This is a genomic window from Streptomyces sp. NPDC051822 (assembly GCF_044452745.1).
Lineage (GTDB): Bacteria > Actinomycetota > Actinomycetes > Streptomycetales > Streptomycetaceae > Streptomyces.
Genome location: NZ_JBITBZ010000001.1, coordinates 1,198,975 through 1,256,645, shown reverse-complemented (window position 1 = coordinate 1,256,645; position 57,671 = coordinate 1,198,975). Strand labels below are relative to the sequence as shown.

45 protein-coding genes, 1 tRNA gene and 1 other RNA gene (2 of these 47 only partly in view) are annotated in these 57,671 nt (G+C 72.2%); 36 read left to right on the top strand and 11 right to left on the bottom strand.

Going from position 1 to position 57,671, the window contains the following annotated elements:
- The 3 genes from ACIA8N_RS05660 to ACIA8N_RS05650 all read right to left on the bottom strand — a co-directional run.
- On the bottom strand, positions 1 to 560 hold the start of the coding sequence (locus ACIA8N_RS05660; protein ID WP_399415725.1) for a carbohydrate ABC transporter permease. Its footprint begins 799 nt before the window's first position; only the first 560 of its 1,359 coding nucleotides appear in the window; the start codon lies at positions 558 to 560; its stop codon lies beyond the left edge, outside the window.
- A gap of 9 nt (positions 561 to 569) precedes the next feature.
- The gene (locus ACIA8N_RS05655; protein WP_365777708.1) at positions 570 to 1,934 is read right to left on the bottom strand and encodes an ABC transporter substrate-binding protein; all 1,365 of its coding nucleotides are present in this window, start codon (positions 1,932 to 1,934) and stop codon (positions 570 to 572) included.
- A gap of 124 nt (positions 1,935 to 2,058) precedes the next feature.
- Complete coding sequence (locus ACIA8N_RS05650; RefSeq protein WP_365777710.1) at positions 2,059 to 6,252, bottom strand: FtsK/SpoIIIE domain-containing protein; 4,194 nt, start codon at positions 6,250 to 6,252, stop codon at positions 2,059 to 2,061.
- Between the two features lie 441 nt (positions 6,253 to 6,693).
- Here ACIA8N_RS05650 and ACIA8N_RS05645 point away from each other — a divergent pair, with 441 nt between their 5' ends.
- From ACIA8N_RS05645 to ACIA8N_RS05630, 4 genes are all read left to right on the top strand, one after another.
- Positions 6,694 to 8,424 (top strand): serine/threonine-protein kinase, encoded by a 1,731-nt coding sequence (locus ACIA8N_RS05645; protein ID WP_365777712.1) that lies wholly within the window; start codon positions 6,694 to 6,696, stop codon positions 8,422 to 8,424.
- Between the two features lie 118 nt (positions 8,425 to 8,542).
- Complete coding sequence (locus tag ACIA8N_RS05640; protein WP_365777714.1) at positions 8,543 to 9,784, top strand: serine/threonine-protein kinase; 1,242 nt, start codon at positions 8,543 to 8,545, stop codon at positions 9,782 to 9,784.
- 62 nt (positions 9,785 to 9,846) lie between these two features.
- On the top strand, positions 9,847 to 10,950 hold the full coding sequence (gene prfB / locus ACIA8N_RS05635; RefSeq protein ID WP_030556082.1) for a peptide chain release factor 2: 1,104 nt from the start codon (positions 9,847 to 9,849) through the stop codon (positions 10,948 to 10,950).
- 366 nt (positions 10,951 to 11,316) lie between these two features.
- The gene (locus ACIA8N_RS05630; RefSeq protein ID WP_365777716.1) at positions 11,317 to 12,075 is read left to right on the top strand and encodes an LPXTG cell wall anchor domain-containing protein; all 759 of its coding nucleotides are present in this window, start codon (positions 11,317 to 11,319) and stop codon (positions 12,073 to 12,075) included.
- A gap of 196 nt (positions 12,076 to 12,271) precedes the next feature.
- Here the strand turns inward: ACIA8N_RS05630 and ACIA8N_RS05625 are convergent, their stop codons facing one another.
- Complete coding sequence (locus ACIA8N_RS05625; protein WP_365777718.1) at positions 12,272 to 12,454, bottom strand: hypothetical protein; 183 nt, start codon at positions 12,452 to 12,454, stop codon at positions 12,272 to 12,274.
- Between the two features lie 235 nt (positions 12,455 to 12,689).
- Here ACIA8N_RS05625 and ftsE point away from each other — a divergent pair, with 235 nt between their 5' ends.
- The 6 genes from ftsE to ACIA8N_RS05595 all read left to right on the top strand — a co-directional run bounded on the left by ftsE (position 12,690) and on the right by ACIA8N_RS05595 (position 17,920).
- Positions 12,690 to 13,379 carry a cell division ATP-binding protein FtsE gene (gene ftsE, locus ACIA8N_RS05620; RefSeq protein WP_030223113.1) on the top strand — a complete coding sequence of 230 codons (690 nt, stop codon included), beginning with the start codon at positions 12,690 to 12,692 and terminating at the stop codon, positions 13,377 to 13,379.
- Between the two features lie 23 nt (positions 13,380 to 13,402).
- A complete protein-coding gene (gene ftsX / locus ACIA8N_RS05615) occupies positions 13,403 to 14,320 on the top strand; it encodes a permease-like cell division protein FtsX (RefSeq protein ID WP_365777720.1) in 918 nt (305 codons plus the stop codon).
- A gap of 77 nt (positions 14,321 to 14,397) precedes the next feature.
- Positions 14,398 to 15,585, top strand: a complete 1,188-nt coding sequence (locus tag ACIA8N_RS05610; RefSeq protein WP_365777722.1) for a S41 family peptidase — start codon at positions 14,398 to 14,400, stop codon at positions 15,583 to 15,585.
- Between the two features lie 18 nt (positions 15,586 to 15,603).
- A complete protein-coding gene (smpB, locus tag ACIA8N_RS05605) occupies positions 15,604 to 16,143 on the top strand; it encodes an SsrA-binding protein SmpB (protein ID WP_051874975.1) in 540 nt (179 codons plus the stop codon).
- Positions 16,144 to 16,257: 114 nt separating this feature from the next.
- Positions 16,258 to 16,651, top strand: a transfer-messenger RNA (tmRNA) gene (gene ssrA / locus ACIA8N_RS05600).
- Positions 16,652 to 16,843: 192 nt separating this feature from the next.
- A complete protein-coding gene (locus ACIA8N_RS05595; protein ID WP_365777725.1) occupies positions 16,844 to 17,920 on the top strand; it encodes a hypothetical protein in 1,077 nt (358 codons plus the stop codon).
- Between the two features lie 4 nt (positions 17,921 to 17,924).
- On the opposite strand, the gene ACIA8N_RS05590 is transcribed toward ACIA8N_RS05595, so the two are convergent.
- A complete protein-coding gene (locus tag ACIA8N_RS05590; protein ID WP_365777727.1) occupies positions 17,925 to 19,211 on the bottom strand; it encodes an MFS transporter in 1,287 nt (428 codons plus the stop codon).
- Positions 19,212 to 19,294: 83 nt separating this feature from the next.
- On the opposite strand from ACIA8N_RS05590, the gene ACIA8N_RS05585 reads away from it, so the two are divergent.
- The 7 genes from ACIA8N_RS05585 (at position 19,295) to ACIA8N_RS05555 (ending at position 28,637) form a co-directional block, all read left to right on the top strand.
- The gene (locus ACIA8N_RS05585; RefSeq protein ID WP_365777729.1) at positions 19,295 to 20,275 is read left to right on the top strand and encodes a LysR family transcriptional regulator; all 981 of its coding nucleotides are present in this window, start codon (positions 19,295 to 19,297) and stop codon (positions 20,273 to 20,275) included.
- Between the two features lie 322 nt (positions 20,276 to 20,597).
- Complete coding sequence (locus ACIA8N_RS05580; protein WP_365777731.1) at positions 20,598 to 21,956, top strand: nitrate/nitrite transporter; 1,359 nt, start codon at positions 20,598 to 20,600, stop codon at positions 21,954 to 21,956.
- Positions 21,957 to 22,040: 84 nt separating this feature from the next.
- Positions 22,041 to 23,177 (top strand): uroporphyrinogen-III synthase, encoded by a 1,137-nt coding sequence (locus ACIA8N_RS05575; protein ID WP_365777733.1) that lies wholly within the window; start codon positions 22,041 to 22,043, stop codon positions 23,175 to 23,177.
- 58 nt (positions 23,178 to 23,235) lie between these two features.
- The gene (locus ACIA8N_RS05570; RefSeq protein ID WP_365777735.1) at positions 23,236 to 23,790 is read left to right on the top strand and encodes a GNAT family protein; all 555 of its coding nucleotides are present in this window, start codon (positions 23,236 to 23,238) and stop codon (positions 23,788 to 23,790) included.
- A 63-nt stretch (positions 23,791 to 23,853) separates the two neighbouring features.
- On the top strand, positions 23,854 to 26,199 hold the full coding sequence (locus tag ACIA8N_RS05565) for a UvrD-helicase domain-containing protein (protein WP_365777737.1): 2,346 nt from the start codon (positions 23,854 to 23,856) through the stop codon (positions 26,197 to 26,199).
- Between the two features lie 403 nt (positions 26,200 to 26,602).
- Positions 26,603 to 28,033, top strand: a complete 1,431-nt coding sequence (locus tag ACIA8N_RS05560; protein WP_365777739.1) for an NAD-dependent malic enzyme — start codon at positions 26,603 to 26,605, stop codon at positions 28,031 to 28,033.
- 322 nt (positions 28,034 to 28,355) lie between these two features.
- Positions 28,356 to 28,637 carry an HU family DNA-binding protein gene (locus tag ACIA8N_RS05555; protein WP_015033921.1) on the top strand — a complete coding sequence of 94 codons (282 nt, stop codon included), beginning with the start codon at positions 28,356 to 28,358 and terminating at the stop codon, positions 28,635 to 28,637.
- A 197-nt stretch (positions 28,638 to 28,834) separates the two neighbouring features.
- On the opposite strand, the gene murA is transcribed toward ACIA8N_RS05555, so the two are convergent.
- A complete protein-coding gene (murA, locus tag ACIA8N_RS05550) occupies positions 28,835 to 30,181 on the bottom strand; it encodes a UDP-N-acetylglucosamine 1-carboxyvinyltransferase (protein WP_030223152.1) in 1,347 nt (448 codons plus the stop codon).
- Between the two features lie 291 nt (positions 30,182 to 30,472).
- Here murA and ACIA8N_RS05545 point away from each other — a divergent pair, with 291 nt between their 5' ends.
- From ACIA8N_RS05545 to mycP, 12 genes are all read left to right on the top strand, one after another.
- Complete coding sequence (locus ACIA8N_RS05545) at positions 30,473 to 31,033, top strand: YqgE/AlgH family protein (protein WP_365777742.1); 561 nt, start codon at positions 30,473 to 30,475, stop codon at positions 31,031 to 31,033.
- Between the two features lie 30 nt (positions 31,034 to 31,063).
- Entirely contained in the window at positions 31,064 to 31,360 is a 297-nt protein-coding gene (locus tag ACIA8N_RS05540) for a DUF3039 domain-containing protein (RefSeq protein ID WP_030223158.1), read from the top strand.
- Positions 31,361 to 31,616: 256 nt separating this feature from the next.
- Positions 31,617 to 32,909 (top strand): extracellular solute-binding protein, encoded by a 1,293-nt coding sequence (locus tag ACIA8N_RS05535; RefSeq protein WP_365777744.1) that lies wholly within the window; start codon positions 31,617 to 31,619, stop codon positions 32,907 to 32,909.
- 5 nt (positions 32,910 to 32,914) lie between these two features.
- A complete protein-coding gene (locus ACIA8N_RS05530) occupies positions 32,915 to 33,874 on the top strand; it encodes a sugar ABC transporter permease (RefSeq protein ID WP_365777746.1) in 960 nt (319 codons plus the stop codon).
- A gap of 2 nt (positions 33,875 to 33,876) precedes the next feature.
- Positions 33,877 to 34,764 carry a carbohydrate ABC transporter permease gene (locus tag ACIA8N_RS05525; protein WP_365778164.1) on the top strand — a complete coding sequence of 296 codons (888 nt, stop codon included), beginning with the start codon at positions 33,877 to 33,879 and terminating at the stop codon, positions 34,762 to 34,764.
- 4 nt (positions 34,765 to 34,768) lie between these two features.
- Positions 34,769 to 36,442 carry a beta-N-acetylhexosaminidase gene (locus ACIA8N_RS05520; RefSeq protein ID WP_365777748.1) on the top strand — a complete coding sequence of 558 codons (1,674 nt, stop codon included), beginning with the start codon at positions 34,769 to 34,771 and terminating at the stop codon, positions 36,440 to 36,442.
- A 225-nt stretch (positions 36,443 to 36,667) separates the two neighbouring features.
- A complete protein-coding gene (locus tag ACIA8N_RS05515) occupies positions 36,668 to 37,543 on the top strand; it encodes an FAD binding domain-containing protein (protein WP_365777750.1) in 876 nt (291 codons plus the stop codon).
- The gene (locus ACIA8N_RS05510; protein WP_365777752.1) at positions 37,540 to 39,147 is read left to right on the top strand and encodes a 2Fe-2S iron-sulfur cluster-binding protein; all 1,608 of its coding nucleotides are present in this window, start codon (positions 37,540 to 37,542) and stop codon (positions 39,145 to 39,147) included. Before ACIA8N_RS05515 ends, ACIA8N_RS05510 begins: the two co-directional genes overlap by 4 nt.
- On the top strand, positions 39,144 to 41,468 hold the full coding sequence (locus ACIA8N_RS05505) for a molybdopterin cofactor-binding domain-containing protein (RefSeq protein ID WP_365777754.1): 2,325 nt from the start codon (positions 39,144 to 39,146) through the stop codon (positions 41,466 to 41,468). Before ACIA8N_RS05510 ends, ACIA8N_RS05505 begins: the two co-directional genes overlap by 4 nt.
- 122 nt (positions 41,469 to 41,590) lie before the next feature.
- On the top strand, positions 41,591 to 42,067 hold the full coding sequence (locus ACIA8N_RS05500; protein ID WP_365777756.1) for a hypothetical protein: 477 nt from the start codon (positions 41,591 to 41,593) through the stop codon (positions 42,065 to 42,067).
- A 46-nt stretch (positions 42,068 to 42,113) separates the two neighbouring features.
- Positions 42,114 to 43,652: a hypothetical protein gene (locus ACIA8N_RS05495; RefSeq protein WP_365777758.1), complete on the top strand. Its 1,539-nt coding sequence runs from the start codon at positions 42,114 to 42,116 to the stop codon at positions 43,650 to 43,652.
- 83 nt (positions 43,653 to 43,735) lie between these two features.
- On the top strand, positions 43,736 to 44,929 hold the full coding sequence (mycP, locus tag ACIA8N_RS05490) for a type VII secretion-associated serine protease mycosin (protein ID WP_365778166.1): 1,194 nt from the start codon (positions 43,736 to 43,738) through the stop codon (positions 44,927 to 44,929).
- A gap of 57 nt (positions 44,930 to 44,986) precedes the next feature.
- On the opposite strand, the gene ACIA8N_RS05485 is transcribed toward mycP, so the two are convergent.
- The 3 genes from ACIA8N_RS05485 to ACIA8N_RS05475 all read right to left on the bottom strand — a co-directional run bounded on the left by ACIA8N_RS05485 (position 44,987) and on the right by ACIA8N_RS05475 (position 50,423).
- Positions 44,987 to 47,089 carry a protein kinase gene (locus ACIA8N_RS05485; protein WP_365777760.1) on the bottom strand — a complete coding sequence of 701 codons (2,103 nt, stop codon included), beginning with the start codon at positions 47,087 to 47,089 and terminating at the stop codon, positions 44,987 to 44,989.
- A 96-nt stretch (positions 47,090 to 47,185) separates the two neighbouring features.
- Positions 47,186 to 49,372, bottom strand: a complete 2,187-nt coding sequence (locus tag ACIA8N_RS05480; protein WP_365777762.1) for a protein kinase — start codon at positions 49,370 to 49,372, stop codon at positions 47,186 to 47,188.
- Between the two features lie 73 nt (positions 49,373 to 49,445).
- Positions 49,446 to 50,423 carry a serine/threonine protein kinase gene (locus ACIA8N_RS05475; protein WP_365777764.1) on the bottom strand — a complete coding sequence of 326 codons (978 nt, stop codon included), beginning with the start codon at positions 50,421 to 50,423 and terminating at the stop codon, positions 49,446 to 49,448.
- A 341-nt stretch (positions 50,424 to 50,764) separates the two neighbouring features.
- On the opposite strand from ACIA8N_RS05475, the gene ACIA8N_RS05470 reads away from it, so the two are divergent.
- The 3 genes from ACIA8N_RS05470 to ACIA8N_RS05460 are packed head-to-tail and all read left to right on the top strand — an operon-like array spanning position 50,765 to position 54,268.
- Positions 50,765 to 51,193 (top strand): hypothetical protein, encoded by a 429-nt coding sequence (locus ACIA8N_RS05470; protein WP_365777766.1) that lies wholly within the window; start codon positions 50,765 to 50,767, stop codon positions 51,191 to 51,193.
- 13 nt (positions 51,194 to 51,206) lie between these two features.
- Entirely contained in the window at positions 51,207 to 53,546 is a 2,340-nt protein-coding gene (locus ACIA8N_RS05465) for a hypothetical protein (RefSeq protein WP_365777768.1), read from the top strand.
- Positions 53,547 to 53,584: 38 nt separating this feature from the next.
- Positions 53,585 to 54,268, top strand: coding sequence for a hypothetical protein (locus ACIA8N_RS05460; protein WP_365777770.1), 684 nt, complete (start codon positions 53,585 to 53,587; stop codon positions 54,266 to 54,268).
- A gap of 16 nt (positions 54,269 to 54,284) precedes the next feature.
- Here ACIA8N_RS05460 and ACIA8N_RS05455 read toward each other — a convergent pair whose 3' ends face one another.
- Both ACIA8N_RS05455 and ACIA8N_RS05450 read right to left on the bottom strand, forming a co-directional pair.
- The gene (locus tag ACIA8N_RS05455) at positions 54,285 to 54,671 is read right to left on the bottom strand and encodes a hypothetical protein (RefSeq protein WP_365777772.1); all 387 of its coding nucleotides are present in this window, start codon (positions 54,669 to 54,671) and stop codon (positions 54,285 to 54,287) included.
- Positions 54,672 to 54,739: 68 nt separating this feature from the next.
- Positions 54,740 to 54,814, bottom strand: a tRNA-Cys gene (locus ACIA8N_RS05450).
- Positions 54,815 to 54,985: 171 nt separating this feature from the next.
- Here ACIA8N_RS05450 and ACIA8N_RS05445 point away from each other — a divergent pair.
- From ACIA8N_RS05445 to ACIA8N_RS05430, 4 genes are all read left to right on the top strand, one after another.
- Positions 54,986 to 56,479 (top strand): MFS transporter, encoded by a 1,494-nt coding sequence (locus ACIA8N_RS05445; protein ID WP_365777774.1) that lies wholly within the window; start codon positions 54,986 to 54,988, stop codon positions 56,477 to 56,479.
- 41 nt (positions 56,480 to 56,520) lie between these two features.
- Positions 56,521 to 56,721 carry a ribbon-helix-helix protein, CopG family gene (locus ACIA8N_RS05440; protein ID WP_030221768.1) on the top strand — a complete coding sequence of 67 codons (201 nt, stop codon included), beginning with the start codon at positions 56,521 to 56,523 and terminating at the stop codon, positions 56,719 to 56,721.
- Positions 56,718 to 57,110, top strand: a complete 393-nt coding sequence (locus ACIA8N_RS05435; RefSeq protein WP_365777776.1) for a type II toxin-antitoxin system death-on-curing family toxin — start codon at positions 56,718 to 56,720, stop codon at positions 57,108 to 57,110. The genes ACIA8N_RS05440 and ACIA8N_RS05435 overlap by 4 nt, the downstream gene beginning before the upstream one ends.
- 101 nt (positions 57,111 to 57,211) lie before the next feature.
- Positions 57,212 to 57,671, top strand: partial view of a DEAD/DEAH box helicase gene (locus ACIA8N_RS05430; protein WP_365778168.1) — the start only. It continues 1,334 nt past the right edge of the window; the window shows 460 of its 1,794 coding nt (coding positions 1-460); the start codon lies at positions 57,212 to 57,214; the stop codon falls past the right edge of the window.

Below are 57,671 nucleotides of genomic sequence, written 5' to 3'. Positions count from 1 at the left end.
CCGCCGCCGGCCGCCTTCAGCGGATGCACGGGCAGCGGCCGGGCCCGTGGGAAGCCGGAGGACTCGGCGAAGGTGTCGTGCACCCCCACCCAGACGGCGTTGGCGACCCCGCGGTCCGGGTCCTGCTCGTAGACGAGCCGGAAGATGATCCCGGCGGCGAGCATCGAGATCGCCATCGGCATGAAGACGACCAGCTTGAACGCCGTACCCCAGCGCACCCGTTCGGTGAGCACCGCGAAGACCAGACCGAGGGCGGTCGCCACGGCGGGAGCGAGAACCAGCCAGATCAGGTTGTTGCGGACGGCGGTGCGCAGGGAGTCGTCGGTGACGAGGGAGAGGTAGTTGTCCAGGCCGACGAAGGAGTCGCCGGAGCGGTCGAAGAGCGAGCGCTGGACGGAGTACCCGATCGGGTAGACCACGAGCGCGCCGAGCAGGAGCAGGGCGGGGAGCAGGAAGCCCGCGGCCACCGCCCTGCTTCTGCCGTTGTTCCTGTTCCTGTTCCGGCTGCTTCCGCTACTGCTACTGCTACTGCTCTTGCGGGTGGGGGCGGTGGTCGGCATGCCGGGACCTCAGCCCTTCGCCGCGGCCCGGTACGCCTTCTCCGCGTCCGCCTCGAGACGCGCCTGCGTGCCCGCGATGTCCTTCGGGTTCTTCAGGAAGTCCTGGAGCGCCTTCCACTCGCCCTTGCCCGGCGTCCCGCCGAACGACTGCGGCATCTGGTCCGACATGTCGAAGCGGAAGTCGTCACCGGCGCCGATGAGCGCCTTCGCGATCTCGCGCTGCACGTCGTTCGGGTACGCCGCCGGGTCCAGGTTCTTGTTGGGGGAGAGGAAGCCGCCCTCGGCCGCCCAGATCTTCGCCGCGTCCGGGGAGGCGAGGAAGGCGAGCAGTGCCTTCGCGCCCTTGGTGTCCTTGAGGGCAACGGCGGCGTCGCCCGCCGTCACCACGGGGCTGCTGCCCGAGCCGACGCTGGGGAAGGCGAAGACCTTCGCGTCCGTGCCGATCTTCGCCTCGGTCTGCGCGATGTTGACGGCGGCGAAGTCGCCCTCGAAGACCATCGCCCCCTTCGGCTGGTCGCCGCCGGTGAAGGTCTGCGTGACCGAGACCGGGTACTCCGTCTGCAGCGCCCCGCTCGTGCCGCCGGCGAGCAGCGCCGGCTTGCCGAACAGTTCGCCGAGCGTCGTCAGGGCAGCGGTGACCGAAGGGTCGGTCCACTTGATCGTGTGCTTCGCGAGCTGGTCGTACTTGGCCGGGCCTGCCTGCGAGAGGTAGATGTTCTCGAACCAGTCGGTGAGGGTCCAGCCGTCCGCGCCGCCCACCGAGACGGGGGTGACGCCGGAGGCCGAGATCGTCTCGGCCGTGGCCAGGAACTCCTTCCAGGTCTTCGGCTCGGTGGCGCCCGCGTTCTCGAAGACGGCGGAGTTGTACCAGACCAGGGACTTGTTGGCGGCCTTGAAGTAGACCCCGTACTGGGTGCCGTCGACCGCGCCGAGCTCCTGCCAGCCGCGCGAGTAGTTCGCCGCCAGCTGGGCCTCGGCCTCCGGGCCGACCGGCTTCAGCCACTTCTGGCCGGCGGCCTGCCGGATCGCGCCCACCTGCGGCAGCATCGCCACGTCCGGCGGCGAACCGCCCGCGATCTTCGTACCGAGGAAGTTCACGATCGGGTCCTGGGCCGGCACGAAGGTGACGGTCGCGCCGGTGCGCTTCTCGAACTCCTTCAGGACCTTGGTGAAGTTCTCCTGCTCGGGGCCCGTCCAGACAGCGGCGACCTCGATCTTCTCGCCCTTGAGGGGAAGCGCGCCGCCACTCGGCGCGGGATTCCCCTGCTCCTTCTCGTCTCCACCGCCGCCGCATGCCGCGAGGGCGAGTGCGGCGAGTGCGGCGAACGCCGTCATGGTCACCGCGGCCCTGCGTGGACGAAGAGTTGTACGCATCGCTGCCCCGTCTCTCCCGTGCGCTTCGCTGTCCCGTGCCGACAGGTCTACGCCGGGTGACGGGGGCCCCGCAATACCGCCTTCCGGGTCAAGAAGGCGATCGTTAGGGCCTCGTGACGTGCCGTCAGCCGTGTGTCGCGGGGGTGAGCGGGGGTACGGGGGTCGCCTCGACCGAGCGAGCCGCCCGGTCGAGCGCGCTCGCCAGGAGGGCCAGGTCCGTCGGTCCGTTGCCCAGCTCGCGGACCGGGCGGCGGGTGGGCGGGTCGCCCATCCGCTCCCACTCCAGCGGGACGACCGTCGGGCGGAGCGTCGCCGTCCGGGGGATCCGGCCGGTGACGCGGCCCGCCTGGAACGGGGTGACCCGGCCGTCCGGATGGCCGAGCCGCCCGCGCCCGGCCGCCGGTACGTCGGGCCCGGCGGTCACCGGGGGCGTGTCGAGCACGATCCGCAGCCGGGCCCCGTGGGCCAGCTCCGTGTCGGCGGTCCGGTCCGGGCGCGCGGAGGTCGCGACGAGGTGCACCCCGAGCCGCTCGCCGTTGCGCGCGACGGCCTCCAGGGCCCGTACGACGGACCCGGCGGCGGGCCGGCCGGAGGCGCCGAGCGCGGGCGCGACGAGGGCGTCGAAGTCGTCGACGAGGACGACGAGCCGGGGGAGGTGGGCGGGGTTGCCGGCCCGGACGGCGACCGGCTCGCCCACGACGGCCCGGTCGCCGACGGCGGGCCGGGGGATCCGGCCGGCGGTGTCGGCGCCCGGCGGGCGGCCGGTGCGGCCGGCCGCCTCGTCGGCCGTGGAGCGGGGGACACGGCCGCTCGGGCTGTCCGTGAGGTCTCCGTCGCCCGTGCGCAGGGTGCGGCTGCTGGGGCGGTCGTCCAGAGGGCCGCCGTCCCGCCGGGGCAGCCGCCCGCTGGGCGTGTCGCCCAGGAAGGCGTCACCGCCCGGACGCGTCCGCGCGCCGGCCCGCTCGTCGGGCGAACCGTCCACGGACCGGGGCACGCGTCCGCCGGGGTGGTGGGCGAGGTCGCCGTCACCCGTACGGAGGACCCGTCCGCTCGGGCGTCCGCCGACGTCGTCCCCCGGGTACCTGGTCCGCCCGCTGGCGCGCCCGCCGAGGTCGTCCGCTCCCGCGCGGGGCACGCGCCCGCCGGCGTGCTCGCCGAGGTCGCCGTCTCCCGTACGGAGCGTCCGGCTGCTGGGCCGCCCGCCGGGATCGTCCCCGGGGTACGCGGTCCGGTTGCTCGCCCTGCCGTCGAGGTCCCCGGGGTACGCCGTCCTGCCGCTCGGGCGTCCGCCGAGGTCGTCCGCCCCCGGGGTCCGGCCGCTCGGCCGGTGGTCGAGGTCCCCGGGGTACGCCGTCCTGCTGCTCGGGCGTCCGCCCAGGTCGTCGGCGCCGGGGTACGGGGTCCGGCCGCTCGGCCTGCCGTCGAGGTCTCCCGGGTACGGGGTCCTGCCGCTGGGCCGGCTGCCGAGGCTGTCGGCGGCGTCCGGGTACGGAGTGCGGCCGCTCGGGCGGCCGTCGAGCTCTCCGGAGTACGTGATCCGGCCACTTGGGCGGCCGCCCAGGTCCTCCGGCGGCGGGTACGGGTCGCCCGTGCGCCCGCTCCGGGTGCTCGGGAGGGCCCCGATCGTGCCGTCGCCCGTGCGCAGGGTCCGGCCGCTCGTGCGGCCGTCGAGATCGCCCGCTTCCTGGATCCGGACGGTCGCGCGAGCGCCCTGCGGCACGGACTCCGCCGCGCTCGGCGCGCGCTGGCCGATCATCCGGTCGGCGGCGGAGGGCGCCGTGCGGGGGCCCCGGCGGTCGGCGAAGTGACCGTCGCCGAGCAACTCGGCCCGGCGCTTCAGCTCCGCGCCGAGGGCCTGCGCGAACTCCCGCATCCGCACCGGGTCCGAGGCGACCAGGTGCTCGGTGACGTGCGGCAGTTCCGTACAGACCGCGAGTCCCTCGCCGCGCTCGCCGCCCGCCCCGTCCACCAGGAGCAGCCCGAGCCGGTCCGGGCGCCCGCCGGCCGCGAGCGAGGCGGCGATCGAGCGGAGCAGCTCCGTCCGTCCGCTTCCCGCCGGGCCCTCGATGAGCAGGTGCGGGCCCTCCCGGGTCAGGTCCACGGCCAGCGGGCCGCGCGGACCGGCGCCCAGGACGGCCGTGCCGTCACCGGCGGAGGCCCAGCGGGCCATCAGCGAGGCGGGGGTGGCCCGGGCGAGCCCGAGCTCGTCGAGGAGCCGTACCGCCGGGGGCAGCGCCGCGGCCCGGCCGTGCGGCTGCGCCGCCGTGTCCGTACGCAGCGGTGCCAGCGCGCGGCCGAACCGCTCGGCCCAGGCGACGGAGACCGCGTCGACCACGCCGACGGTGCCGTGGCCCGCGACCCGTCCGCCGGAGGTCCGCAGCAGCCGCAGCGCCGTCGCCACGTCGCCGCTGAGGAGCACGGCGGCCCCGCACTCGCGGAACGCGAAGGACGCGGCACACGCCGTCTCGTACGTGGCGGCCACCGGGGAGACCGGGGAGGCCGAGGGCGCCTCGGCGAGGCACAGGAGATGGATGCCGGCCGCCGCCCCGGCCCCGGCCAGGCGTGCCACCGTCTCGCGCAGCGCCGCCGAACCGGGGTCGCCGTCCACGACCACGACCGTCGTCGTCCCTTCGTGGTGGGCCGCGGCCTCGGCGACGGACGCGCGGTCGGCGCTGGGCCAGCCGGGACCGAGCGGACCGTCGTCGAGCCGCCGGGTCAGCTCCGCCGTACGGGCGTGGGCCTGCTCGCGGTCGTACGCCAGGAGCAGCCGGCAGTCCTGGCCGTGGGCGGGCCGGACGTGCGGGAGCCAGCCGAGCCAGCCCCAGGCGCGCCGCCGCTCGTCGAGCGAGCGGTTCCGGTCGGCGCTGATCAGCACGATCTCCAGATCGGCGGGGGAGTGCAGCGCGGCGAGCTGCGCGACCACCGACCGGGCGAGACCGGCGAGCCGGTCGGCGGGGCCCGCGAGGCCGAGGGAACCGGCCTCCCGCAGGTCCACGGTGACCGGGACGCCGGACAGTTCGGCGCGGTCCGTCGTGCCGAGCCGCACCACCAGGGCTTCGGGGTGGTCCTGACCGCGCTCCCAGAGCCGGGGTCCGGGGCCGAGGGCGGTGAGCAGGACGGTGGCCGGGTCGGGCCAGGTGTCGGCCGCCGGTACGGGCGCGGGGGCGCCGTCCCGCGCGTCGGCGGCGGTCCGGCGGCCGGCGTGGGTGTCCGGGGCCGTACGGGCGTCGGCGGCGGGTTCCGGCAGCTCCTCGCGTCCGCCGGCCAGGCGCCGGGCCCACGCGCCGAGTCCGCGCTTGCCCGCCGCACGGGCGGACGCGGCCTGAGGTGCCGGGGCGGCCGGGCCGTCGCCGGGGGCCTGGCGCGACGGGCGGGTCCTGCTGTGGGCCTCGCCACCGCTGTCGGATCCCTCGTACCCGCCGGGGTGGTCCCCCGCGCGCGCGTGGCCCGGGGATCCGGCGCCGTACGGGCCGTCGTACGTGTCCTGGACCGCGCCGTCGAACAGGACGCCGCCCGCGCCGCCGTGGGTGGTGTCGTCCGCGGGGCCCCGGGGAGCCGTGCCGGGCACGCCCGCGTGGACCGTCCTCGCGCTCCGGTCGGTCCGCTCGGTGGGGGCCGAAGCGTCGTGACCGTCCCGGCCGTCACCGTCCCGGCCGTTCGTCCCGACCGTGACCCGGAGGTGGCCCTCGCCGTCCGGTGCCGGGGTCCTCGCGCCCGTACCGCTGAGATCGTCGCCGGGGCCGGTCAGACGCAGGGCCGACTCGCCGAGACGCAGCAGCGCGCCCGGGCGGAACCGGACCGGGCGGTCGCCGACCGGTACGCCGTCGAGGGTCGTGCCGTTCGTCGAGCCGCGGTCGGCGACCGTGACCCGGCCGTCCTCGCCCACGGTCACCACGCAGTGCGCGCGGGAGACGTCCGGGTCGTCGAGCGGTACGTCGGCGTCGACGGAACGGCCGATTCTGATCGGTCCGCCGTGCAGCAGGTGCACCCCTCCGGCGTCCGGACCCGCCACCACGTGCAGCCGGGCGGCGGCCGTCTCGCCGGCGCGGTCGTCGGGGCCGGGGACCTGCAGGGAGAGCACCGCGCCGTCGACGAGCGGGGGTTCGCCGAGCACGCAGCGGCGGGTGTCGAGCCGCTCCGCGCCCGCGTAGAGCACGGTCGTGCCGGAGGCCGAGGTGTCGGGGCCCGTGACGGCGGCGGCGAGATTCGAGGCCACGGCGGCGAGCGCCGTCCCGGGCGGGGCCGTGACGAGCACGTCGCAGGTGCGCCCGGCGCCGTGGCCGGCGTACGGCGCGAGGACGGTCAGCCGGATCTGCATCGCCGTCAGCGGTCCCTTCTGCGCGAGATGCCGGCAGGGGAACCGCCCGTGTCGCCCCCCACCCGCACGGACGCGTCGCCCGGTACAGGTCGGCACGGCGCGGGGGCTCCCGACCCCACCGATGCGACGTGCTGGAGGCATCCTCGCACCTGCCACCGACAACCCGCCCCCGGGTCGGCCGGAAGTGATCTTGAATGGTCGGCTGTGGACGCAAAAGTGCCCGGTTGAGCATGCCTTCGGAACATGCGCGGCAACCGTCGCGGCCTCGGAAGCGTCTCCTTTCGGACAGAACCGGCATCGGAACCGGCCTGTGGACGACCGGTCTGTACCCCGATCGGCGGCACTAAAGTGGGTCGGACACCCGGACGGGTCACAACAGAGGACAGGGGCCCCGGGAATCCCGGACCACCCCAGGACCACGATCAGCAGGGAGCGCGTGACGTGCGGCCTATCGGCAGCAAGTACCTGCTCGAGGAGCCGCTCGGCCGCGGCGCCACGGGCACCGTCTGGCGAGCCCGCCAGCGGGAGACGGCGGGCGCCGAGGCGGCCGTCGCCGGGCAGCCCGGCGAGACCGTGGCGATCAAGGTCCTCAAGGAGGAGCTGGCCAACGACGCGGACATCGTGATGCGCTTCCTGCGCGAGCGGTCCGTGCTGCTCAGGCTCACCCACCCGAACATCGTGCGGACCCGCGACCTGGTGGTCGAGGGCGATGTCCTCGCGCTCGTCATGGATCTCGTCGAGGGTCCCGATCTGCACCGGTACATCAGGGAGAGCGGCCCGCTCACCCCGGTCGCCGCCGCCCTCCTGACCGCCCAGATCGCCGACGCGCTCGCCGCGAGCCACGCCGACGGCGTCGTCCACCGCGACCTGAAGCCGGCCAACGTGCTGCTCGCCGAGCAGGGCGGCCAGATGCACCCGATGCTCACCGACTTCGGCATCGCGCGCCTCGCGGACTCGCCCGGCCTGACCCGCACCCACGAGTTCGTCGGCACGCCCGCGTACGTGGCTCCGGAATCCGCCGAGGGGCGCCCGCAGACCTCCGCCGTCGACATCTACGGCGCCGGCATCCTGCTCTACGAGCTGGTCACCGGACGCCCGCCGTTCGCGGGCGGCACCGCCCTGGAGGTCCTGCACCGGCACCTCAGCGAGGAGCCGCGCCGCCCGTCGACCGTGCCGGGACCCCTGTGGACCGTCATAGAGCGCTGCCTCAGCAAGGACCCGGACCGGCGGCCGAGCGCCGTGAACCTCGCCCGCGGCCTTCGAGCGGTCGCCGCCGGCATCGGCGTGCACGCCACCCCCGCCCAGATCGAGGCGGCGGACGGCGTCGGCGCGCTCCTCGCCCCTGACCCGGCGCCCGCCCCGGTCCCCGAGACCCCGGGAGCCGCGGACCCGACCCAGGTGCTGCCCAGCGGCGCCGGGACGCCGCCGCGGTACGACCCCGCGGGCGCGACCAGCGTCATGCCGACCAGCGGCCCCTCGGGCGCCGCCGACCCGACGGCCGTCATGCCGCCCGTACCGCCGCAGCCGCCGCAGGGCGCACAGGGCTCACAGTCGGAGGAGCCGCACCCCTGGCAGAACCAGCTCCGCGCGGCCCGCGACCGCAACGAGCAGACGCAGGTGCAGTACCTGGACCCCAGCGAGGACCCGCTGCGCCGCCGCCCGCAGCGGCAGCCCCAGCAGCCCCAGCAGCCCCCGCAGGGCCGACAGCAGGGTGCCCCGGGCGCGTACGGGCAGCAGCAGCCGCCGCAGCCGTACCAGCAGCAGCGCCCGGCCCCGCAGCGCCCGGCCCCCCAGCCGTATCCGCCGCAGCACCAGCAGCCCCAGCAGTACGCGCCGCCGCCCGCCCCGCAGCAGTACGCCCCGCCCCAGCAGCAGTACCAGCCGCCGCAGCCGCCGCCCCAGGCCCCGGCGCCGCGCCCGCCGCGTCAGCGCAGCGCCAACCCGGTGCGGATCCCCGGCCTCGGCTGCCTCAAGGGCTGCCTCGTCATGATCATCCTGTTCGTGGTCGCGGGCTGGCTCGTCTGGGAGCTGACCCCGCTCCAGGACTGGATCGCCGAGGGCAAGAGCTACTGGGAGGCCATCGGCGACGGCATCTCGACGGTGACCGACTGGATCTCCACGATCGGCGAGGCCACCGACACCGGTGGTACTACCGGCGGTACAGGGCAGTAATACCGAGTAATACTGCCGATTTATCGACTTCCGAGGGGTGATTTCCGCTCGGAAGTGACGTCCGGCGGCTGCGGACGCGTAACTTTGCACGCGAACCGCAGCCGCTGAGGGAGCAGTCTTGGCACGGAACATCGGCAGCCGCTACACCACCCACCAGATCCTGGGACGGGGCAGTGCCGGAACGGTGTGGCTCGGCGAGGGGCCCGAGGGTCCCGTCGCCGTCAAACTGCTGCGCGAGGACCTGGCCTCCGACCAGGAACTCGTCGGCCGCTTCGTCCAGGAGCGCACCGCCCTGCTCGGCCTCGACCACCCCCGGGTCGTCAAGGTCCGCGACCTCGTCGTCGACGGCAACGACCTGGCCCTCGTCATGGACCTCGTCCGCGGCACCGACCTGCGCACCCGCCTGGACCGGGAGCGGCGGCTCGCCCCCGAGGCCGCCGTCGCGATCATCGCCGACGTCGCCGACGCCCTGGCCGCCGCGCACGCCGCCGGAGTCGTCCACCGGGACGTCAAGCCCGAGAACATCCTGCTCGACATGGAGGGCCCGCTCGGCCCCGGTGGCGCCCACCCGGCCCTGCTCACCGACTTCGGTGTCGCCAAGCTGATCGACACCCCCGGCCGTACCAAGGCCACCCGGATCATCGGCACCCCCGACTACCTCGCCCCCGAGATCGTCGAGGGCCTCCCGCCGCGCGCCGCCGTCGACATCTACGCCCTCGCGACGGTCCTGTACGAGCTGCTCGCCGGCTTCACGCCGTTCGGCGGCGGCCACCCCGGCGCCGTCCTGCGCCGCCACGTCACCGAGACCGTCGTCCCCCTCCCCGGCATCCCCGAGGAGCTGTGGCAGCTGCTCGTGCAGTGCCTGGCGAAGGCCCCGGCCTCCCGACTCCGCGCCTCCGAGCTGGCCGCCCGCCTCAAGGACGTCCTGCCGCTGCTCAAGGGCATCCCGCCGCTCGACGTGGACGAGCTGGACTCGGACCAGGGCTCGGCTGCGGACCCGGAGCCGGAGGCGTACGCCACCGGTACGGGCACGGGGGAGCCGGCACCGCGCCGGGCCGCCGTCCCGCTCGTCCCGGGTGCCTCGCCCGACTCCAACCGCGACACCCACACCTCCATGCGGGTCCCGGCCCCCGACGAGCTCTCCGGCGGCCCGCTCGGCACCGCGAGAGCCCCGAGACCCGCGGGCGCACGCCGCCCCGGCTCGGCCCGCCACAAGGCGGGCGCGGTCCGCAAGCGCCGGATCACCCTCACCGTCGCGGCGGTCGTCGTCGCGGGGGCGCTCGGCGCCGGCGGCTACCTCGCGGCCTCGGGTGACGCGGACGCCCCGCCGCAGGACTCGAAGCAGTCCTCGCTGCCGTAACGGCCGGAGGGCCGTCGTGGCCAAAGGTTCGGCTCCTTGCCCGGAGCCGTTACGCTGGACGCGTGGCAGTCGTCGATGTATCCGAAGAGCTGAAGTCCCTCTCCTCGACCATGGGGTCGATCGAGGCCGTCCTGGACCTCGAGAAGCTGAGGGCCGACATCGCCGTGCTCGAAGAGCAGGCCGCGGCCCCGTCCCTGTGGGACGACCCGGAGGCGGCGCAGAAGATCACGAGCAAGCTTTCGCACCTCCAGGCCGAGGTCCGCAAGACCGAGACCCTGCGCGGCCGCATCGACGACCTCGCGGTGCTCTTCGAGCTCGCCGAGGAGATGGACGACCCGGACACCCTCGCCGAGGCCGAGACGGAGCTCGTCTCCGTCCGCAAGGCCCTCGACGAGATGGAGGTCCGCACCCTCCTCTCCGGCGAGTACGACGAGCGCGAGGCGCTGGTCAACATCCGCGCGGAGGCGGGCGGCGTCGACGCCTCCGACTTCGCCGAGCGGCTCCAGCGCATGTACCTGCGCTGGGCGGAGCGCCACGGCTACTCCACCGAGATCTACGAGACCTCGTACGCGGAGGAGGCCGGCATCAAGTCGACCACCTTCGTGGTGAAGGCGCCGTACGCCTACGGCACGCTCTCCGTCGAGCAGGGCACCCACCGCCTGGTCCGCATCTCGCCCTTCGACAACCAGGGCCGCCGCCAGACCTCCTTCGCCGGTGTCGAGATCCTGCCGGTCGTCGAGTCCTCCGACCACGTCGAGATCGACGAGGGCGAGCTGCGCATCGACGTCTACCGCGCGTCGGGCCCCGGCGGCCAGGGCGTCAACACGACCGACTCGGCCGTGCGCATCACGCACCTGCCGACCGGCATCGTCGTCTCCTGCCAGAACGAGCGCTCCCAGATCCAGAACAAGGCGAGCGCCATGAACGTCCTCCAGGCCAAGCTCCTTGAGCGTCAGCGCCAGGAGGAGCGGGCCAGGATGGACGCCCTGAAGGACAGCGGCAGCTCCTGGGGCAACCAGATGCGCTCGTACGTCCTGCACCCGTACCAGATGGTCAAGGACCTCCGTACGGAGTTCGAGGTCGGCAACCCGCAGGCCGTTCTCGACGGTGAGATCGACGGTTTCCTGGAGGCCGGCATCCGCTGGCGCAAGCAGCAGGACAAGTAGCCTCCGCACAGCGAGCGTTCGGGCCCCGCACCTTCCGGTGCGGGGCCCGTCGTCGTCCGGCGGATTCGCTGACGCAAGCGGAAACACGGTGTGCGGGGCGCTTTGTCGACAAGGGAACTGGTGCCGGGGGGCCCGGAGTTCTGGGTTTACGTCACAGTTGCATCCCCGCATGTGGGGCACTCCGTGATCTTTCGGGCATCGCACGCGCAACGACCTTGACGCTGCATCGGAAACTCGGAAGGGTGGCGTACTGGCATGCGCATTTCCGGGGCGTGTGTGAACGGGGGCCGGTCCGCAGTGAGCCGCTTCTGTCGCTGCCCCGAGCGCTGCCCCATGACGAGATGAGCTACTGGGGGTAGCAGCCAGATGACCAAGCAGATGCGAGTCCGTATCGCGCGCATCGCCGCCGGTGCGGTGATCGCCGCCGGCGCGTCGCTCACCGCGGCGGGTGCGGCGCAGGCCGTGGGCGCCTTCGGCGAGCCGACCGCGGATCCCACGTGCATTCCGGGGAGCCCCGGATGTGAGATCACGCCTCCGCCGGTGACGACCCCGCCGGTGGAGACGACCCCGCCGGTCGAGACGACTCCGCCGGTGGAGACGACCCCGCCGGTCGAGACCACGCCGCCGGTGGAGACGACCCCGCCGGTCGAGACGACCCCGCCGGTGGAGACCACGCCTCCGGTCGAGACGACCCCGCCGGTCGAGACGACCCCGCCGGTGGAGACCACGCCGCCCGGCGGTGGCGAGACCACCACCCCGGGCGGTGGCGAGACCACCAACCCCGGCAACGGGAACGGGAATGGCAACGGGAACGGAAACGGCAACCCCGGTTCCACCGACTCCCCCGTGACCCCGGACGAGGGCGGCAACGACTCCGGCGACCCGGGCACCTGCACCGTCGACCTCGACGGCGCCGAGTGCGTGGACGGCGGCAACAGCAACACCGACACCAACAACGCCGGCTCGCAGCCCGTGCAGCAGGGTCAGGCGAAGGAGGAGCTCGCCGAGACCGGTGCGGCCGAGACCTCGTTCCTGGTCATCGGTGCCGCGACGATGATCGCCGGTGGCATCGGCTTCCGCATGCTGCCGCGTCTCGTCGCCGGTGGCGGTCGCGCGGCCGTCTGACGGACCCGCGTGAGCGCGTGAGCGCGTACGTGCGTGAATAAGGGGAAGGGCCGGGGAGAGTGATCTCCCCGGCCCTTCCTCGTACGTCCGGCTCGTGTGGCGTCCGCGTGACACCCGGAGACGCCGGGGCGATCCGAAAGGGCGGCTCCAGGGGGTGTCTTGCCGATCATGCCAGGCTTGCGGCGTCTGGTGCCCCCTAGGCCGTGCGGACCACCGCGAGCAACGCGATCATGGCCAGCAGGGCGACCGCCAGCGTCAGCAGCATCGCGGGCGACGGACCCTGTGGGGTCAGGCGCTCCCGGTTCGCGCGGCAGACGGGGCAGCGGCCCTCGGCGACCGGGGCCGCGCAGTTGGCGCACACCAGTCGGTCATAGGTCATGCGCTCTCCTCCTCCCGCACTGGGGGCTACACCTGGACAACGTCCGGAGGGATCCGGGCGTTCCCCCTACCACTGTGCCAGCTCCCCGGCGTTTCGGCGCGCCCCATCGGATCGTCCCGCCCCCGTGCGCGGGGGCGAAAAGGATAAACGTCGCAAGCCAGGACCGCGACTGCGCGGGCCTTCCCCGTTCGCGTAAGGTCACGCACACCTACTCCCGGCCGACCGTGGTGCATCCGTGATCCGATTCGACAACGTCTCCAAGTCCTATCCGAAGCAGAACCGCCCCGCGCTCCGGGATGTCTCCCTGGAGATCGAGAAGGGGGAGTTCGTCTTCCTCGTCGGTTCCTCCGGCTCCGGAAAGTCGACTTTCCTGCGGCTGCTCCTTCGTGAGGAGCGCGCCAGTCAAGGCCAGGTGCACGTCCTCGGCAAGGACCTCGCCCGCCTGTCCAACTGGAAGGTGCCGCACATGCGGCGTCAACTCGGCACCGTCTTCCAGGACTTCCGCCTGCTGCCCAACAAGACCGTCGCCGAGAACGTGGCCTTCGCCCAGGAGGTCATCGGCAAGCCGCGCGGCGAGATCCGCAAGGCCGTGCCGCAGGTGCTCGACCTGGTCGGGCTCGGCGGCAAGGAGGACCGGATGCCCGGCGAGCTCTCCGGTGGTGAGCAGCAGCGCGTCGCCATCGCCCGCGCCTTCGTGAACCGCCCGATGCTGCTGATCGCCGACGAGCCCACCGGCAACCTCGACCCGCAGACCTCGGTCGGCATCATGAAGCTGCTCGACCGCATCAACAGGACAGGGACCACCGTCGTCATGGCGACCCACGACCAGAACATCGTCGACCAGATGCGCAAGCGCGTCATAGAGCTCGAGAAGGGTCGCCTCGTCCGCGACCAGGCGCGCGGCGTCTACGGATACCAGCACTGAGCAGGTAGGGGACAGAACACACCATGCGCGCTCAGTTCGTGCTCTCGGAGATCGGCATCGGTCTCCGGCGCAACCTCACGATGACCTTCGCCGTCGTCATCTCCGTGGCCCTCTCGCTCGCCCTCTTCGGCGGTGCCCTGCTCATGCGCGAGCAGGTCAGCACGATGAAGGACTTCTGGTACGACAAGGTCAACGTCTCCCTCTTCCTCTGCAACAGGGCCGACGCGGCCGACGGGGTCAAGTGCCCCAAGGGCGCGGTCACGGCAGAGCAGAAGGAGCAGATCAAGGCCGATCTGCGGAAGATGGACATCGTCGAGACCGTCTACTACGAGTCGACCGACGAGGCGTTCAAGCGGTACAAGGAGGAGTACGGCGAGACCGCCATCGCCTCCGTCATCACGCCGGACCAGATGCAGGAGTCGTTCCGGGTCAAGCTCAAGGACCCGGAGAAGTACAAGGTGATCGCCACGGCGTTCGCCGGCCGCGACGGGATCGAGTCCGTCCAGGACCAGCGGGACACCCTGGAGGACCTGTTCGACCTCATGAACGGCATGAACATCGCCGCTCTGTGCGTCATGGGCCTGATGCTCGTCATCGCGTTGATGCTGATCGTCAACACGGTCCGCGTATCCGCGTTCAGCCGCCGGAGAGAGACAGGCATCATGCGGCTCGTCGGCGCGTCGAGCTTCTACATCCAGATGCCGTTCATCATGGAGGCCGCCTTCGCCGGGCTCCTGGGCGGGGCCGTCGCCTGTGTGCTGCTGCTCGTCGGCCGGTACTTCCTGATCGACAACGGCATCGCGCTCGCGGAGAAGATGCAGCTCGTCAACTTCATCGGCTGGGACGCCGTCCTCGCCAAGCTGCCGCTCGTGATCGCCATCGGTCTCCTCATGCCCGCGGTGGCCGCTTTCATCGCGCTGCGCAAGTACCTGAAGGTGTGAGAGACACCTCTGTCGGTGGATGGCGTCGTACGGTCAAAGCCCGTGCGGCGCCATCGCCTTGTCTTAGAGTGGGCGCCATGCCGGCCGGCACCGACCACCTCTGTATCCGGCCCCGCGGAGTAGTCCGTGGGGCCGTTCTGACGTTGGTCTTCGCCGGAGTCCTCGCCACCGCCGCCGCCACCGGCTCGCTGCCCCGGCAGGAGTCCGCCGACGGGCCCGCGGGGGCGTCCACGCGCGCGGGGCAGCGGTCCCCGGCCGGCGCACCCGTCGACAGCGCCGCTCTCAACCGCGCCGCTGCCGCTGCCATGGCCGACGGGAAGTCGGGCAAGCAGGCGGCGGAGGAGTTCGTCAGCCGCAGCGGCGACCGCTGGGGCGCGGTGTACGACAAGAAGGAGTACGCCGAGTTCGAGCAGTCCCTCGACGGGGCCTACACCGGCGTCGGGCTCTCCGCGGGCCGGGCCGGCGGGGACCGCGTCCGGGTGACCCGCGTGCAGCCGGGCGGCCCCGCCGAGCGGGCCGGGCTCAGGGCCGGCGACCGGCTCGTCTCGGTCGACGGACGACCGGTCGACGGCCTCGCGGTCTCCCAGGTCGTCGCCCTGCTGCGCGGCGACGGCGTACCGGGCTCCGCCGTCTCCCTCCGGGTCGAGCGCGGGCGCGCCGCCTGGACGCGGACCCTGCACCGGGCCCGGCTGGCCACGGATCCGGTCACCGTCCGCCGCCTGGACGACGGAACCCTGCTCATCCGGGTCGCCGCCTTCACCAAGGGCGCCGGTACGCGCGTGCGTGACGCGGTACGGGCCGCCCCGGACGGCGCCGGAGTCCTCCTGGACCTGCGGGGCAACGCGGGCGGCCTGGTCGCGGAGGCCGCCGTGGCCGCCTCCGCCTTCCTCGACGGCGGTCTGGTCGCCACGTACGACGTGGAGGGCGAGCAGCGGGCCGTGTACGCGGAAGGGGGCGGCGACACCGGCCGGCCCCTGGTGGCGCTGATCGACGGGGGCACGATGAGCGCGGCCGAGCTGCTCACCGGCGCCCTCCAGGACCGGGGCCGGGCGGTCACGGTGGGTTCGCGCACCTTCGGCAAGGGCGCGGTCCAGATGCCGAGCACCCTGCCGGACGGTTCGGTCGCCGAGCTGACCGTCGGCCACTACCGCACCCCGGCCGGACACGCGGTGGACGGCCGCGGCATCACTCCGGACCTGACGGCGGGGGAACGGGCCGAGGAACGGGCGAAGACGGTATTGAGTGGCCTCGGAGGGGGCTCGTAGTGCGAAAATGACCGCACTATGGCAAAGGGACTCGTGAACGTGCAGGGCAAGCCTGCGAAGAAGACGACGGACAAGGCGCCTGAGCGCAAGCTCATCGCGCAGAACAAGAAGGCGCGCCACGACTACCACATCGTCGACACCTACGAGTGCGGTGTGGTCCTCATGGGCACCGAGGTGAAGTCGCTGCGGATGGGCCGGGCCTCGCTGGTCGACGGCTTCGTGCAGATCGACAACCACGAGGCGTGGCTGCACAACATCCATGTGCCCGAGTACATGCAGGGCAGCTGGACCAATCACTCGGCGAAGCGGAAGCGGAAGCTGCTGCTGCACCGGGAGGAGATCGACAAGCTGGAGTCGAAGTCCCAGGAGACGGGTCACACGATCGTGCCCCTCGCGCTGTACTTCCTGAACGGCCGGGTCAAGGTCGAGATCGCGCTCGCCAAGGGCAAGAAGGAGTTCGACAAGCGGCAGACCCTCCGCGAGAAGCAGGACACCCGCGAGACCAACCGGGCCATCGCGGCGGCCAAGCGCAGGCAGCGGGCGGCCAAGATCGCCTAGGGCCCGTCCTGGCGGCGCGGGCCGCGGCCAATACGCTGGCACCAGTGCCCGTCGGTCACGTACGATGGGCCGTGCACGCCTCGCAAGGGGGGGTGCACGTTGATAAAAAAACATGGGGATGATCGGTTTCGACAGCGGATACCGATGCAGAGGAAGCGTGCCGAGGAAGCGGCAATGATCTCGTAAACCATATGTCGCAACCAATAATCGCCAACTCCAAGAGCGATAACTCCCGCTTCGCCCTCGCTGCCTAATTTCTAGGTAACGACAAGAAGCCTCTGTGAGGAGCGTCAGCCCGGGGATGGTCCCGACCCGGATCCTGGCGTCATTTAGGGATCTAAACCTCTCACCCCGGTCACGGGGGTAAGAGGGAAATCAAACAGTGACTGAGCCCGTCGGAGACTTGTCCGCGTGATCTCCGGGGCCGAGAAACTCGTAGCGGACTGCGCACGGAGAAGCTCTGTTTCCGTACCGTTGGACGCGGGTTCGATTCCCGCCATCTCCACCGAGAGTCCGAAGGGCATGGCCCGCTCGGACACCTCACCCCATGTGGGCCGAGGCCCGGCAGTCGTCACGACGACCGCCGGGCCTTTGTCATGCCTGGCCTCCGCGCACCTCCGCACGCCCTCTTGTCGGCTTGGTCTGGACCTGCCACTCTGCCGTGGCCGCCCCCCACGCAACGGCACTCCCGGAGGTACGTATGCGCCACAGACCTCTCTCGGTCCTGCTCATGCTCTTCGCCCTCCTCGTCCCCGTCGCCACCCCGGCGTCCGCCGCCGCACCCGTGCAGGTCTACGGGGCGTGGCACTGCGGAGACGACTACTGCACCTGGGGCACGGTCCGCGACGTCGCCGAGTTCGACGCCAAGAACCACTGGCTGATCGACCGCGGTGACGGACGCCCCTCCGTCAACCTCGTGGTGCTCAGCTTCGTCGAGCCGCTGAAACTGCTGCGCCGTACCACCGACGCCACCACCGCCGACGGCGTCCCCGTCGGGATGAACCGCGAGATCGTCGAGTACTTCACCTCGCGCGGAATCCGCGTGATGCTGTCCATCGGCGGGATCACGTACACCGACGAATGGGACGCGGCCCTCGCGGAGAACGCCACCCAGCTGGGTCTGCGCGCCGCCGCCGTCGCCACGGACCTCGGCGTCGGCATCGAGATCGACTACGAGCAGAACACCGCCCCGAACCTCACCGGGCTCCAGGCCTTCATCGACGCCTACCGCTCCGTGCACCCCTACGACGCCTCCGGTACGCGGCCGGCCGCCCGGCTCACCATCGACACCGCCGCCGGCGACCGCTGGCTCATCGACATCAACCGCAAGGCCACTGCCGACTGGCTGCGCACCGACAAGCCCGTCCTCGACTACGCCAACGCGATGGTGACGGCCCGGCCCACCTCAGCGAGCTCGCACATCGCGAACTGGCAGGAGCACATCGACGGCAAGTCGCAGTTCGCGCCGCCGGTCGCCCCGCTCGCGCCCGCGAAGTTCACGGCCGGGCTCTACCTCGCGTACGGGCGCAGCCCGTTGCCCGAGTGCACCGACTTCGCGAACTCGCTGCAGAAGGCGACGGGGGACTGGGTGCGGAACGCGGCCCCGAACGGGGCGGGGACCACGTCCGGCCTGCTCGGCTACATGTTCTGGGCCGCGGAGAAGCCGTCCACCCGGGGCCTCGGGACGCAGGAGCCCGACGGCTGCGCGGGCGGAGCCGGGGCCGGTGCCACCGCGTACGGGGTGCAGGTGCCGATGCCGCCGCTGCGACAGAGCTGATCCGTCAGGCCGGAGCGCGGCGGCCGACCCCGGTCGCCGCGCAGAGCGTCAGGGCCAGGGTCGCCGCGGCGGCCGGGGCGAGGAAGCCGAAGGCGGGGAAGGGGGCGTGGTCGGCGGCCCAGCCGCCGGTGGCCGAGCCCGCCGCGATGCCGCCGAGGAGTGCGGTCACGGCGAGCGTCATGCCCTCGTTGAGCTGCGACGGGGGCGTCAGGCGCTGGACCAGGGCCATGCCCGTCACCAGCGTCGGAGCCGTCGCCATGCCCGCCACCAGGAGTCCGCCGGCGAGGGCGAGCAGCGAGCCGGTCGAGGCGGCGAGCAGCGGCAGCGTCATGAGGACGGCCATCGCGGCCAGGCAGGTGCGGAGCCGGGCGGTGCGCCGGGCCCGGCCGTAGAGGAGGCCCGCCGCGCAGGAGCCCGCGGCCTGGAGGGCGAGGACGGGTCCCGCGACGGGGCCATCCACGTACGCGAGGGTCACCACCTCCATCGAGCCGAAGACCGCTCCGGTGGCGAGGAAGACCGCCATGAGGGCGCCCATGCCGGGGACCCGCAGCGGGGAGCCGGCGGTGGTGCGCGGTGCGATCGGCGGTTCGGTGGAGCGCTGGGCGGCGAAGACCAGGACCCCGCCGAGGAAGAGGACGGCGGCCGTGAGCGTGCCCGCCTCGGGGAAGAGGGCCGAGCAGAGGACCGCGGCGACGACGGGGCCGAGCATGAAGCAGAGCTCGTCGGCGGCCTGCTCGAAGGAGTTGGCGGTGTGCAGGGCGTCCTGGTCGCCCTTCAGGAGGTGCGCCCAGCGGGCCCGGGACATGCCGCCCGTGTTCGGGGCGGTGGCGGTGAGGGCCGTCGTGGCGAACAGGGCCCAGAGGGGTGCCCGCTGGTGCACGCAGAGCAGCAGGACCAGATGGCCGAGGACGGCGTAGGCGGTGGCGGGGACCGCGATCCGCGCCTGGCCGTACCGGTCGACGAGCCGGGCGATCCAGGGGGCCGTGAGGGCCCCTGCGGCCATGCCGGTGGCGGTGACCGCGCCCGCCAGCGCGTAGGAGTCGTACGCCGCCGCGATCATGATCACGGCGCTGACGCCGAACATGCCCATGGGCAGCCGGGCGATCAGGTTGCCCGCGGTGAACGCGCGCGTGCCGGGGAGGGTGAAGAGGCGCAGGTACGGGTTGCGCGGGGCGGCTTTCGGCCGGTCGTGGTCGTGATGGGGGAAGGGGGAGAGGGGGGCAGGCCGGTTGCGGTAGCGGGGGGCGACGGCCGGGCCGGCGGGGGTCAGGGTGAGGTCCGGTGGCGGCATGGCTCAAGGTTCGGGGGAGCGGGCCCGAGGGGTCCAACACCTGTTCGGTGACCATTCACGCGCCTGTGTTGTTGAATGGGCCGGTGGTCGCCCCCTCCTCCTCCCCCTCGTCCCCGTACGACGCCGATCCCCGGCTGCTGCGCGCCTTCACCGCCGTCGCCGAGGAACTCCACTTCACCCGCGCCGCAGCCCGCCTCTACGTCGCCCAGCAGGCCCTCAGCCGCGACATCCGGCGCCTGGAGCGCGAACTGGGCGCCGAGCTCTTCGTACGGACCACCCGGCAGGTGTCCCTCAGCCCGGACGGCGAGCGCCTCCTCCCGTACGCGCGGCGGGTGCTCGCCGCCCACGACGAGCTGACCGAGGCGTTCCGCGCCGCGCCCCGGCCCCTCCTCGTCGACCTCAACACCGCCGGCCTCGCACAGGAGCGCGTCCTGCGCCGGGCCCGTGAACTCGCTCCCGAACAGGAGCTGATGGCCCGCTACGAGAGCGGGCTCACCGGAGCCGTGCGGCACATCCTCGCCGGACGGCTCGACACCTCCTTCGGCCGGTACGGAGGGCTCGACGCCGGGCTGCGGGCGCGGCTCGGCTCCCAGTTCGTGCGGTACGAGCGGATGGCCGTGATACTCCCCGAGGACCACCCGCTCGCCGGTCTGCCCGAGGTGCCGCTCGCCGGTCTCGCGGGGGAGCGGATCTACGCGGGCGCGGGCAACGAACGCACGCTGGAGTGGACGGACCTCGCCGCCCGGCTCTTCGCCGGACGCGGCATCGAGGTGGCCCCGCCCGCGCCGCTGGCGATCGGCCACGAGGAGTTCCGCCGCATCATGGCCAAGCACCGCAACCCGGTCCTCGCCGTCGTCGACTTCCCGCCCATGCCGGGCTGCGTCCTGCGGCCGCTCGTCGACCCCGTACCCCTGTCACCGGTGAGCCTGGTGTGGCGCAAGGGCCTGCGCCATCCGGGCCTCGACGCCCTGCGGGCGGCCGCCGCCGAGCTGGGGGCGGAGGAGGGGTGGCTGGAACGCCCCGCCGGCTCCTGGCTGCCGCAGGACGAGCCGGGACTGGCCTGAAGGGCACTTGACGGGTGCCTACAAGGACCGGCGAGTGAGCCGAAGGGGCGCGGCCGGGGGGAACAGGGCCGAGCGCGCGGAGCCTCCCGAGGAACGAGGGAGGCGAGCACGGTCGGCCCTGTGAGCCCGGCTTGAGCGCCCCGGAGGCGAACCGAGCCCAAAAAAGGGGGGAGCGCTCACAGTGGGGGTGTGCGCCGGGTGAGAGCAAGGTTCCGTTCCCGTCACCTCGCGGCACCGGCCTGAAACGAGGCCTCCCTAGCGTCTGTGGCAGGTGGACCGGGGCTGTGGACGCCCCAGGACCCGACACCCGCGGAGGTACGACATGGGCGGCGGCCGGTGGATCGAACAGTGGGAGCCGGAGGACGAGACCTTCTGGCGCGAGAAGGGGGAGCGGATCGCCCGGAGGAATCTGCTCTTCTCCGTGCTCTCCGAGCACATCGGCTTCTCGATCTGGAGCCTGTGGTCGGTGATGGTGCTCTTCATGGGGCCCCAGTACGGCGTCGACCCGGCCGGGAAGTTCTTCCTGATCGCGACCGCGACCTTCGTCGGCGCGCTGATCCGGATCCCGTACACCTTCGCCGTCGCGCGCTTCGGCGGCCGTAACTGGACGGTCTTCAGCGCCCTGATGCTCCTGCTGCCGACCGGCCTCGCCTTCGCGGTCATGGAGCCCGGCACTTCCTATACGACCTTCGTGGTGGTGGCCGCGCTCACCGGTGTCGGCGGCGGCAACTTCGCCTCCTCGATGACCAACATCAACGCCTTCTTCCCGCTGCGGAAGAAGGGCTGGGCGCTCGGCCTGAACGCGGGCGGCGGCAACATCGGCGTCCCCGTGGTCCAGCTCATCGGCCTCCTGGTCATCGGTACCGCCGGAGCCATGCACCCGAGGATCGTGCTCGGCGTCTACCTTCCCCTGATCGTGGTCGCAGCCGTGTGCTCCCTGCTCTTCATGGACAACCTCGCCCCCGTCAAGAACGACACCGGGGCCGCGAAGGAGGCCGTGCGGGACCGCCACACCTGGATCATGGCCTTCCTGTACATCGGCTGCTTCGGCTCGTTCATCGGCTACAGCTTCGCCTTCGGCCTCGTGCTCCAGACGCAGTTCGGACGCACGCCGCTCCAGGCCGCCTCCCTCACCTTCATCGGTCCGCTGCTCGGCTCGCTGATCCGGCCCATCGGCGGTTCCCTCGCCGACCGGCACGGCGGCGCCCGCATCACCCTGTGGACCTTCGTCGCGATGGCCGCCGCGACGGGCGTGGTGATCTACGCCTCCGTCGTCGAGTCGCTCGCCGTCTTCCTCGTCGGCTTCATCGCCCTCTTCGCCCTCAGCGGCCTCGGCAACGGCTCGACGTTCAAGATGATCCCGGCGATCTTCCTGGCCCAGGGGCACCGCAAGGGGCTCGCGGGAGACGCCGCGGAGGCCTACGGCCGGCGCCTCTCCGGGGCCGCCATGGGCCTCATCGGAGCGGTCGGCGCGCTCGGCGGACTCGGCATCAACCTCGCCTTCCGCCAGTCCTTCCAGACCGCGGGCACGGGCACGGCGGCCTTCGTCGCCTTCCTCGCCTTCTACGGGGCCTGCATCGTCGTCACCTGGGCGGTATACCTTCGGCGCCCCGTCGCCGTCCCCGCGACCGCCGAGGCCGTCACCTCGTCGGAGCCCCGGCCCGGCTACGCGAAGGTGTGATCCCCGGTGCCCGGCGCGGACCGTAACGACCAGGAAATACGGGCGAACCGAGTCTGTCACGCGTCCCCGTCAGGCTCTGGCCCCATGGACGAGCAAGAACACGGCCCCCTCGCCGGCTTCACCGTCGGCGTCACCGCGGCGCGGCGCGCGGACGAACTCATCGCGCTGCTGCGCCGGCGTGGCGCGGCCGTCGTCCACGGCCCCGCCCTGCGGATCGTGCCCCTGGCGGACGACACCGAACTCCTCGCCGCCACCAAGGAACTCATCGGCCACGCCCCGGACGTCGTCGTCGCCACCACGGCGATCGGCTTCCGGGGCTGGGTCGAGGCGGCCGACGGGTGGGGGTACGGCGAGGAGCTCCTCGCCGTCCTGCGGGACGTCGAACTCCTCGCCCGCGGGCCCAAGGTCAAGGGAGCCGTACGGGCCGCCGGACTCACCGAGTCCTGGTCGCCCAGCTCGGAGTCCATGGCCGAGGTCCTCGACCGGCTCCTCGCCGAGGGCGTCGACGGCCGCCGGATCGCGCTCCAGCTGCACGGGGAGCCGCTGCCCGGCTTCGTGGAGGCGCTCACCGCCGGCGGCGCCCAGGTCGTCGGCGTCCCCGTCTACCGCTGGATGCCGCCGGAGGACGTCGGGCCCCTCGACCGGCTCCTCGACGCGGTCGTCTGCCGCGCCCTGGACGCCGTCACCTTCACCAGTGCCCCGGCCGCGGCCTCGCTGTTCTCACGGGCCGAGGAGAGGGGCGTACGGGCCGACCTCGTGGCCGCGCTGCGGCACGACGTGCTCGCGGTGTGCGTGGGGCCCGTGACGGCCCTGCCGCTCCAGGCGGAGGGCATCGACACGTACCAGCCGGAACGCTTCCGGCTCGGCCCGCTCGTCCAGGTGCTCTGCAAGGAGCTGCCCGCCCGCACCCAGGTCCTGCCGGTGGCCGGCCACCGGGTGGAGGTCCGGGGCCACGCCGTCCTCGTCGACGGCGTCCTGCGGCCCGTCCCGCCCGCGGGGATGGCCCTCCTCGGGCTCCTCGCCCGCCGCCCCGGCTGGGTGGTGTCCCGGGCCGACCTGCTGCGGGCGCTGCCGGGCGCGGGCCGGGACGAACACGCGGTGGAGACGGCGATGGCCCGCCTCCGGGCGGCCCTCGGCACCCCGAAGCTGATCCAGACGGTGGTGAAGCGGGGGTACCGGCTGGCGCTCGACCCGTCGGCGGACGAGAAGTACGACGGGTGACGGAACGCGGGAGTACGACGGCTGACGGCGCGTGGAAGCGCGCCGGTACCGTACGCGGATGACCAGTGAAGGACTCCGCATCCGCCCCGCCGTGCCGGAGGACGCGCACGCGCTCGCCGTCGCCCTGCTGAGGAACCGGGCTCACATGAAGCCGTGGGAGCCCTACCGGCCCGAGCGGTACTACACCGCGGAGGCGCAGGCCGAGCGGCTCGCCGACGGCGGGGTGCGGTGGTTCGCCGTCGAGGGGGACGCCGTCGTGGGGGCCGTCATCCTCTCCGGGATCGTCCTCGGGCCCTTCCGCAGCGCCTCCCTCGGCTACTGGGTCGACCGGGACCACACCGGCCGCGGTCTCGCCACCGCGCTCACCGCGGAGGCCTGCCGGGGCGCCCGCGAGGAACTGGGCTTGCACCGCCTTGAGGCGGGCACCGTCCTGGACCACCACGTGTCCCAACGGGTCCTGGAGAAGAGCGGGTTCAGCCGCATCGGGACCGCCCCCCGCTACCTCCACATCGACGGCGAATGGCGCGACCACCACCTCTTCCAGCGCCTCCTGCACGACGACCCGCCGCCCGGCGTTCCGACCGGTACTCCCTCGAACGGCGATCTCGCCTGACACGGCCCCTTCCGGTGGCGTACGCTCGACGGCTGCCCAGTGCACGTCAGAAGGGGGCCTTAGGTGGCCGCGCAGGAAGCCGTGGACACGGTCAGAGACCGTGAGATCGGTGTCGAGCAGGAACATCTGGATCACGTCTACCGCCGGCTGGAGGAGAAGATCCACGAGGCGGAGTTCCTGATGAACGACGCCGCCCAGCGGGGCCAGGTCGGCACGCCCGGCGCCCTCGCCGAGCGCGACGCCCAGGTCTTCCGTGCCGGCATCCACCTCAACCGGCTCAACAACGAGTTCGAGGACTTCCTCTTCGGCCGGATCGATCTCCTTTACGGAAAGGACGGGAAGAAGGGGCCCGACGGCGCCTACACCTCGATCGAGCCCGCCGAGGACGCCGTACGCCCCGACAACACGGCCGACATCGGAGAGACCCTCCACATCGGCCGGATCGGAGTCCTCGACTCCGACTACGCGCCGCTGGTCATCGACTGGCGCGCGCCCGCCGCCGCGCCCTTCTACCGGTCGACCCCGGTCGACCCCGGCCGGGTCGTGCGCCGTCGCGTCATCCGCTCCAAGGGCCGCCAGGTCCTCGGCGTCGAGGACGACCTGATGCGCCCGGAGCTGCGGGCCACCCTCGACGGGCGCGAGCTGCCGGTGATCGGCGACGGCGCCCTGATGGCCGCCCTCGGCCAGGCCCGCAGCCACACCATGCGGGACATCGTCTCCTCCATCCAGGCGGAGCAGGACATGGTCATCCGCGCGCCCGCCGCCTCCGTGACGTACGTGGAGGGCGGCCCCGGCACCGGCAAGACGGCCGTGGCCCTGCACCGGGCCGCGTACCTGCTCTACCAGGACCGGCGGCGGTACGCGGGCGGCATCCTGATCGTCTCGCCGACCCCGCTCCTCGTCTCGTACACCGAGGGCGTGCTGCCCTCGCTCGGCGAGGAGGGCCAGGTCGCCATCCGGGCCGTCGGCAACCTCGTCGACGGCGTCGAGGCCACCGCGTACGACGATCCGGCCGTCGCCCGGATCAAGGGCTCCTCCCGGATGCTCCACGTGCTGCGCAAGGCGGCCCGTGGCGCCCTGGAGACCCCGGCGCCCAGGAACAGCCAGCCCGAGCTGGGAGACGACGACGAGGCCCCCGTGCCCGCGGGCACGCCCACGCGCCTGCGTGTCGTCGCCTTCGGGCGCCGCCTGGAGCTGGAGGCGGACGAGCTGCGGCGCATCCGCCACAACGTCCTCGGCGGCACCGCGCCCGTCAACCTGCTCAGGCCGCGTGCCCGCCGGCTGCTCCTCGACGCGCTGTACTCGAAGTCGGGCGCCGTCGGACGGCACAGCGACCCGGAGCTCGCCGCCGAGCTGCGCTCCTCCTTCGACGAGGACGTCTCCACCGAGGACTCCTTCCTCGGCTTCCTCGACGCCTGGTGGCCCGAGCTCACCCCGCGCCGGGTCCTCGACGCGATGGCCGACGAGCGGCGGCTCGGCCGCTGGGCCCGCCGCATCCTCAACCCGGGCGAGGTGCGGCGGCTCGCCCGCTCCCTGCGGCGCAAGGAGCTGTCGGTCCACGACGTGGCCCTCCTCGACGAGCTGAACACCCTCGTCGGGGCCCCGGCGCGGCCGAGGAAGCGGCGGGAGTACGACCCGCTGGACCAGCTCACGGGCCTGGAAGAGCTCATGCCCGTACGGGAGGAGACCCAGCGCGAGCGGGCCGAGCGGCTCGCCGCCGAGCGCACCGAGTACGCGCACGTGATCGTCGACGAGGCCCAGGACCTGACGCCCATGCAGTGGCGGATGGTCGGGCGGCGCGGCCGGCACGCCACCTGGACGGTGGTGGGCGACCCCGCGCAGTCCTCCTGGTCCGATCCGGACGAGGCCGCCGAGGCCCGTGACGAGGCCCTCGGCTCCCGGCCGCGGCGCCGCTTCGAGCTCACCGTGAACTACCGGAACCCGGCGGAGATCGCCGAGCTCGCCGCCAAGGTGCTCGCCCTCGCCATGCCGGGCAAGGAGTCGCCGCGCGCGGTCCGCTCGACGGGCGTCGAGCCCCGCTTCGTGGCCGTACCCGAGAAGGCCGCCGACACCGGCCTGGCCGAAACCGTACGGTCCGAGGCGCGGCTGCTCCTGGAGCGGGTGGAGGGGACGGTCGGTGTCGTCGTCGCCATGAACCGGCGGACGGAGGCGGCCCGCTGGCTCGCCGACCTGGGCGACCGGGTGGTGGCGCTCGGCTCTTTGGAGGCGAAGGGCCTGGAGTACGACGCCACGGTGGTCGTCTCGCCCGCGGAGATCGCGGACGAGTCCCCGGCCGGTCTGCGGGTGCTCTACGTGGCCCTGACCCGGGCGACGCAGCAGCTCACGGTGGTCTCGGCGGCCGGCGACCTGCCGGACGGGGCGGGGGTGCCCGACCTGCTGCGGGACTGAGCCGGCACGAGGCGCCCGAAGGCTGATTTCCGGTCAACCTGTGGCGCTGGAATCACCAAGCAGGGTGGTTTGTTAGCCTTGTCGTGGCACCGGCTCGATCCAAGCCCCCGGGCCCAACCTTCGTCCCTCTGAGGGACCACTTGCCGCGAGGCGAGCATGGCGGGTCGGTGCCACTCAGACGTTCTGTTGTGTGTAGCTACGAAGTCGAGGCTCCTGTCACCCCTGGTGGCGGGGGCCTCTTCTGTTTCCCGGGCCCTTCTCGTATGGTGGAAACTACTTTCCGAAAACAAAATGACCGCATTACCTGCTACCGGCAGGTAGGTGCGACCATCGGAGGGCGCCGCCGGGCAACCAGCCGGGGCGGCGTAGCAACGAAGCTCAGGGAAAGCAGAGGAACTCGGCCATGGCAACGGCGCCCAGCGTCTCGTATTCGATGACGGTCCGGCTGGAGGTTCCCGCGAGCGGAACCGCGGTCTCCCAGCTCACCACGGCGGTGGAGTCCCACGGCGGATCCGTCACCGGCCTCGACGTGACCGCCTCCGGCCACGAGAAGCTCCGCATCGACGTCACCATCGCCGCGACCTCCACCGCGCACGCCGACGAGATCGTCGAGCAGCTGCGCACCATCGAGGGCGTCACCCTCGGCAAGGTCTCCGACCGTACGTTCCTGATGCACCTCGGCGGCAAGATCGAGATGGCGTCCAAGCACCCCATCCGCAACCGTGACGACCTCTCGATGATCTACACCCCGGGCGTCGCCCGCGTGTGCATGGCCATCGCGGAGAACCCCGAGGACGCGCGCCGCCTCACCATCAAGCGCAACTCCGTCGCGGTCGTCACCGACGGCTCCGCCGTCCTCGGCCTCGGCAACATCGGCCCGATGGCCGCCCTGCCCGTCATGGAGGGCAAGGCCGCCCTCTTCAAGCGCTTCGCCGGCATCGACGCCTGGCCGATCTGCCTCGACACCCAGGACACCGACGAGATCGTCGCGATCGTCAAGGCCATCGCTCCCGGCTTCGCGGGCATCAACCTGGAGGACATCTCCGCGCCGCGCTGCTTCGAGATCGAGGCCCGGCTGCGCGAGGCCCTCGACATCCCGGTCTTCCACGACGACCAGCACGGCACCGCGATCGTCGTCCTCGCCGCCCTCACCAACGCGCTGCGCGTGGTGAACAAGGGCATCGGCGACGTGCGCGTCGTCATGTCCGGGGCCGGCGCGGCCGGTACGGCCATCCTCAAGCTCCTGATCGCGGCGGGCGTCAAGCACGCCGTCGTCGCCGACATCAAGGGTGTCGTCCACGCGGGCCGCGAGGACCTCGTGGAGGCCCCGGCCGACTCGCCGCTGCGCTGGATCGCCGACAACACCAACCCGGAGGGCGTCACCGGCACCCTCAAGGAGGCCGTCGTCGGCGCGGACGTCTTCATCGGCGTCTCGGCCCCGAACCTCCTCGGCGCGCAGGACGTCGCCGCCATGGCGGAGGACGCCATCGTCTTCGCGCTCGCGAACCCCGACCCTGAGGTCGACCCGGCCGCCGCCCGGCAGACCGCCGCGGTCGTCGCCACCGGCCGTTCCGACTTCCCGAACCAGATCAACAACGTGCTGGTCTTCCCGGGTGTCTTCCGCGGTCTGCTCGACGCCCAGTCCCGTACGGTCAACACCGAGATGATGCTCGCCGCGGCGACCGCACTCGCCGACGTGGTCACCGACGACGAGCTGAACGCGAACTACATCATCCCGTCGGTCTTCAACGACAAGGTCGCCGGCGCGGTCGCCGGAGCGGTGCGCAACGCGGCGAAGGCGGCGGGCGCGGGCTCGGCGGCGACCGGGCGCTGACGGCGCGTCGCGATTCGCGGAGCCGTAAACCCGCCTTTAGGGTGGCTTTTCGGCTCCGCGTGGTTTTCGTGGAGTCGACAGGAGTCGACAGAACGTCACCACCACGGGGCTCCGGCGCTTTTCGTGTGACCCGAGGGGGTGCCGGATTGGCGTTCCCGCCGCTGGTGGGGGCAGGATGCGTGTTTGGGCGCGAGGGTCTGTCATTAGACCCGGGTCCGGGGACTGTCCGAAGGCCCTGGCAGCATCGGCTTCGCTGTACCCAATCACGCGGCTTCCGCCGCGTGGCACGCCTCACAGGCAAGAAGAACACGGGAGTAACAACATGAACCGCAGTGAGCTGGTGGCCGCCCTGGCCGACCGCGCCGAGGTGACCCGCAAGGACGCCGACGCCGTGCTGGCCGCTCTCGCCGAGACCGTCGGTGAGGTCGTCGCCAAGGGCGACGAGAAGGTCACCATCCCCGGCTTCCTGACCTTCGAGCGCACCCACCGTGCCGCTCGCACCGCTCGTAACCCGCAGACCGGCGACCCGATCGACATCCCGGCCGGCTACAGCGTGAAGGTCTCCGCGGGCTCGAAGCTCAAGGAAGCCGCCAAGGGCAAGTAGTGACACATGCCGAGGCGATCAGGGCAGCCGGAGCACGTAAGGCGGCCCGCCAAGGCACGTAAGGCAGCCTAGAGGCGCAGAAAGGGCGGCCACCCTGTCAGGGGGTGGCCGCCCTTTCGTATGGGCCTGTACGGGCCCCTGTGGGCCCGTGACGCCTTACGGACAGCGTTACGGGCCCACGGGGAGCCCGTGACGCCTCACACCAGCGCGCTGCCCGGCAGCTCGACCTTGGCGCCGAGCTCGATGAGCTTCTCCATGAAGTTCTCGTAGCCGCGGTTGATCAGCTCGATGCCGTGCACCCGGGAGGTGCCCTGGGCCGCGAGCGCCGCGATCAGGTACGAGAAGCCGCCGCGCAGGTCGGGGATGACCAGATCGGCGCCCTGGAGCCGGGTCGGGCCCGACACGACCGCGGAGTGCAGGAAGTTGCGCTGGCCGAAGCGGCAGTCCGAGCCGCCCAGGCACTCGCGGTACAGCTGGATGTGCGCACCCATCTGGTTGAGCGCGGAGGTGAAACCGAGCCGCGACTCGTACACCGTCTCGTGCACGATCGACAGGCCGGAGGCCTGCGTCAGGGCCACGACCAGGGGCTGCTGCCAGTCCGTCTGGAAGCCGGGGTGCACGTCCGTCTCCAGGTGGATCGCGTTGAGCGAGCCGCCCGGGTGCCAGAAGCGGATGCCCTCGTCGTCGATCTCGAAGGCGCCACCCACCTTCCGGTACGTGTTGAGGAAGGTCATCATCGAGCGCTGCTGGGCGCCGCGCACGTAGATGTTGCCCTCGGTGGCGAGCGCCGCCGACGCCCAGGAGGCCGCCTCCAGGCGGTCCGGGAGCGCCCGGTGGGTGTAGCCGTCGAGACGGTCGACACCGGTGATCCGGATGGTCCGGTCGGTGTCCATGGAGATGATCGCGCCCATTTTCTGCAGGACGCAGATCAGGTCCTCGATCTCGGGCTCCACGGCGGCGTTCGACAGCTCGGTGACGCCCTCGGCGAGCACGGCCGTGAGCAGCACCTGCTCGGTCGAGCCGACCGAGGGGTACGGCAGCCGGATCTTGCAACCGCGAAGGCGCTGCGGGGCCTCCAGGTACTGCCCGTCGTCCCGCTTCTCGATGGTGGCGCCGAACTGGCGCAGCACGTCGAAGTGGAAGTCGATGGGCCGGCCGCCGATGTCGCAGCCGCCGAGGCCCGGGATGAAGGCGTGGCCGAGGCGGTGCAGCAGCGGGCCGCAGAAGAGGATCGGGATGCGCGACGAGCCGGCGTGGGCGTCGATGTCGGCGACGTTCGCGGACTCGACGTGCGTCGGGTCGAGGACGAGTTCGCCGGGCTCCTCGCCCGGACGGACCGTCACCCCGTGCAGCTGGAGCAGTCCGCGCACCACGCGGACGTCACGGATGTCGGGCACATTGCGCAGGCGGCTCGGGCCGCTGCCGAGCAGGGCGGCGACCATCGCCTTGGGCACGAGGTTCTTCGCGCCGCGAACGCGGATCTCGCCCTCCAGCGGGGTGCCGCCATGGACGAGCAGTACATCGTGACTGTCTGTGCCGGTCATGAATCTCGCGTTCCGGAGTGGGGTCGGTCGGGTGGCCAGTGAAAAGGGTAAGGGGCCATGAGACCTCTCTTGAATGCCTCACGGGGCCTGTCAGATGTAATGAATTCGGCACAACACCCTCTGTTCCCGTGATCTTGCGGAGCGTCACCGTCCGCTTCCTTCGGCGATGGGCCGCCAGGGGCCCCGCCCCCTCCCGTCTGAACTGCGGCTCCGGACCGCGACGGGCCCCGCCTTCCCCGTATCCCGCCCGACAACCCCCGCGAACGCCGAAGATGCGAGATCATGTGTCGCATGACCGAGGTGTCCTCGCTCACAGGACGGCTGCTCGTCGCCACCCCCGCGCTCGCGGACCCGAATTTCGACCGCGCGGTGGTGCTCCTCCTCGACCACGACGACGAGGGCTCGCTCGGCGTGGTCCTCAACCGGCCGACCCCGGTCACCGTCGGCGACATCCTCGCGCCTTGGGCCGAACTCGCCGGCGAACCCGGCGTCGTTTTCCAGGGCGGCCCCGTCTCGCTCGACGCGGCCCTCGGCATCGCCGTCATCCCCGGCGACGAGGGCCCGCTCGGCTGGCGCCGGGTGTACGGGGCGATCGGCCTGGTCGACCTGGAGGCCCCGCCCGAGCTGCTCGGCCCGGCCCTCGGCTCGCTGCGGATCTTCGCCGGGTACGCGGGCTGGGGCCCCGGCCAGCTGGAGACCGAGCTCGGCGACGGCGCCTGGTACGTGGTCGAATCGGAGCCGGGCGACGTGTCCTCGCCGAGGCCCGAGGCCCTCTGGCGGCAGGTCCTCAGGCGGCAGCGCGGCGACCTCGCGATGATCGCGACCTACCCCGACGACCCGTCCCTCAACTGAGGCCTCAGGCTTTCAGTACCCTTGGCGGTTATGAGCACTCTCGAGCCCGAGCGCGGGGCAGGTACGGGGACCCTCGTCGAGCCGACGCCGCAGGTGTCCCACGGTGACGGCGACCACGAGCGCTACGCCCATTACGTCCAGAAGGACAAGATCATGGCGAGCGCCCTGGACGGCACGCCCGTCGTGGCGCTGTGCGGAAAGGTCTGGGTGCCGGGGCGCGACCCCAAGAAGTACCCGGTCTGTCCGATGTGCAAGGAGATCTACGAATCCATGGGCGCCGGCGGTGGCGACAAGGACAAGGGCGGTAAGGGCGGCAAGGACAAGTAGTCCGGTGATCCGGCCCTGACGTCGGGGACGGCCCCCGTCGTACGTACTTCGGTGCGTGCGGCGGGGGCCGTTCCGCGTTCCGGGGCACTGAGGTGCGCGCGGCCGTTGCGGAGGGTGCTTCCGGCGGTCACGGAGTGGTTGAGGTGGTCGAGACCTCTTGTCCGGCCGCCGGAAGCCCGCCTAACCTCACGCGTGTTGTGCAGAACGAAACGCGCGTTGCGCATGTTGCAACACATGCTCGGAGGGGAACCGTCTCATGAAGCTTTCCGCCCGCCTCACCGCACTCCTGCTCGCCGCGCTCACCGCCACCGCCTGCGCGCCCCAGACCTCCGGCGGGCAGGCCACGACCGACGAGAAGAGCGGCACCCTGCGCGTCTGGCTCTTCCAGGAGGTGAGCAACAAGCCCAAGGAACAGGTCGTCGCGCAGGCCGTCGCCGCCTTCGAGAAGAGCCACCCGGGTGCCAGGGCCGAGGTCGAGTACATACCTGTCGAGACCCGCGCCCAGCGCGTCAAGGCCGCCTTCAACGACCCCGCCTCCGCCCCCGACCTCATCGAGTACGGCAACACCGACACCGCCGGCTACGTCAAGGACGGCGGACTCGCCGACATCAGCGCCGAGTTCGCTGCCTGGGCCGACGCCAAGGACACCGACCCCACCGCGAAGCAGTCCGTCACCGTCGCCGGGAAGGTCTACGGCGCCCCGCTCTTCGTCGGCGTCCGCGCCCTCTACTACCGCACCGACGTCTTCCGGGAACTCGGCCTCACCGCGCCCAGAACGCAGGCCGAACTCGTCACCACCGCCAAGAAGATCCGCAAGGCGAAGCCCGAGCTCTACGGCATCGCCGTCGGCGGCGCCTACACCTACGGCGCCATGCCCTTCGTCTGGGCGGCCGGCGGCGAACTCGCCACCGCGCACGGCGACACGTACAAGGCCGCCGTCAACAGCGAGGCCGCCCGGACGGGCATCGCCACGTACACCTCGCTCTTCGGCGACGACAACTGCCCCGCCGCCAAGTGCGCCCAGATGGGCGGCAACGCCACCGTCACCGCCTTCGCCGCGGGCAAGGCCGGCATGGCCATCGGCGGCGACTTCAGCCACGCCGCCGTCGAGGCGGGCGCCGTGAAGGGCAAGTACGCCGTCGTGCCGCTGCCCGGCACCGCCCCCGGCTCCATCGCCCCCGCCTTCGCGGGCGGCAACAACATCGGCGTACTCAAGAGCACCTCCCACCGCACCCTCGCCGTCGACCTCCTCAAGTCCCTGACCGGCAAGGAGACCCAGGGCAGGCTCTTCGACGCGATGGGCTTCCTGCCCACGTACACCGACGTCCGCGCCGCGGCGGCCCGGCGGCAGCCCTTCGTGAAGCCCTTCATCGACACCCTCGGCGCGGGCACCAGGTTCGTCCCCGCGTCCCCCGGCTGGGGCGCCATCGACGCCTCCCTCGTCCTGCCCACGATGTTCCAGGAGGTTGTCAGCGGCCGTAAGGACGTCAAGGCGGCGGCCGACGACGCCGCGAAGAAGATGGACGCGGCGTTCGCCGCCGCGGGCTGACGAGGATGACGACGACCAGCCGTACGAGCACGGCAGGCACGGCGAGCGGTGCGGGCCGGGCGACGAACCGATCGGGCCTGGCCCGTGGGCGTGGCTCCGGGTGGACGCCCTGGCTCTACCTCCTGCCCGCGCTCGCCGTGCTCGGCGCGCTGCTCCTCTACCCGATCTACCAGCTCGGGCTCATCTCCTTCCTGGAGTACACCCAGGCCCAGGTCAGCGGCGGCGAACCCACCACCTTCAAGGGCCTCGGCAACTACACGGCCCTCTTCGCCGACCCCCAGTTCCGGCAGGTCCTCCTCGCCACCGTCCTGTTCGCCGCCGCCTGCGTCGTCACCACGCTCGCCGTCGGCTGCGCCCTCGCCGTACTCCTCACGCGCGTGCGCGCCCTGCCCCGGCTCGTCCTGATGCTGGCCGCGCTCGGCGCCTGGGCCACCCCCGCGATCACCGGCTCCACCGTCTGGGTCTTCCTCTTCGACCCGGACTTCGGCCCCGTCAACAGACTCCTCGGGCTCGGCGACTTCTCCTGGACGTACGGGCGGTACAGCGCCTTCGCCCTCGTCCTCCTCGAAGTCGTCTGGTGCTCGTTCCCGTTCGTGATGGTCACCGTCTACGCGGGCATCAGGGCCATCCCGTCCGAGGTCCTGGAGGCCGCCGCCCTCGACGGCGCCTCGCAGTGGCGGATCTGGCGCTCCGTCATGGCACCGGCCCTCCGGCCGATCCTGGTCGTCGTCACGATCCAGTCGGTCATCTGGGACTTCAAGATCTTCACCCAGATCTACGTGATGACGAACGGAGGCGGCATCGCCGGCCAGAACCTCGTCCTCAACGTGTACGCCTACCAGAAGGCCTTCGCCTCCTCCGAGTACAGCCTGGGCTCGGCCATCGGCGTCGTCACGCTGCTCATCCTGCTGGCCGTGACCCTCGTGTACCTGCGCCTGCTGCGACGTCGGGGAGAAGAGCTGTGAGCCTGTTCAGCGTCCGCCGGCCTCTCCGGCCTCTCCGGCCTCTCCGGCCCTTCCGACCCTTCCGACCCCGCCGTCCCGGGCGCCTCGCCGCCGAGGCCGTCACCCTCCTCGTCGCCGCCGCCGTCGCCTTCCCGCTCTACTGGATGGTCCTCTCGGCCTTCAAGCCGGCGGGCGAGATCCAGTCCACGAACCCGCGGCCGTGGACGCTGTCCCCGTCCCTCGACTCGTTCCGGCGCGTCTTCCAGCAGCAGGACTTCGGCCGCTACTTCCTCAACTCGCTGACCGTGGCCGTCACCGTCGTCCTCGCCTCCGCGCTCATCGCCTTCCTCGCGGCGACGGCGGTCACCCGGTTCCGCTTCCGGTTCCGGACGACGCTCCTGATCATGTTCCTGGTCGCCCAGATGGTGCCGGTCGAGGCCCTCACCATCCCGCTGTTCTTCCTCATGCGGGACGCCGGCCAGCTGAACACCCTCGGCTCCCTGATCCTGCCGCACATCGCCTTCTCGCTCCCCTTCGCGATCTGGATGCTGCGCGGCTTCGTCAAGGCGGTCCCGGAGGCGCTGGAGGAACAGGCCCAGATCGACGGCGCCAGCCGCAGCCGGTTCCTGTGGCAGATCCTCTTCCCGCTGGTCTTCCCCGGCCTCGTCGCGACGAGCGTCTTCTCGTTCATCTCGACCTGGAACGACTTCCTCTTCGCGAAGTCCTTCCTCATCAGCGACACCTCGCAGTCGACCCTCCCGATGGCGCTGCTCGTCTTCTTCAAGCCCGACGAGAACGACTGGGGAGGCATCATGGCCGGCTCGACGGTGATGACGGTCCCGGTGCTCGTCTTCTTCGTACTCGTACAGCGCCGCCTGGTCTCGGGGCTCGGCGGGGCGGTGAAGGACTGACACGATGACCCAGACCCAGACCCAGACCCAGGACGACGACCTGATCCCCGCGCCCCTGTCGGTCGAGCGCCGGGGCACCGCCCCCGGGTACGTCACGCTCGACGCGCGGACGACGCTCGACGCCGGTCCGGGCACCGGATCCACCGCGCGCTGGCTGCGGTCGGTGCTCGGCGCCGCCACCGGCCTGCCGCTCGCCGACGGCCCGGGCCCGCACGCGATCCGGTTGCGGATCGCAGAGGAGGCCGAACGGGAGCACGGCCCCGAGGGCTACCGCCTGTCCACCGAGGCCACGGACGCGGCCGTCGTCATCGAGGGCGGCGGCCCCGCCGGGGTCTTCTGGGGCGCCCAGACCCTGCGGCAGCTCCTCGGCCCCGACGCGTACCGCAGGGCCCCGCTCCGGCCCGGCCGGGACTGGGACCTCCCCCTCGTCACCGTCTCCGACGGGCCCCGCTTCGGCTGGCGCGGCCTCCTCCTCGACGTCGCCCGGCACTTCCTGCCCAAGGACGACGTCCTGCGGTACCTGGACCTCCTCGCCGCCCACAAGCTCAACGTCCTCCACCTCCACCTCACCGACGACCAGGGCTGGCGCATCGAGATCAGGCGCCACCCCCGGCTCACCGAGACCGGCTCCTGGCGGGCCCGCAGCAAGTGGGGCCACCGGGCCTCGCCGCTCTGGGACGAGACCCCGCACGGCGGGTTCTACACCCAGGACGACATCCGCGAGATCGTCGCCTACGCCGCCGAGCGGCACATCACCGTCGTCCCCGAGATCGACCTCCCCGGCCACTCGCAGGCCGCCATCGCCGCGTACCCCGAACTCGGCAACACCGACGTCGTCGACACGACCGCCCTCACCGTCTGGGACACCTGGGGCGTCAACCCCAACGTCCTCGCCCCCACCGAGGCCGTCCTGCGCTTCTACGAGGGCGTCTTCGAGGAGGTCCTCGACCTCTTCCCCGCGGCCACGTCGCCCTTCGTCCACGTCGGCGGCGACGAGTGCCCCAAGGACCAGTGGAAGGCCTCCCCGACCGCACAGGCCCGCATCGAGGAGCTGGGGGTGGGGGACGAGGACGGCCTGCAGTCCTGGTTCATCCGCCACTTCGACCGCTGGCTCGCCGCCCGCGGACGGCGCCTCATCGGCTGGGACGAGATCCTGGAGGGCGGCCTAGCCGACGGCGCGGCCGTGTCGTCCTGGCGGGGGTACGCGGGCGGCGTCGCCGCCGCCGAGGCCGGCCACGACGTCGTCATGTGCCCCGAGCAGCAGGTCTACCTGGACCACCGTCAGGCGCCCGGCGACGAGGAGCCGATGCCCATCGGGTACGTACGCACCCTGGAGGACGTCTACCGCTTCGAGCCCGTCCCGCCGGGGCTCTCGCCGGAGGCCGCCGCCCACATCCTGGGAACCCAGGCCAACGTATGGACCGAGGTCATGGAGAACCGCTCGCGGATCGACTACCAGGTCTTCCCGCGCCTCGCCGCCTTCGCCGAGGTCGCCTGGTCCGCGCTGCCCGCGCCGGAGGCGCGCGACCACGCCGGCTTCGAGCGCCGCATGCACACCCACTACCGGCGGCTCGACGCCCTCGGCGTCGACTACCGGCCACCCGCGGGACCCCACCCCCGGCAGCAGCGCCCTGGGGTCCTGGGCCGCCCCCTGGAAGGCACGCCCCCGATCGTGTGAGGGACCCGACGTCCCCCTTCACCCAAGAGCGGCGAATCGGAAGTTACCGTCGTTCTGCGGGGCGTCCCGGACGGAACAGTCCTTCGCGGACCCTCGCGCCGGACCGCTCGGAAGATGTGCCAGAGTTGCCACGTCCGGCCTGTGAGCACGTACCGTACGCCCACACGCAGGCGCGACCGCCGGGCACATTCGGGGACCACCGGGACACCGGGAAGGGGCAGCGGGTTGACCACGCACGCACCACAGACGGCGCAGTCCGTGACGCTGCCCGCCTCGCTCGACGAGGCCGTGGCGGCGCTCACGGCCATGCCGGCCGCCGTCCCCGTCGCCGGTGGCACCGACCTCATGGCCGCAGTCAACAAAGGCCAGCTCCGCCCCGCCGGCCTCGTCGGCCTGAGCCGCATCAACGAGATCCGCGGCTGGCAGTACCAGGACGGACACGCCCTCCTCGGCGCGGGCCTCACCCACGCCCGGATGGGCCGCCCCGACTTCGCCGCCCTCATCCCCGCCCTCGCCGCCGCCTCCCGCGCCGCCGGACCGCCCCAGATCCGCAACGCGGGCACCCTGGGCGGCAACATCGTCACCGCCGCGCCCAGCGGCGACTCGCTGCCCGTCCTCGCCGCCCTCGAAGCCGACCTGGTCGTCCTCGGGCCGCTAGGCAACCGCGAGATCCCCGTCTCCCACCTGCTCGCCGGCCGCGACCTGCTGGCCCCCGGCGAACTCGTCGCCTTCGTCCGCGTCCCGCTGCTCCACGCCCCCCAGGTATTCCTCAAGGCCACCGGCCGCACCGGCCCGGCCCGCGCCACCGCCTCCGTCGCCGTCGTCCTCGACCCGGCCAGGCGCGGCGTGCGCTGCGCGGTCGGCGCCGTCGCCCCGATGCCGCTGCGCCCGCTGGAGGCCGAGCGCTGGATCGCCTCGCTCGTGGACTGGGACAACGACCGGGGGCTCGCGCCGGAGGCGCTCACGGCGTTCGGTGAGTACGTCGCCGCCGCCTGCATCCCCGACCCGCCGGGCGACGAACAGTTGCCGCCCGCCGTACTGCACCTGCGGCGCACCGTCGCCGCACTCGCCCGACGGGCACTGGGGAGGGCACTGTCGTGAGCAGCAACGACCAGCAGCACCAGGACTCCGGCGGCTGGGAGCCGATCCCGCAGAGCGAGGGGTACGACGGGGACGCGACCGCGTTCGTCCAGCTGCCGCCCGACTTCATGCTGGACGGCGTTCCCCTGGAGGCGCCCGGCCACGGCTACGTACCGCCCATGATCACGCCGCTCCAGCCGCTCAACCCGGGGACGGACCCGGCGGCGACGGGCACGTGGACGGTGCACGTGCCGACGCAGGCGGAGCAGACGCAGTACTTCGACGGGGCCGGCGCCGGGGCCGGGGCGGGGGCCGGGTACGCCGAGTACGCGGGACCCGAGTACCCCGAGTACCCCGAGTACACGGAGCGGCCCGAGGCCTTCGGACGGCTGGGTCAGTCCGGTCAGAGCGGATACGCCGAGCAGGTCGAGCACCTGGGGTACGTCGAGCAGGACCCGCACGCGACGGCCGAGTGGCGATTCACGGAGCCGGCGGTGCCCGCAGGACCTGGCGGCACGGGCCAGTGGCAGATCCCGACGCTGCCGGACGCGGACCAGGAACCGGCTCAGGAGCCCGGTCAGGAATCGGCTCAGGCGTCGGTGCAGGCGGCGGGCGAGTTCGCCGCGTCCGCCATCAGGCCGTACGCCGAGGCCCCGGCGACCCTGCCGGGCGGCGCACCCGCTCCGTGGGTGCTCCCGGAGGATGAGCGGGCCGGGGAGGCGGGAACCGACGACGAGCCGGCCGCGACCGCCGTGGAAACCACCCAGGACGTGACGCCGGCCGACGGCGGTGCGGAGGAGGAGGAGCCGGCCGCGGCCGGAGCGCCCGCCGTGGCACCCGGTCATGCCCCCGAGCACGGCCCCGGCCTCGTACCGGACCGCGCGCCCGAATTCGTACCCGGTCCGAGGTCCGACTCCGCACCCGGTCACACCCCGGAACCCGGCGCCGACCTCACGCCCGAGACCACGCCCGACCTCACGGCCGCCGACGTCACTCCGGACCCCGAGGTCACACCCGAGCTCACGCCCAGCGAGAGCGTCCACGCCTCCACCGACAGCGACGAGCACCCCCACACCTCGTACACCCTCCGGGTCAACGGCGTGGACCGTCCCGTCACCGGTTCCTGGATCGGCGAGTCCCTGCTCTACGTCCTGCGTGAGCGCCTCGGCCTCGCCGGTGCCAAGGACGGCTGTTCGCAGGGCGAGTGCGGCGCGTGCAACGTGCAGGTCGACGGCCGGCTCGTGGCCTCCTGCCTGGTTCCGGCGGCGACCGCCGCCGAGAGCGAGGTACGGACGGTCGAGGGCCTCGCCACCGACGGGGAGCCCTCGGACGTGCAGCGGGCCATGGCCAAGTGCGGCACCGTCCAGTGCGGCTTCTGCATCCCCGGCATGTGCATGACCGTGCACGACCTTCTCGAGGGCAACCACGCGCCCACCGAACTCGAGACCCGCCAGGCGCTCGCCGGCAACCTGTGCCGCTGCTCCGGCTACCGGGGCGTGCTCGAAGCCGTACGGGACGTCGTCGCCGAGCGCGAGGCGAGCGCGGCGGCCACCGCGGCCGACGGCGCCGACGGGCCCCGTGTCCCGCACCAGATCCCGCACCCGCACGACGGAGGCATGGCGTGAGCAGCGACGCGACCACCGCCGTTCCCACGGCTCCCGACCTTCCCGGCTCGCCGGGCCAGGAGCCGTCCGCGCCGCACGGCCTCGGGACCTCGCTCCCGCAGGCCGAGGCGCGGGCGAAGACCGAGGGCACCTTCCCCTACGCCTCCGACCTGTGGGCCGAGGGGCTGCTCTGGGCCGCGATCCTGCGGTCCCCGCACCCGCACGCCCGCGTCGTGTCCGTCGACACCAGCGCCGCGACCGCGATGCCGGGCGTACGGGCCGTGGTGACCGCAGCCGACGTGCCCGGCGCCGCGACGTACGGCCGGCAGGTCGCCGACCGGCCGGTGTTCGCCTCCGAGCTGGTCCGGCACCACGGCGAGGCGCTCGCCGCCGTCGCCGCCGACCACCCCGACACGGCACGCCTCGCCGCCGCCGCGATCAGCGTCGAGTACGAGCTCCTCGACCCGGTCACCGACCCGGAGAAGGCGTTCGCGGCGGAGGCGCTGCACCCCGACGGAAACCTGATCCGGCACATCCCGCTGCGGTTCGGCGACCCGGACGCGACCGGCGAGGTCGTCGTCGAGGGCCTGTACCGGATCGGGCGCCAGGACCCGGCGCCGATCGGCGCGGAGGCGGGCCTCGCCGTACCGCGCCCCGACGGCGGCGTCGAGATCTACACCGCCTCCACCGACCCGCACACCGACCGGGACCTGGCCGCCGCCTGCTTCGGCCTGCCGCCCGAGCAGGTCAAGCTGGTCGTCACCGGCGTCCCCGGCGCCACCGGCGACCGCGAGGACCCGGGGTTCCAGATCCCGCTGGGCCTGCTCGCGCTGCGCACCGGCTGCCCGGTCAAGCTCACCGCCACCCGCGAGGAGTCCTTCCTCGGCCACGCCCACCGCCACCCCACCCTGCTGCGCTACCGCCACCACGCGGACGCCGAAGGGCGTCTGGTGAAGGTGGAGGCGCAGATCCTGCTCGACGCGGGCGCCTACGCCGACTCCTCGTCCGAGTCCCTCGCGGCGGCCGTGGCCTTCGCCTGCGGGCCGTACGTCGTCCCGCACGCCTTCGTCGAGGGCTGGGCGGTCCGTACGAACAACCCGCCGTCCGGCCATGTGCGGGGCGAGGGCGCGATGCAGGTCTGCGCCGCGTACGAGGCGCAGATGGACAAACTGGCGGCGAAACTGGGCGTGGACCCGGCCGAGCTGCGCATGCGGAACGTCATGGCGACCGGCGACATCCTGCCCACGGGCCAGACGGTGACCTGCCCGGCCCCCGTGGCCGAACTCCTCTCGGCGGTAAGGGACTTCCCCCTCCCCGCCCTCCCCAAGGACACCCCGGAGGGCGAGTGGCTGCTGCCCGGCGGCCCCGAGGGCGCGGGCGAACCCGGCGCGGTGCGGCGGGGCGTGGGGTACGCGCTCGGCATGGTGCACATGCTGGGCGCGGAGGGCACCGACGAGGTGTCCACGGCGACCGTACGGGTCCAGGACGGCGTGGCCACGGTCATCTGCTCGGCCGTGGACACCGGTTCGGGCTTCTCGACGCTCGCCCGGCAGATCGTGCAGGACACCCTCGGGATCGACGAGGTCCACGTCGCCCCCGTCGACACCGACCAGCCGCCGGCGGGACCGGCCGCCCACGGCCGCCACACCTGGGTGTCGGGCGGTGCGGTGGAGCGGGCCGCGAAGATGGTCCGCACCCAGCTCCTCCAGCCGCTGGCCCACCAGTTCGGCATGTCGACGGAGCTCCTCCAGATCACCGACGGCAAGATCACTTCGTACGACGGTGTCCTCTCGACGACGGTCACCGAGGCGATGGACGGCAAGGAACTCTGGGCCACCGCCCAGTGCCGCCCCCACCCCACCGAGCCGCTGGACGACTCGGGCCAGGGCGACGCGTTCGTCGGCCTCGCGTTCTGCGCGATCCGCGCGGTGGTCGACGTGGACATCGAACTCGGCGCCGTGCGCGTCGTGGAGATGGCCGTCGCCCAGGACGTCGGCCGGATCCTCAACCCGGCCCAGCTCACCGCCCGCATCGAGGCGGGCGTCACCCAGGGCGTCGGCGCGGCCCTCACGGAGAACCTCCGCACCGCCCGCGGCCTGGTCCGGCACCCCGACTTCACGGGCTACGCACTCCCGACATCCCTGGATGCCCCGGACATTCGCATCGTGAAACTCGTCGAGGAACGCGACGTGGTGGCCCCCTTCGGCGCCAAGCCGGCGAGCGCGATCCCCGTCGTCACCTCACCCGCCGCAGTGGCCTCAGCGGTACGCGCGGCGACCGGACGCCCGATCAACCGCCTCCCGATCCGCCCCCAGGCGGCCGTCGCCGTGCCCAATTCGTAACCATGTGATGTCCGTTGCTTGTGCAACCCCGGGGTGCGCACTGTCGTCGTTCCCAACTACAGTGAACTTCTAGACTTGTGTGCGGTACACGGCATGGTGGTTCACGGGGGAGGAGCGCGAGCATGCTGCCTGAGATGGGTGGTCTGACGTCCGGGATGCGGACGCAGGCCGTCAAGTACAGCGCCGACTCCATGGCTGAGTTGAAGAAGGACGTCGACAGGCTCATCACCTCGCTCGACGCGACGATGAAGCCCACGGCCGATCCGAACGGCAGTGTGTCGGAGATCGACCGGAGCAAGTTCGGTGGCGGCGGCGGCGCTTGGGCCGAGGCGCAGAGCGCCTACGCCTCGTACGCCAAGGTGCGGCAGAGCCTGGTGGACCTCTCCAAGCTCCTCAAGGACTGCCTGGAAGGACTTGGCATCGCGGCCATCGCCTCCCAGGACGGCATCGAGGCGATGGACGAGGACATCAAGCTGAAGATGCGCGGCATCTACGAGCGCACGAAGGACGCGCACGACAAGGCCGAGCAGCAGAAGAACCAGGGTGACTCGGCAGGCAACGGCAGCGAGGGCACCACGGGCGGCGGCTCCTTCCAGTAGGCGCGGCGCGGGACGACACATCGGGGACACGGGGAAGAGGCGAGAGATGATTCCGGCAGACGGAGGCGGGGGCTACAGCGGGACCGACTTCCGCAGCATGAGCCACCAGCAGATGTTGGCCTGGCTGGACGAGGCCAGCACGTTCTACGTCGGCGACGCGGCAGACGTGCTGCGTTCCACCGGCGAGCAGCTGAAGGACATCGCCGACCGGCTCGTCAAGCGCATGAAGGAGATGGACTGGGAGGGCGAGGCGGAGAAGGCGTTCTCCGAGTGGGCTCTCTCGGTCGCCTCGTCGACCGACTCGCTCGGCAAGTACAGCGGCAACGCCGCGTACTGGATGGAAGGCAACGCAGCGGCCATCGCCGAGGCCGCCAGCGCCATGCCCCGCTACGTCTCGAACGAGAACGCCAAGGAGAACCTGGCCGCGGCGCTCGCGAACCGGAACGACCCGGACTCGCGGACCATCGCGGCCAACGCGAAGAGCGCGATGTCCGCCTCCGAGGAACTCTCTGCCATCAAGGCCAAGGAGGAGGCGAACCGGCTGGCGGCGGCCGAGCAGATGGAGCGTCTGTCCGGCACGTACGACTGGTCCAGCGACCGGATGGCGAGCCTGCAGCCGCCGACGTTCCCGCCGCCGCCGGGGGCGTTCGTGCCCGAAGCCAAGACAAGCGTGGACAACTCCGCGTACATCGGCTCCTCCTCTCAGGAGTACGGTCGCGCCACGGGCCCGGACTCGGGCACAGAGTCCGGTACGAGGTCGTCCACGCCGCCGCAGTCGAGCACGCCGTCCATGCCCGACACGAACGTTGTCCCGCCGTCCCGGGAGACGACCGGGCCGACGCAGGTCATCCGACCGGAAGTACGGCCCGACGTGCCCGTGGACCTCGGCATCGACAGCGTGAACACCTTGCCGCAGACCACGACCGGACCGACGACGCAGACCCCGGGCGGTCCGCCCCCGATCACCAAGCCGGACGGCGGTACGCCTCCGTTCGTGACGACCACCGGTGTCCCGCCCTTCACGGGTAAGGGCGGTCCGGCCCCCGTACGTCCCACCGGCCCCACCGGTCCCGTCACCGGCGGCACGCGCAACCCGATGACCACCGGCCCGCGTGGCCTCCCGGGCATGCCCGGCCCGCTGGGCGGCCCCCGCGAGGGCATCAGCGGCGGCCGTCAGGTTCCCCAGACTGGCCGTCCTACGACGGGCATCCCGCGCAGCACCGTCATCGGCACCGAGCCCGGCGGGCGCAACAGCACTGGCGTCGGCCGCGCCCCCATGGGCGGCGGCATGGGCGGCCCGATGGGCGGTCCCATGGGCGCCGGACAGAACGGGATCAGCGGCGGACGCCGACTCGCGGGCGAGACCGGCGGAGTCGTCGGCGGCAAGGCGCAGCGCGCCGGCGCAGCGGGTGGCGCCGGTGGTGCGCGACCGTTCACGCCCGGTGGCTCCGGCCTCGTGCGCGGCGGCACCCAGCGGCCCGGTGACCGCGAGGAGCAGAACGGAGAGCGTCCCGACTACCTTGTCGAGGACGAGGAGACCTGGCAGCAGGGCAACCGCCGCGTGGCCCCGCCCGTCATCGACTGATCAGCGCGAGGAAGCGGAAGCAGATGCGTACCAGCAGTATTCGACGGAGTCGTGCCCGAGTCACCGCCTCGGCCGCCTTGGGGATGCTGCTGGTGGGCATCGCTTCCGTCCCCGCCCACGCGGAGAGTATCCGCGCCCAGCAATGGCACCTGGATGCCATGGGCGCCGAGGAGATCTGGAAGCTCAGCACCGGTAAGGGCGTCACCGTCGCGGTGATCGACTCGGGGGTGGAGAAGGGCGTTCCCGATCTTCAGGGACAGGTGCTCCAGGGGAAGGACTTCGGGGCGGGGGAGGAGGCGGGGGACACCTTCACCGATTACCTCAATCACGGCACCGGGATCGCCGCCCTGATCGCCGGTACGGGAGCGAAGGGCGGCGGGAACGGTTCCTTCGGCCTCGCGCCGGGGGCCAAGATTCTACCGGTCCGTGTACCCGGTCTCGCCGCGGGCGAAAGCAGCATCACGGAAAGCGCCAAGGAGTTCAACCGCGTCGTCCCGAAGGCGATCACGTACGCGGCCGATTCCGGCGCCCAAGTCATCAATATCTCCCTTGCCACCACCGCGGGTTCGCAGGAACTCACCGACGCGGTGAAGTACGCGCTGGACAAGGGTGCCCTGGTCTTCGCGGGTGTCGGCAACGACGCCGAGAAGGGCAACGACCTGATGTACCCGGCGGCTACCCCGGGCGTCGTCGGCGTCGGTGCCGTCGACAACAAGGCCAAGCGCATCCCCATGTCCCAGTACGGACCCCAGGTCGATGTAGTCGCCCCGGGAAAGGACATGGTGCACGCCTGCAGCGGTGGCACCGGTCTCTGCAAGTCGACCGGTTCCAGTGATGCCACCGCCCTCGCCTCCGCCGCCGCAGCGCTGCTCTGGTCCAAGCACCCCGACTGGACCAACAACCAGGTCCTGAAGGTCATGCTCAACACGGTCGCAGGGCCTACCGATGGCGAGAAGCGCAGTAACCACGTCGGCTTCGGCGCCCTGCGCCCCCTCCGTACGCTGAAGACGCCCGGCGACCCCGGCCCGGCCGACGTCCGGCCGATCGACGACCTCACCGAGATCGCCACCGCCACCCCGACGCCGACGGCCGGCGAACTGCCGTCGGCGGACCCGGCTCCGGCCGACTCCTCCGAGACCCCCGCTCCCGCGCCCGGCCCCGTCGCGGGCGAGGACGAGGGCGGCAACACCGGTCTCTGGATCGGGCTCGGCATCGGCGCGGCCGTCCTGATCGGTGCCGCTGTCGCCGTCCCCGTACTCCGGTCCAGGCGCGGCTGAGCCCTCGTGCCGGGGCCATCCCGGCACGAGGGGAGAGCTGAGCCGGGCCGGCCCGGCTCAGCGGCCGTAGACCGGCACGGCGTAGACCCGGCCGCCCCGGGCGATGAAGACGCGGTTGCCGGCGGCCGCCAGCTGATAGGCGCCCTCGCGCGGGACCGTCACGGTGAAGAGACGGTCGTGGGTGAGCTTATGGAGGACCTCGACCTGACTGTTGTCGGGTGAACTGACCCAGACGGTCGCACCCGCCACGGCCGGGGGATTGCGAGGGCCCGCGCTCTCGCCCAGACCGTCCATGATCGCGGACCAGTCCGAGACCGGGAAATGGGTGTCGATCATCGTGCTGTAGCGGTAGACGTGATAGTCCGCGACGGCGATGAGGTGATCGCCGTCCGTAGCCGCTGCTTCCCAGGTGTTGTCCCCTGGGGCCTCCTGATCCCACAGGTAGTCGCCGCGATCGAGCCGGCGGGCCATGAGCACAGGGCCGCCCAGATAGGCGATGTTGTCGCCGAGGACCGGGATCTCCCCGTCCGTGCCCTGGTTCTTGACGTCCCAGTCCTCCTCGCCCGTCTCCGTGAAGAGCGCGGTCACATGGCCGTCCCTGCCGTGGATCACCAGCCGCTTCCTGCCCACCGCCGCCTTCGCCGGGCCGGTCGGGAAGCGGGGGGACGGCATCGGGCGCGTCCACGTCGTGGCGAGGGTCCAGGCGTCGAGGGCGCGGACCTCGTTCTTGAGGGTCACCAGGAAGACGTGGGTGTCGTCTGCCGCCAGAAGGTGGTCGACGTCGTTCTGGCTCTGCCAGACGGGCTTCCCCGTGGAGGCGACGAAGGCGTGTGCGACGCCGCTCTTGTCCACGCCCACGACGAGCCGGTCGGCGACGGAGACGACACCGGCGGCGGGGTCGATGTCCTTGGCGCGCCACCGCTCCTTGCCGTTCGTCACGGAGAGCGCGAGCAGCCCGCCCTCCGCCGCCTCCATGATCACCACATCCCTGACGGGCAGAGGCACGGGGCCGTTCGGCGCCGCGACCTGCCGGGGCCCCCACAGCGGCTTGGGAGCCATGCCGTACGGGTTGTCGATGATCGACACGAAGGCCGCCTCCGGCGTCGGCACGGCGGGCGGCACGTGGGCGGTCGGTGACTCCTTCACGCCCTCCCGGTTCAGCCACCAGGCCCCCGCCCCGCCGCCCGCGCCAAGGACCGCCACGCCCACGGCCGCGCCCGTGAGGAAGCGGCGCCGGGACGGCCTCGCGCCGGGTACGGCGGTCTCCTCGGGGGCCGCGAGGCGCTTCGTGGCCGTCTCGCGCTGCCTGATGTCCTCGGCGAGCGGCCCCTTGCGCCAGGCGCGGTCGGCGCCCTTCGGCGGGGCGAAGGCCTCGGCCACCTGCGGCGGCGACGGGCGGAACGCCGGGTCCTTCGCCAGGCACGGGCCGATGAGCTCCTGGAGCTCGGGCGGTACCAGGGTCAGGTCCGGGGCGCCGTGGACGACCTCGTACTGCACCGCCGCCACGTGGCCGGCGTCGAAGGCGCGCCGGCCGCTCGCCGCGAACGCGAGGACCGCGCCGAGCGAGAACACGTCCGACGCCGGGCCGACGCGCTGCCCGAGGACCTGCTCCGGCGCCCCGTACCCCGGCGTGACCGGGATCTGGCCGGTCGTGGTGAGGGTGAGCCCGTGCTCGGGGCGGGCGATGCCGAAGTCGATGATCCGCGGGCCGGTCGACGTGAGGACGATGTTCGCGGGCTTGAGGTCGCGGTGGACGAGCCCGGCGGCGTGGATGTCGTGCAGCGTGCGGGCGAGGTGGGAGGCGAGGGCGCGGACCGTCACCACGTCCATCGGCCCGTGCTCGCGGACGGCGATGTCCAGCGTCGGTCCCGCGAGGAACTCGGCGGCGATCCACGGCCGCCCGCCCTCCGTCTGCGCGTCGAGGACCCGGGCCACGCCGCGGCTCGTCACGGCCCGAGCCATGTCCGCCTCGCGGACGAAGCGCTGGGCGAGGTGCTGGTCGTGGGCGAGTTCGGGGCGGAGGACCTTGACGGCGGCGGGGGCGCCGGAGCTGTCACGGCCGACGTACACCTTGCCCATGCCGCCCTCGCCGAGGACGCCGAGCAGGCGGTACGGGCCGAGCCGGAGCGGATCGCCGACGGCGAGGGGCTGCGTGGTCACGAGGAGATGCTTTCCGGTGAGGTGGGGACGGCGTTCGGGACGGCGTTCGGGATGGTGTTCGGAAATGGCGTTCTTACAGGGGGAGGAGGGCAGGGCTCACTCGAACGGGATCGCCACCACGGACGACTCCCCGGCCCCGATGATGCGGCTCCGCTCCTGGTCGACGACGTAGCGCGAGGCGTCCGTGGGGAAGACCCAGGCCGACGTGCGGGTCGACAGGTCGACCGCGCTCAGCCCGCCCCGTACGGGGGCGTAGGCGTACTTCGTGCCGATCACCGGCTTGCTGAGGGTGTCGGGGGCCAGCGGGCGGCTTCCGACCTCCTCCTTCCAGCGCTCGATGCCGAAGGTGGTCTCGACGGCCACGAGACCCTGCCCGCTCACGTTCGTGTAGACGAGGCTGCCCGCGACGACGGGGATCCCGTAGCGCATCGGGGCGGCGCCGGTGCCGTACTCCCAGGCGACCGCCCCGTCCGACAGGCGCACCGCCCGGAGCCGGTCGCCGCCGGTGTAGACGTGCCGGTCGTCGGTGGCGAGGTGACCGGGGATGAACGAGGCGGAATCCACCAGAGGGAGCCGTCGCTTCCACAGCTGTCGGCCCGTGCGCGTGTCCCGCGCCTGGAGGAGGAAGGTCTCGAGGTCCCCGCTGTTCTTGCCGAGGATCAGCTGGTCTCCGACGACCTGGGCGAGCCAGGGCCGGACGCCGTCCCACTCGTAGGGCTGCCGCCACGCCTCCTTGCCCGTCCGCAGGTCGACGGCGAGCAGGTGCCAGCCGACGTTGTCCGCGTCCGGGTCGATCTCCCGCTTGCCCAGCCGCGAGGCGGTGAAGAGGACTCCGCCGGACGCGGTGAGGAGTTGCGTGGTCGTTCCGTCGATGCCCTTCAGCTGGATGGTCCGGGCGGCCTCCTTGCCGGTGCGCGGCGCGAGCGTACGGATCTTCAGGGCGCCCGGTCCCTCGAAGTTGCCGTCGGAGAGGTAGTAGTTCGTCCCGTCGGTGGTGATCTGGTGCGGGTGCATGACCGCCGTCTCCTCCCAGAGTTCGCTGCCGTCCTTCGTGTCGACGGCCCGGAAGGAGACGGTCTCGGCGAACCCCACGACGTCGTCGCCGGCGAGCAGTTGGGTGGTCTTCTCCTCGCGGTCGAGGACCGTGTGCTGCCACAGGGGCGCGGGTGCGCCGTCGGTGGTGGTCGGGGCGGGGACGGCGGTGGGGCCCGTCGGGGCCGGTGCGCCGCCGGTGGACGGGCCGGTGTCGAGGGAGTTCAGCCACGCCCACACACCGGCGCCCGCTCCCGCGAGACCGAGCAGGGAGCCTCCGCCCACGGTGAGGGCGCGGCGGCGCGACAGGGGGGTGTTCGGGGCGGTCTCCGCCACCGCGGACTCGGCGGGGGCCGGGAGGCGGTGGGGTGCGTGCAGCCAGACGTCGGTCGCGCGGCGGGCGATGTCGGCGAGGAGCAGCGGGGGCAGATGGTCGGCGAACTCACCGTGTCCGTCGTGGAGATGGTCCATCAGGACGCCCGTGGTGGGGCGGGCCGCGGGGTCCTTGGCGAGGCAGGCCGTCAGGAGCGGCAGCAGGGCCTCCGGTACGCCGGTGAGGTCGGGCTCGGCGTAGCGGACGCGGTAGAGGAGGTCGGCGGGGGAGCCCGTACCGAAGGGGCCGTGGCCGGTGGCGGCGAAGACGAGGACGCCGGCGAGCGCGAACACGTCGCCCGCGGGCGGGTGTTCCTGGCCGCTCGCCTGCTCCGGCGACATGAAGGCGGGGGTGCCGGCCGCCGCTCCCGTACGGGTGAGGTGGTCGTCGCCGGCCGCGCGGGCGATGCCGAAGTCGATGATCTTCGGGCCGTACGCGGTGACGAGGACGTTCGACGGCTTGAGGTCGCGGTGGACCACGTCCGAGGCGTGCAGCTGCGCGAGGGCCCCGGCGAGCGCGGCGCCGACGGCGCGGACGGTGGGCTCCGGCAGCGGGCCGCCGAGCGCCACGGCGTCGTCGAGCGGCGGGCCGAGGACGTACTCGGTGGCCAGCCACGGCGTCTCGGCCAGCGGATCGGCGTCGACGACGGCCGCGCCGTGGCGGGCGCCGATGATCCGCGCCGCGTCCGTCTCCAGGCGGAAACGGCTGCGGAAGGCGGGGTCGGTGGCGAGCCGCGCGTGCACGGTCTTGAGGGCGACGGTACGGCCGCCCGGGGTACGCGCCAGATAGACCGTGCCCATGCCGCCGGAGCCGAGGCGGGCAAGGAGACGGTACGTGGCGACGGTGGCCGGGTCGTCGTGGGTCAGGGGCGACAGCATGGGATGTGTGTGGTCCGTCAGTCCGGGAGGGGAGGGGAGGGGGGAGCAGGGAAGTGGGGTGGCGTGTCGGCCTTCAGGCCCTTGCCGCTGCCGCTGCCGCTGCCCCTGTCGCTGCCGATGCCACGGCCGGGAGTTCGGCGGCGAGGAGTTCCGAGGACTGGCGGGCGAGGGCCGCGACCACTCTGCCCGGCAGCCAGCCAGGGGCGAGGAGGCCGCCGGCCGGGTTCAGCGTCGTCGCGTGCCCGGTCGGCGAGGACGACGCGGTCGGCGGCGGGGCCGGCGCGAACGACAGGGAGGCGGCCGTGGGCCGGTCGGCCGGGTCGCGGGCCAGGCAGGAGGCGACCAACGGGCGCAGGGCGGGCGGGATCTCGTCCCGCTCGGGCACGGTGTGCCCGGTGGCGGCGTACGCGAGGACGGCGCCGAGCGCGAAGACGTCACCCGGCGGGCGCGGTCGGCCACCCGAGGCCTGCTCGGGGGCGAGCGACCCCGGGTCGAGGCCGGGCAGGCCGGTGCGCGGCTCGCCGTCGGCCGAGGCGGCCCGTACCGCGCCGAAGCAGGTCAGCCGGGGGCCGTCCGCGGTGAGCAGGACGGAGGCGGGGGACACCCCGGCGTGGGTGAGCCCGTGGTCGTGCGCGGCGGCCAGCGCCCCGGCGAGCGCGGCGCCGACGGCCCGGACGGTGTCCTCGGGCAGCGGGCCGCCATGGACGGCCAGGGCGACGGGGAGCGGGAGCGCCGGGACGTACGGGCTCGCGTACCAGGGGGGTTCGCCGGGGCCGGCCACGCTCGTCACCGGAGCGACCCAGGGGCCGATGAGGTGGCGGGCGGCTTCGGCCTCCGCGGCGAACCGGGCGGGGTCGGCGCCGGGCAGCGGGGTGCTGAGCAGCACCGTCCGCTCGCCGTCCTCGGTGCGGGCCACGTAGCGGCGGCAGGGCGGTGAGGCGTGCGGCGGGTCGAGGCGGGTGATCAGCCGGTGGGGGCCGAACCGCCGTGCGGAGTCCTGCGCGGACTTCTGCGCAGAGTCCTGCGCGGACTTCTGCGCGGACCCGTGCACGGACTCCGGCTCTCTGCGCGACCGTTCCACCGTTCCTGCCCCCCGTCGTTCCTGCACCCCATGGCGACGGGGGCGGGTCGAGCCTATCGAGAGAGGGGCCGGGGACCGTCCCCGGGAGGCGTTGCGGGGACGGCTGCCACCGCGCGTGGCGGGGGAACGGCCGGGCTGTCCGGGTTGCGAAGGTGAAGCACGCATGCGGATGCCGTGAAGATCCCGGGGAAGCCGCTGATTCCCAGTGGGCAGCGCCCGGCAAGGTGTGCGGAGGGCTACGATCGCCGTGATTCCGTGGGTACGGAACTTGCTGGGGCGAAGCCGGAACGAACACCGTCGCGGGGGAGAACATGTCGTTCGAACAGGAGTGGGCGTCCGTACGGTCCACGTCGACGGACACGGTGAGCACGAGGCTCAACCAGCTCGCCCCCGAGCCCGGTGGCGGTGGTGGCGGCAACGCCGATCTCAGCGTCGACCAGGACAAGCTCGGCGCCATCGGCAGCGCCGCGTACGCGCTGCACGGACGGTTGCTGAAGGACGGTGACCACGCGCGTACGAGCACGACGGAGGCGGCGACGGACATGTCCGGCCACGGCTTCCGCACCGGGTCCGCGATGTCGACCGTGCAGGAGCGGTGGGGCTCGCAGCTGAAGACGCTGCTCGACGCCTGCGCCAACATCTCCAACCACCTGGACTACAGCGCGGCTTCGCACGCCAAGGAAGAGGCGGACATCCAGGCGGCACTCGCGGCTTCCAGGATCAACGAGTACTTCAAGTAGCGGGGGAGCTGCTGTGCTGACCTACGAGAACGTCTACCAGGCGCCCCTCGGCAGGATGAAGGCCGCGGCCGACGACTGGTCCGCGATGAAGGGCAAACTGGAGAGACTCGCCGACGACGCCCGTACGACGATGGCGGCGAAGGCGAAGGACGACTACTGGCGCGGGGTGAACGCCGAGGTCACGAAGCCGTTCGTGGACAAGACCGCGAAGGAGTTCGACGACGCGGCCAAGGCGGCCGACGGCATCCACAAGGTCCTGGAGGACGGTTACCAGGCCTTCAAGAAGGCGAAGGACGACCTCAAGGCGATCGTGGACACGGAGGCGCCGAAGCAGCGCTTCCGGGTGACCTCCAGTGGCAAGGTCGAGGCCGTCGAGCCGCTGTCCTCGACCAAGGACCAGGGGATGCGGCACGACCCCGACTTCCAGGGCCTGGTCCGCCAGGAGCGCGCCGCGATCGAGGCGATGCAGCGGCGGATCGACGCGATCGTGGAGAGCTGCGACGATGCGGACGTGGCCTGCTCCAACGCGCTCAAGGCCAACATCACCGAGGACGGGCACGACTTCAGCGCGCCGAAGTACAAGAGCCTCGACGCCGAGGAGGCGCAGCGCGCCGTCGACCTGGCGAAGAAGGGCCGGGACGTCTCCCACGAGGAGCTGATGCGCCTCAACGAGCTGCTGAAGGACAACAGCGGCTCGAAGGAGTTCTCCCGTACTTTCTACAACGGCTTGGAGGCGAAGGGCGCGCTGGAGTTCTTCGGGCAGCTGTCCACGGACACGTACGACTACTCGAAGGTCGACAAGCAGCGCCTCGCCGACGTCCAGGAGCTCCAGAGGAACCTGGGCCTCAACCTGGCGACGGCGACGCAGGGCGGCGACGCGTGGACCGAGAAGTGGTCCGCGGACATGCGCAGGCTCGGCACGGAACGCATCCCGCTCGCCAAGTACGACAACAACCCGGCCTTCGGCTACCAGTTGCTCGGCGGCATCATGCGCTACGGCGACTACGACAAGAAGTTCCTGGTCCCGATCGCCGAGCACGTCACCCAGCTCCACGCGAAGGACCCGTACCTCTTCGCCAACAGCAAGCCGATGATGGCGGGCGGCCTGCAGAACCAGTACAACCCGTCGGGCGTCAACGGGGCCGGCTTCGACCCGATGATCTCGATGCTGGAGGCGCTGGGGCACAGCCCGGAGGCGTCGAAGGAGTTCTTCTCGAAGGACCCGCTCACGTCCTACGACAGGGACGGAAGCGTCGGCGGCGAGCTGGACCTCGGCAAGGACAAGGACGGCGAGAAGATCGAGAACTACCTCGGCTTCTTCGCCAACGAGAAGTACGAGTTCTTCGCCGACATCGAGGGGCACGACCCGGACGACCTCACCAAGACCATGGGGTACATGCCGGACGCACTCGGCCATGCCCTGGAGTCGGCGACGCTCGGGCACGCGTGGGACGACCCGACGCCGGAGCTGAAGCGCGACGAGACCACGGGCAAGATCATGCAGGACGTCGTCGCGACGTACGGCGATGACCCCGAGCTGCTGAAGAAGTGGCAGCCCACGATGGCGGACAGCCTCGGCGCCATGGGCGCCGGCTATATCGACGACCTCAACTGGGCCTTGGACAAGAACGATTCGCACAGCGTCTTCCACCCGACGAAGGACACGGCGGCCCATCCGCAGTTCGAGAGGGAGGCGGCGGCCAAGTTCCTGAGCACCCTCGGCCAGCACCCGGACGCCTACGCCACGCTCTCCACGGCCGAACGCCTGTACGCCACCAGCGTCCTCGAGGCGCAGGTCGGACCGGACGGCAGGATCAACGAGGGGAACGCGCGGGGCGCCGTGTTCACGGGGGCCACGTTCCAGGGTCTCCTTGATGACTCGCGTGGCGGCCAGGTCGAGGCCGAAGGCATGAAGGCGCACGAGGACTACGAGAAGGAGCAGGCGAAGAAGGCCGGCTGGGTACAGCTCGGCGCCACGGTCGGCATCGCGGCCGGTGTCGCCTTCCTGCCGGCCACGGCGGCGGTCGGCGCGGCAGCCGTCCTCGTACCGCTCGCGGTCGACACCGGGTCGGGCGTCATGGAGCAGTTGGCCGGACAGGTCGTCGGCGACTGGTCGGACAAGTCTGTCGAGGACCACAAGGACAAGACCGAGGATGAGATCCACGAGGACAAGGTGGCCCTGTACACGGCCGGCCGGTACAGCGCCGAGTCGCCGATGGAGCGGTTCCTGGCCCAGCACGGCAGCCAGGTGAGCACCGACTTCCGGCAGGACATGATCGAGTCCGTGACCAACGGTTACTCGAAGGGCAACGCCCACGCCGAACAGATCGGCAACGCCCCCGAGACCGGCTGAGCCGGCCCGCCGCCGTCCCGACGTCACGAGGAATCCCGATGAGAAGAGCGCCCGCATCCGTATCGACCGTGCTCGCACTCGGTCTGCTCGTCACCGCCTGTGGGGGCGACGAGGAGCAGCTGCCGAGGGTCACCGCCGCGCAGCAGTGTGATGGCACGCTCTCGCCTGCGGCGGCCGGAGCGCTCGAGTCGGTGCTTGGCGCGAAGAAGTTCTCGGAGGCCGGAAACGGCGGGCTGGAGCGAGCCGTGAACGAGGTGATCGAAGACCAGGCGGTGGCGGGAAGGCCTCCGGGGCACCGTCCGATGTGCCAGGTCAGCAACGCCGCCGGCACGCGATACGGAATCCGCGTCTACTTCAGGCTGTACGAGGGCGACGACCTGTACGACGACGGCACCAAGTGGTCCGCTCAGGGTCGGTACCTCTACGGGATGGGTCGGGAGACGAGTACGGACAACAAGAACGCGCGCATTTTCGTGGGGTGCTCCAGCGAGCGGCTCAAGGGATCGGACAAGCAGCCGACCCCCATGGAGGGCTTGCTCAAGTTCGAGAAGCCGATCAAGAGCGGCGCCTACCCCGCCAACACCCCCGCCACCCGCGAGGCCTACCTCACCGTCCTCCACTCCGTCACGCTGGCGGTCGTGAAGGAGCTGGGCTGCGAGAACAACGCTGGGCTGCCCGAGAAGCCCGTCTTCGAGGAGAAGAAGTGGCGCGGCGAGCAGTAGCCGCCGCCCTACCCCCTCAGTCCCCCTTGGCGATCTCCACCGTCGACGTCAGCTGCGACAGCAGCAGGAACGTCCCGCGTGTGATCAGGGCCGCGAGGAGGATCGTTCCGACGCCCTCGATCCGCAGGTCCGAGACCTTCGGCCCCAGCCAGGACAGCAGCCACCAGATGAGGGCGTCCTGGGCGAAGCCGATCAGGCCGAGGGCGGCCAGGACGGGGAGCGGGACGCGGCCCGACGGGCCGATGTGGATCAGTTGGGTGAGGAGCACGAGCACCAGCGTGGCGGCGAGGACTGACAGGGCCGCGTCGACCGGCTCCGTGCCCAGGGTGATGCCGGGCAGCAGGCCTCCGGCGAGGCCGACGCCTGTGAGGACGCCCAGCTTGCGTCTGCCTTGTTCGGTCATGGGCGGACTGTGGCACGGCCGCCGGGCGGCTGTGAAGATCCCGTGAGGGGAGATCGTTTCGAGACTCCTGGAGACCGTGGCGGGATTCGAACCCACGTAACTCGCTTTGCAGGCGAGCCCCTGAACCACTCGGGCACACGGTCGTGTGTGGTGCAACGAGTACGACCGTAGGGGCGGGGCCGGAGGGGCTCAAGGGTTCCCGGGGCCGTGCCATGCGACTGACACATCCCGTTCACAGTCGTACGTCCAAGGGCTGAGGGAGGACCGGACTCCTGACAGGGGTCATTCAAAGCTTCACCTCTTACCCTGGGGGAATGAGCGCCCTCGAACGCCGCGACGCCGCGGCGGACACAGACACAGCCGGCGACGTCGCCGGAAGACCCGGACCCGGTGCCGTGGCCGACGACACCAAGGGGTCCGTTCTCGATCCGGCCCACCGGGCGCTCAGTATCGGCATCGTCTCCGTCGTCCTGCTCATCGCCTTCGAGGCGACCGCGGTCGGCACCGCCATGCCCGTCGCCGCCCGCGAGCTGAACGGCGTCTCCCTCTACGCCTTCGCCTTCTCCGCCTACTTCACCACCAGCCTCTTCGCCATGGTCCTGGCCGGGCAGTGGTCCGACCGGAGGGGGCCGCTCGCGCCCCTGACCGCCGGTATCAGCGCCTTCGCCGCCGGGCTGCTCCTCTCCGGGACCGCCGGCGCCATGTGGCTGTTCATCCTCGGCCGGGCCGTCCAGGGCCTCGGCGGCGGCCTCGTCATCGTCGCCCTGTACGTGATCGTCGGCCGCGCCTATGCGGAGCACCTCAGGCCCGCGATCATGGCGGCGTTCGCCGCCAGCTGGGTCGTCCCCTCCGTCGTCGGCCCGCTCGCCGCCGGAACGGTCACCGAGCACCTCGGCTGGCGCTGGGTCTTCGTCGGCATCCCCGTCCTCGTCGTCTTCCCGCTGGCCCTCGCCCTCCCCGCGATCCGCCGCACCGCCTCGGGCCCCGCGGAGCCGGACGCGCCCGTCGCCCCGTGGGACCGGCGCCGGATCCGGCTGGCGCTCGGTCTCTCGGCAGGCGCCGCACTCCTCCAGTACGGCGGCCAGGAACTGCGCTGGCTCTCCCTGATCCCGGCCGTCGCGGGCGCCGCGCTCCTCGTGCCGACCGCCCGCGGGCTGCTGCCGCGCGGCACCTGGCGGGCCGCCCGCGGGCTGCCGTCCGTCATCCTGCTGCGGGGCATCGCCGCCGGCGCCTTCATCGCGGCCGAGTCCTTCGTGCCGCTGATGCTGGTCACCCAGCGGGGCCTGAGCCCCACCCTGGCCGGTCTCTCGCTCGCCCTGGGCGGCCTCACCTGGGCGCTCGGCTCCTGGATCCAGGCCCGGCCGTGGACGGAGCCGTACCGGGAACGGCTCGTCGTCCTCGGCATGGTCCTCGTGGCCCTCGCCATCGCCGTGGCCCCGAGCGTGCTGATCACCGCGGTGCCGGTGTGGGTGGTCGCGGCGGCCTGGGGCGTCGGCTGCCTCGGCATGGGGGCCGTCATCTCCTCGACGAGCGTGCTGCTCATGAAGCTCTCCGCGCCCGCGGAGGTCGGCGCGAACTCGGCCGCCCTGCAGATCTCCGACGGCCTCTCCAACGTCCTCCTCCTCGCCGCGGGCGGCGCGGCGTTCGCGGCCCTCGGCGGCGGCGCGGTCGGCCACGCGGTCGGCTCCCACGGGTCCACGGGCTCCCACCCGGCGGCCTTCGCGGCGGTCTTCCTGCCGATGGCGGGGGTGGCGGCGGCGGGGGCGTGGGTCGCTACGCGGTTGCACGCGGCGCCGGACCGAACCTGATTCGGTACCACTTTGGCCCCATGGGGTGGTACCGTTCTGGTATGGCAATGAACCTGCGTCTTCGTGACGACCAGACCGAGGCACTCAAGCTGCGCGCCGAGCAGGAGGGCACCAGCATGCACGCCATACTTCTTCAGGCGGTCGACGACTACCTCGCCCGTACCGCCCAGCAGGCGATCGTGCGGAAGACCGCCATGGAGCAGGCGGCCAAGTGGCATGAGCTGATGGAGAGGCTCAAGTGAGCTGTGTCTATCTCTCCGCCGAGGACGTCCTGCTCGTCGCCGAGCACGCCGTGGACGACCAGACGGTCGTCGTACGCGACGCGGGACTGCTCGAATCGGCGGTGCACCGGCCGAGCGCGGCCATGTTCGGCGAGGAGGCGTACCCCGACCTCCTCGACAAGGCCGCCGCGCTGCTCCAGTCGCTCGCGATCAACCATCCCTTCCTCGACGGGAACAAGCGGACCGCCTGGCTGTCCTGCGTCACCTTCCTCGCCATGAACGGCGTCCAGCTCCGCCCCGACATCGACGCGGCGGAGCGCCTGGTCATCTCCGTGGCGACCGGTGAGACCGACGAGGTCAAGGCGATCTCCCAGGGGCTGCGCGAGCTGATCGCTCCCGACGTGAGCTGAATCGCAACCGGGCCACACGCGCCCTGGTTCATACGAGGTTCCCACCGGGCCACCGGTAAGGTGGCCCGGTTGTCATATCTGGACGAGCGTCGAACCCGGAGATCGTGACTACTACCACCACCTCCTCCCATCACCTCTCTCCCGCCTTCCCCGGCCGGGCCCCCTGGGGTACCGCCGGCAAGCTGCGAGCCTGGCAGCAGGGCGCCATGGACAGGTACCTCCAGGAGCAGCCCCGAGACTTCCTCGCCGTCGCCACCCCCGGCGCCGGCAAGACGACCTTCGCCCTGACCCTGGCGTCCTGGCTGATGCACCACCACGTCGTGCAGCAGATCACCGTCGTCGCGCCCACCGAGCACCTGAAGAAGCAGTGGGCCGCCGCCGCCGCGCGCATAGGGATCAAGCTGGACCCCGACTACAGCGCCGGGCCGCTCAGCAAGGAGTACGACGGCGTCGCCATCACCTACGCCGGTGTCGGAGTCCGGCCCATGCTCCACCGCAACCGCTGTGAACAGCGCAAGACCCTCGTCATCCTCGACGAGATCCACCACGCCGGAGACTCCA

Bases quoted from the DNA above. Each gene is read 5' to 3' on its own strand.
- ACIA8N_RS05655 (WP_365777708.1), bottom strand. From the start codon at position 1,934: ATGCGTACAACTCTTCGTCCACGCAGGGCCGCGGTGACCATGACGGCG.
- ACIA8N_RS05650 (WP_365777710.1), bottom strand. From the start codon at position 6,252: ATGCAGATCCGGCTGACCGTCCTCGCGCCGTACGCCGGCCACGGCGCC.
- ACIA8N_RS05630 (WP_365777716.1), top strand. From the start codon at position 11,317: ATGACCAAGCAGATGCGAGTCCGTATCGCGCGCATCGCCGCCGGTGCG.
- ACIA8N_RS05625 (WP_365777718.1), bottom strand. From the start codon at position 12,454: ATGACCTATGACCGACTGGTGTGCGCCAACTGCGCGGCCCCGGTCGCC.
- ftsX (WP_365777720.1), top strand. From the start codon at position 13,403: ATGCGCGCTCAGTTCGTGCTCTCGGAGATCGGCATCGGTCTCCGGCGC.
- ACIA8N_RS05610 (WP_365777722.1), top strand. From the start codon at position 14,398: ATGCCGGCCGGCACCGACCACCTCTGTATCCGGCCCCGCGGAGTAGTC.
- smpB (WP_051874975.1), top strand. From the start codon at position 15,604: ATGGCAAAGGGACTCGTGAACGTGCAGGGCAAGCCTGCGAAGAAGACG.
- ACIA8N_RS05595 (WP_365777725.1), top strand. From the start codon at position 16,844: ATGCGCCACAGACCTCTCTCGGTCCTGCTCATGCTCTTCGCCCTCCTC.
- ACIA8N_RS05590 (WP_365777727.1), bottom strand. From the start codon at position 19,211: ATGCCGCCACCGGACCTCACCCTGACCCCCGCCGGCCCGGCCGTCGCC.
- ACIA8N_RS05580 (WP_365777731.1), top strand. From the start codon at position 20,598: ATGGGCGGCGGCCGGTGGATCGAACAGTGGGAGCCGGAGGACGAGACC.
- ACIA8N_RS05575 (WP_365777733.1), top strand. From the start codon at position 22,041: ATGGACGAGCAAGAACACGGCCCCCTCGCCGGCTTCACCGTCGGCGTC.
- ACIA8N_RS05570 (WP_365777735.1), top strand. From the start codon at position 23,236: ATGACCAGTGAAGGACTCCGCATCCGCCCCGCCGTGCCGGAGGACGCG.
- ACIA8N_RS05560 (WP_365777739.1), top strand. From the start codon at position 26,603: ATGGCAACGGCGCCCAGCGTCTCGTATTCGATGACGGTCCGGCTGGAG.
- ACIA8N_RS05555 (WP_015033921.1), top strand. From the start codon at position 28,356: ATGAACCGCAGTGAGCTGGTGGCCGCCCTGGCCGACCGCGCCGAGGTG.
- murA (WP_030223152.1), bottom strand. From the start codon at position 30,181: ATGACCGGCACAGACAGTCACGATGTACTGCTCGTCCATGGCGGCACC.
- ACIA8N_RS05545 (WP_365777742.1), top strand. From the start codon at position 30,473: ATGACCGAGGTGTCCTCGCTCACAGGACGGCTGCTCGTCGCCACCCCC.
- ACIA8N_RS05540 (WP_030223158.1), top strand. From the start codon at position 31,064: ATGAGCACTCTCGAGCCCGAGCGCGGGGCAGGTACGGGGACCCTCGTC.
- ACIA8N_RS05535 (WP_365777744.1), top strand. From the start codon at position 31,617: ATGAAGCTTTCCGCCCGCCTCACCGCACTCCTGCTCGCCGCGCTCACC.
- ACIA8N_RS05530 (WP_365777746.1), top strand. From the start codon at position 32,915: ATGACGACGACCAGCCGTACGAGCACGGCAGGCACGGCGAGCGGTGCG.
- ACIA8N_RS05520 (WP_365777748.1), top strand. From the start codon at position 34,769: ATGACCCAGACCCAGACCCAGACCCAGGACGACGACCTGATCCCCGCG.
- ACIA8N_RS05500 (WP_365777756.1), top strand. From the start codon at position 41,591: ATGCTGCCTGAGATGGGTGGTCTGACGTCCGGGATGCGGACGCAGGCC.
- ACIA8N_RS05495 (WP_365777758.1), top strand. From the start codon at position 42,114: ATGATTCCGGCAGACGGAGGCGGGGGCTACAGCGGGACCGACTTCCGC.
- mycP (WP_365778166.1), top strand. From the start codon at position 43,736: ATGCTGCTGGTGGGCATCGCTTCCGTCCCCGCCCACGCGGAGAGTATC.
- ACIA8N_RS05480 (WP_365777762.1), bottom strand. From the start codon at position 49,372: ATGCTGTCGCCCCTGACCCACGACGACCCGGCCACCGTCGCCACGTAC.
- ACIA8N_RS05470 (WP_365777766.1), top strand. From the start codon at position 50,765: ATGTCGTTCGAACAGGAGTGGGCGTCCGTACGGTCCACGTCGACGGAC.
- ACIA8N_RS05460 (WP_365777770.1), top strand. From the start codon at position 53,585: ATGAGAAGAGCGCCCGCATCCGTATCGACCGTGCTCGCACTCGGTCTG.
- ACIA8N_RS05455 (WP_365777772.1), bottom strand. From the start codon at position 54,671: ATGACCGAACAAGGCAGACGCAAGCTGGGCGTCCTCACAGGCGTCGGC.
- ACIA8N_RS05445 (WP_365777774.1), top strand. From the start codon at position 54,986: ATGAGCGCCCTCGAACGCCGCGACGCCGCGGCGGACACAGACACAGCC.
- ACIA8N_RS05440 (WP_030221768.1), top strand. From the start codon at position 56,521: ATGGCAATGAACCTGCGTCTTCGTGACGACCAGACCGAGGCACTCAAG.